The sequence below is a fragment of the Klebsiella sp. B345 genome (genome assembly GCF_051131735.1).
Taxonomy (GTDB): Bacteria; Pseudomonadota; Gammaproteobacteria; order Enterobacterales; family Enterobacteriaceae; genus Klebsiella.
In genome coordinates this window covers 1,489,643-1,546,970 of sequence record NZ_CP180443.1, presented here as the reverse complement: position 1 = coordinate 1,546,970, position 57,328 = coordinate 1,489,643, and the positions used below count along the sequence as shown (strand labels likewise).

Below are 57,328 nucleotides of genomic sequence, written 5' to 3'. Positions count from 1 at the left end.
TTGTGTTGATTATACCCTCTTATCGGGCTAATGCCCCGGCTCTATACTGCCTGACATACACTCCCTGAGGACGACCATCATGCTGCACATTGACAATATTTATATCAACGGTGAATTTGTTACTCCGCACGGTAGCGAAACCTTTGCACTATTCAACCCCGCAACGGAGGCGGTGATTGGCCAGGTACGTCTGGCGGATGAAGAAGACGCGCGCCGGGCTATCGCCGCGGCAAAAGCGGCGTTCCCCGCATGGTCGAAGACCACAATACAGCAGCGTCTGGCGGTTCTGGAGCGGATGTATCAGGCGGTTCGGGCGAGAGAAGCAGATTTACTGGATGCGATTGTTACGGAATACGGCGCACCCGCGTCGCGGGCACAATGGATGGCGGAGTGGCCGGCGCAAACCATTAAGCTGGCGATGGAGACTCTGACAAACTTTGAATTTGTTGAGCAGGTGGGACGTGCTCAGGTCGTGATGACCCCGGTAGGCGTAGCGGGGTTGATTACTCCGTGGAACAGTGATGCGGGGTTTATCTGTAACAAGCTGGCGACCGCGATGGCCGCCGGTTGTACCGCGGTGATTAAGCCCAGTGAGATGAGCGCGTGGCAAACGCAAATCGTTACCGAAGCGCTGCATGCGGCCCAGATCCCCGCTGGCGTCGTGAATATCGTCACCGGCCGCGGTGAGGTGGTCGGCGATATCATTAACCATCACCCCGATATTGCGAAGATCTCCTTCACCGGTTCCACTGCCGTCGGGAAACACATTATCGCCAGCGGCGCGCAAACCCTGAAACGCGTGACGCTGGAGCTCGGCGGTAAATCCCCCACGTTGATCCTGGATGATGCCGATGTGCAGCAGGCGGTGCCTCTGGCTCTGGCGGCCGGGTTTATGAACAGCGGCCAGGCGTGCATTGCCGGAACGCGTATTCTGGTCCCTGAACAGCGTCTGGCGGAGTTTGAACAGGCCATCGTGGAGGGTATGAAGGCGTATATTTCCGGCGACCCGCGCGATCTGCAAACCACGATAGGCCCGATGGTCAGCAGAAAGCAGTGGCAACGGGTGCAGGAGTATATTCGTCTGGGGCAGCAGGAAGGCGCACGAGTATTAGCCGGCGGCGAAGGCCGGCCGCAGGGAATGGATAAGGGCTGGTGCGTCAAGCCAACCGTATTCAGCGATGTGCACAACCAGATGCGGATTGCGCGGGAAGAAATTTTTGGCCCGGTGCTGGTGCTGATCCCGTATCAGGATCAGGCCGAGGCCATTGCCCTGGCCAACGATACCACCTATGGCCTGAGCGCCCTGGTGTTAAGCGGCGACCGGCAACGTGGTCAGGAAGTGGCGCTGGCTATCGAATCCGGGCGCGTGCTGGTGAATACACTCGATCATGAACCACAGGCCCCCTTCGGCGGATTTAAGCAATCCGGTCTCGGGCGCGAGATGGGGAAATGGGGAATGCAGGCCTATCTGGAGCCAAAAACCGTGCTAATTGGCTAACGGTTCAGATGATGTAAAATCCTCATGGTGCGGTAAGTGACATCCTTCAAAAGACAGGATATGTTGGCTTATCGCCCCATAATTTGTAGAGGATGTCATGAGCCAGCCCGTCATTACCCTGTGGTCCGATTCCCAGTTTTTCTCGCCGTATGTGATGTCCGTTTATGTTGCTCTGCAGGAAAAAAGCCTGCCGTTTACCCTCAAAACCGTTGACCTGGAAAAGGGTGAGAATCATCAGCCGGGCTGGCAAGGCTACAGCGCGACCCGTCGCGTGCCGCTGCTGGAAGTCGACAATTTCTACCTCAGTGAATCTTCCGCCATTACCGAATATCTCGACGAACGTTTTGCTCCGCCGGAGTGGGAGCGGTTGTATCCCCACGACCTGCAAAAGCGCGCCCGGGCGCGTCAGGTTCAGGCCTGGCTGCGCAGCGACCTGATGCCGATCCGTGAAGAGCGCTCGACGGCGGTCGTCTTCGGCGGCGAACGGCGGCCGCCGCTCAGCGAAGCCGGGCAGAAATGCGCCTCCCGGCTGTTTGACGCAGCCGGTGCGTTGCTGGCCCACGGTGGCAATAATCTGTTTGGTGAGTGGTCGCTTGCCGATACGGATCTTGCGTTGATGCTCAACCGGCTGGTGCTCAACGGTGATGAAGTCCCGGAGTCGCTGGTGGACTACGCCACGTTTCAGTGGCAGCGCGCGTCGGTTCAACGTTATGTCGCACTGTCAGCTAAACGTGCCGGCTGATTAGCGGCGGCGCTTCCGTTATCATAGGCGCATCAAAATGCGTGGAGATGGAAGAAATGAAGCTGATGTTTGCCTCGGATATTCATGGTTCCCTGCCCGCTACCGAACGCGTTCTGGAACTGTTCGCGCAAAGTGGGGCGCAGTGGCTGATCGTTCTTGGCGATGTGCTCAATCATGGGCCGCGTAATGCGCTCCCCGCAGGCTATGCGCCTGCGGAGGTCGCCATAAAACTCAACAGCGTGGCTTCGCGGGTGATCGCCGTGCGCGGTAACTGCGACAGTGAAGTCGATCAAATGCTGCTGGAGTTCCCGATAACCGCTCCGTGGCAGCAGGTGTTGGGCGAACGCAACCGGCTATTTCTGACCCACGGGCATCTGTACAGCCCCGAAAAAATGCCCCCGCTCGCCGCTGGCGATGTCCTGGTTTATGGTCATACTCATATTCCGGTAGCCGAGAAGCGCGGCGATGTTTTTCTCTTCAATCCCGGCTCGGTCAGCATCCCCAAAGGGGGATTCTCCGCCAGCTACGGTCTCCTCGATGGGGATAAACTGCAGGTTTTAGCACTCGATGATCATCAGGTTATTGCAGAGGTTGCAATTAACCCGTAATTTACCCCCAACCGTAAAGACGCGCCGCGAGAGCGCTTTCATAAGTAAGGTTTCCTGATGGCGGAACAGAACGATTTGGCAAGCACAGAATGGGTAGATATTGTCAATGAAAACAATGAGGTGATAGCGCAATCCAGCCGCGAGCAAATGCGCGCGCAGTGCCTGCGTCATCGTGCGACCTATATTGTCGTTCATGACGGAATGGGCAAAATTCTGGTGCAGCGCCGCACCGAGACCAAAGATTTCCAGCCGGGGATGCTGGATGCCACCGCCGGTGGTGTGGTCCAGGCCGATGAACAACTGCTGGAGTCAGCCCGCCGCGAAGCGGAAGAGGAGCTGGGCATTGCCGGCGTACCTTTCGCCGATCACGGTCAGTTCTATTACGAAGATAAGCACTGTCGCGTCTGGGGAAGCCTGTTCAGCTGCGTGTCACACGGCCCGTTCGCCCTGCAGGAAGAGGAAGTCAGCGAAGTGTGCTGGTTGACGCCTGAAGAGATCACCGCCCGCTGCGACGAATTCACCCCGGATTCGTTAAAAGCGCTGGCGCTGTGGATGACCCGCAACGCCAGCAATGAATCAGCAAAATCAGAAAAGCCGGAAGAGGCCGAGTAACGGCCTAACAGCTATCCCGCAGGCATAAACTGGAGACGATAGGTTTTCTACCGCTCCAGTTGCCTTCATTCAGGCGCTCCAGCAGCGCGCGTCCTGCTTCAATACCTATCTTGTGATGCGGTACGGCCATTGTGGTGAGCGGCGGCTGGCACACCCGGCTGACGTCGCTATCGCCAAAACCGACAACCGCTAAATCGTCAGGAACTTTGATACGTCGCCGCTGGCATTCATACAGCGCGCCGCATGCCAGTTCATCAGAAACGCAGACCAACGCATCCAGCTCCGGCCATGCCAGCAAAAACTCCGGCAGCTGCGACGCCCCGGTAGAAAAGCTCGGGGGAAGCGCCGCATTAATCACCCGATTCGGTGACATGTGGTGGCGCAGCATCGCTTTGTACCATCCCTGCAGGTGCTGCTGAAAAATCCACTGTTCCTGATTGGCGCACAGCAGGCCGATATTCTGATAGCCGCGTAGGATCAGCATCTCGGTTAACTCGAACATCGCGGCCGCGTTATCAATGCCGATATTCATATCGATCGGATCGGCGCGCATCGCACCCATTTCCATGACCGGTATCGAGGCGTTGTTTAACCACTGGCGTACGGTATCACTATGCTCAACGCTCAGGAGAATGGCGGCCGCAATGTTAGAGGCCAGCAAGGTTTCCAGCAGCTTCTCTTCCTGCTCAACACGATGTTGAGACTCCGCAAGCATGATTTGATAACCCGCGGGTTGCAACATCTGCTGAAGCCCGGCAAACATTGCGGAACAGCCCGCTTCGGCAAGATTAGGTACCACCATCGCGATGGTTTTTGATGAGGCGGATGCCAGTGCGCTGGCGGCCAGATTGGGCATATATCCCAGTTCCTGTACCGCAGCCTCGATTTTTTCACGAAGCTTATCAGAAACCTGCTCCGGCGTGCGTAGCGCTCGCGAGACGGTCATCGTGCCCACGCCAGCAAGCTGAGCAACATCGGCGATCGTCACTTTACCGGTACTACGCCGTTTTCGGGTTAGAGACATACACATTCCTGCTGAACAGTCGCTTTTTATTGATATCTATCGTTTTAGGTCTCAGGAAGTATACGCCTTAAATCCGTACTTTTGCTGCGTTTTCATCTGATGATGACGAATTGATAGCGCTATCACAAATTTGAATGTTATCTGTTGGTAGCGCTATCTTTGTGATCTTTGTCGCAGCTAACCGTTGAGCGCTTGAATAAAGTTTGCACATCTTTTGCGAAAAGACGGGAGATAAAATGCTCAGCACATGGCTCTTTGATTCCACCATTACGCTCCAGCAGCGTGTAGACGAGTGGCCACAGGCGCTTGAAATTTGCGCCAGACCGCTACTCGACGCGGGCGTTATTGTGCCCGAGTACGTCACCGCGATTATGCAACAGCACGACAAGCTGGGGCCGTATTACGTGCTGGCGCCCGGACTGGCGATGCCGCATGCGCGGCCGGAAGAGGGAGCAAGAGGGTTAGGTTTATCATTGTTGAAACTGGAGCGCGGGGTGTCGTTTGGTTCAGATGAATTCGACCCGGTCGATATTATTATTATGCTGGCGGCTCCCGATAAGCATAGTCATATTGAGATGATCTCGGCGCTAGCTGAACTATTTTCCAGCGACCACGATATGCAACAATTACATCAAGCGAAAACTCTGGAGGAGATTAAAACCATCATCGCGCGCTTCTGACTGTATTTTATTATCCGACTGCTAACACATTACGCGCCGGCGTGATGCGGACGTACTCTACCCAAAAAAAGGTGCTAACAATGAAAATTATGGCAATTTGCGGTTCTGGCCTGGGCAGTAGTTTTATGGTTGAGATGAATATTAAAAAAGTGCTTAAAAAACTCGAAATAGAGGCCGAGGTGGAGCACTCGGATCTCTCATCGGCAACGCCGGGTGCGGCAGATTTATTTGTGATGGCCAAAGACATCGCCGCCAGCGCCAGCGTGCCGGAAAGCCAGCTGGTGGTGATAACCAATATCATCGACATCAATGAACTCGAAGCGCAGCTGCGCGCGTGGTTCGCCAAACAATAACTATTTTTACCCTCATTCATTTACGTTGCTGCAACTTGCCGAATGACGGGTATATAGCGAGGCGGATATGTTTATTCTTGAAACGCTGAATTTCGTTGTTGATATTTTGAAAGTGCCCTCGGTACTGGTGGGGTTAATTGCCCTGATTGGCCTGGTGGCACAAAAGAAATCATTCTCTGATGTCGTAAAAGGAACCATTAAAACAATACTGGGGTTTATTGTTTTAGGCGGCGGGGCGACGGTATTAGTGGGCTCGCTTAATCCGCTTGGCGGCATGTTTGAACATGCCTTTAATATCCAGGGGATTATTCCAAATAATGAAGCGATAGTTTCTATCGCGCTTGAAAAATACGGCGCCTCGACCGCACTGATCATGGCTTTTGGCATGGTCGCCAATATTATTGTCGCCCGCTTTACGCGCCTGAAGTATATCTTCCTGACCGGGCACCATACCTTCTATATGGCCTGTATGATCGGCGTGATTCTCACCGTGGCAGGCTTCGAAGGTGTCGGCCTGGTGTTTACCGGATCGTTGATCCTCGGGCTGGTGATGGCGTTTTTCCCGGCGCTGGCGCAGCGCTATATGAAGCGTATTACCGGCACTGATGATATTGCCTTCGGCCACTTTGGCACCCTGGGCTATGTGCTGTCGGGCTGGATTGGTAGCGTCTGCGGTAAGGGTTCCCGCTCCACCGAAGAGATGAATCTGCCGAAGAATTTAAGCTTCCTGCGCGACAGTTCAATCTCCATCTCTCTGACCATGATGATTATCTACCTGATCATGGCCGTGAGTGCCGGGCGCGAGTATGTCGAAAGTACCTTCAGCGGCGGCCAGAACTACCTGGTGTACGCCATCATCATGGCGATTACCTTCGCTGCTGGAGTGTTTATCATCCTGCAAGGGGTGCGTCTGATCCTCGCGGAAATCGTACCGGCGTTTACCGGCTTCTCAGAAAAGCTGGTGCCGAACGCCCGTCCTGCGCTGGACTGCCCGGTGGTGTATCCGTATGCGCCCAATGCGGTACTGATCGGTTTCCTGTTTAGCTTCCTCGGCGGTCTGGTGGGGCTGTTCCTCTGCGGGCAGTTCAAGTGGGTGCTGATTCTGCCTGGCGTGGTGCCACACTTCTTTACCGGCGCTACCGCTGGCGTGTTTGGCAACGCCACCGGCGGGCGGCGCGGAGCGATGATCGGCGCGTTTGCCAACGGCCTGCTGATCACCTTCCTGCCGGTGCTGCTGCTGCCGGTACTGGGGGCCATTGGTTTTGCCAATACCACCTTCTCTGACGCCGATTTTGGCGCGGTCGGCATCGTACTCGGCAACCTGGCGCGCTATCTGTCGCCGTTTGCCATCACCGGTCTGGTTGTCGCGTTGTTCGCTCTGCTGGTTGCGTACAACATTTTTGCCAAAAAGAAATCTGTGGGCGGCGGCGCGCAGGAAAACAGTGGAGCTAAATCATGAATGTGAAAGAAGTGACCAGACTGGCGCGCGAGATCCGTGTCGCCACCCTTAAATCGCTGACCGATCTTGGATTTGGCCACTATGGCGGCAGCATGTCGGTGGTGGAAACGCTGGCGGTGCTGTATGGCGCGGTGATGAAAATCGACCCCGCCGATCCGGACTGGCCGGAGCGTGACTACTTTGTACTGTCGAAAGGCCATGCCGGCCCAGCGCTGTACAGTACGTTAGCAATCAAAGGTTATTTCCCGACGGAAGAGCTCAGCACGCTTAACCAGAATGGCACGCGACTGCCCAGCCATCCGGACCGTCTGAAAACGCGCGGCGTGGATGCCACCACAGGCTCGCTGGGGCAGGGGATTTCTATCGCCGGTGGCATGGCGTTGTCGCATAAGCTGGCGGGACGGCCGAATCGTGTATTTTGCATCGTCGGCGATGGTGAGCTGAATGAGGGGCAGTGCTGGGAGGCGTTCCAGTTTATTGCCCATCATCGTCTGAATAACCTGACCGTGTTTGTTGACTGGAACAAGCTACAGCTCGACGGCAAGCTGGACGAGATTATTCGAGCTTTCAATCTGGAAGATAAGTTCCGTGCCTTTGGTTTTGACGTCGTTACCGTCAAAGGTGATGACATCCCCGGCCTGCTGGCAGCGGTACAACCGGTGCCTCCGGCTGATGCGCTGCCGCGGGTGGTGATCCTCGACAGCATCAAGGGCCAGGGGGTACCGTATCTCGAGCAACTGGGCAATAACCATCATTTGCGCCTGACGGGTGAGATGACAGAGACGCTAAACGAGACCATTCGCCAGCTGGAGGCCGAACATGATTAAGGTTGCACCTGCAGGACAAAAAGATGCCGTAGAGATGCGTAAAGTCTACGCCGGATTCGTCGCGCAGCAGATTGACGCCGGTAGCCCTATTATCGCTCTGGAAGCGGACCTGATGAGTTCCATGGCGATGGACGGTGTCGCGCGGGAACACCCGCAGCACGTTATCAACTGCGGCATTATGGAGGCCAACGTGATTGGCACCGCTGCCGGGCTGTCGTTGACCGGACGCAAACCGTTTGTTCATACCTTTACCGCCTTTGCCAGCCGTCGCTGCTTTGACCAGCTGTTTATGTCGCTGGATTATCAGCGGAATAACGTCAAGGTCATCGCCTCCGACGCCGGCGTTACGGCCTGCCATAACGGCGGCACCCATATGTCGTTTGAAGATATGGGGATCGTTCGTGGCCTGGCGCACTCGGTGGTGCTGGAGGTGACCGATGCGGTGATGTTCGACGATGTGCTGCATCAGTTAATGAAGCTTGAGGGGTTTTATTGGGTACGTACTATCCGCAAGCAGGCTCCGAGCATTTATGCCCCGGGGTCAACGTTTACGATCGGCAAGGGCAATGTGCTGCGCGAAGGCGAAGATATTACCCTGATCGCCAACGGTATTATGGTGGCAGAAGCGCTGGAGGCGGCCAGGCAGCTTGAGCTGGAAGGGGTCAGCGCGGCGGTGATTGATATGTTTACCTTGAAGCCTATCGACCGCATGTTGGTGAAAAATTACGCCGAGAAAACCGGGCGAATTGTCACCTGTGAAAACCACAGTATTCACAACGGGCTGGGCTCCGCGGTGGCCGAAGTACTGGTGGAAACCTGTCCGGTACCGATGCGTCGCGTGGGCGTGAAGGAGCGGTACGGTCAAGTGGGGACGCAGGACTTCCTGCAAAAGGAGTATGGCCTGACGGCGCATGATATTGTGTCAGCGGCGCGAGAGCTGCTGTAAATAAAAAGGCGACCCTGAGGTCGCCTTTTTTCATGCCGGAGGCAGATTACGCTTGCTGCTGAGACGACTGAATCGCGGTCAGTGCGATGGTGTAGACGATATCGTCAACCAGCGCGCCACGGGACAGATCGTTCACCGGCTTACGCATACCCTGCAGCATTGGCCCGATGGAGATCAGGTCAGCAGAACGCTGTACGGCTTTGTAAGTGGTGTTACCGGTGTTCAGATCCGGGAAGATGAACACGGTCGCACGACCCGCAACCGGAGAGTTCGGTGCTTTGGATTTCGCCACGTCAGCCATGACAGCCGCATCGTACTGCAGCGGGCCGTCGATCATCAGGTCAGGACGTTTTTCCTGCGCCAGACGCGTTGCTTCACGGACTTTTTCTACATCGCTACCGGCACCAGAATTACCGGTGGAGTAGGAGAGCATCGCCACGCGTGGCTCAATACCGAATGCAATCGCAGAATCTGCGGACTGGATAGCGATTTCAGCCAGCTGCTCAGCGGTAGGATCCGGGTTGATGGCGCAGTCGCCATACACGTAAACTTGCTCAGGCAGCAGCATGAAGAACACGGAGGAGACCAGCGAGCTGCCTGGTGCAGTTTTGATCAACTGCAGCGGCGGACGGATGGTGTTGGCGGTGGTGTGAACCGCGCCAGAAACCAGGCCGTCGACTTCGTCTTGTTCCAGCATCAGGGTGCCGAGAACCACGTTGTCTTCCAGTTGCTCACGAGCAACTGCTTCGGTCATGCCTTTGCTCTTACGCAGTTCGACCAGGCGAGCGACGTAGCTTTCGCGCACCACTTCCGGATCGACGATTTCGATACCCGCGCCCAGCTCAACGCCCTGCGCAACCGCAACGCGGTTGATCTCGTCCGGGTTACCCAGCAGGACACAGGTCGCGATGCCGCGCTCTGCACAGATGGCAGCGGCTTTAACGGTACGCGGTTCATCACCTTCCGGCAGAACAACGCGTTTGCCTGCTTTACGCGCCAGCTCGGTAAGCTGGTAACGGAAGGCTGGCGGAGACAGACGACGGCTGCGCTCAGAGGTAGCGGTCAGAGATTCGATCCAGTCGGCGTTGATGTAGCTGGCAACGTATTCCTGAACTTTCTCGATGCGCTCATGATCGTCAACCGGTACTTCAAGGTTGAAGCTCTGCAGGCTCAGGGAGGTCTGCCAGGTGTTGGTGTTCACCATGAATACCGGCAGGCCGGTGGCGAAAGCACGTTCACACAGTTTGCTCACGCGAGCGTCCATTTCGTAAGCGCCGGTCAGCAGCAGTGCGCCGATTTCAACGCCGTTCATGGCAGCCAGGCAAGCGGCAACCAGCACGTCAGGACGGTCAGCAGAAGTCACCAGCAGAGAGCCGGCACGGAAGTGCTCCAGCATATGCGGGATGCTGCGTGCGCAGAACGTCACGGATTTCACGCGACGGGTGTTGATGTCACCTTCGTTAATGATGGTGGCATTCAGGTGGTGAGCCATATCGATCGCACGGGTTGCGATCAGATCGAAGCTCCACGGCACCGCGCCGAGGATCGGCAGAGCGCTGCCAGTCTGCAGCTGTGCCGGATCGATCTTCACAACTTTCGCTTTGGAAGAGTCGTCGAAGATTTCTGACAGGTCAGGACGAGTACGGCCCTGTTCGTCAACCGGCGCATTCAGCTTGTTGACGATAACACCAGTAATGTTGGTGTTTTTCGCGCCGCCAAAGCTGTTGCGCGTCAGTTCGATACGCTCGTTCAGCTGTTCCTGAGTGTCCGTACCCTGAGACATCACGAAGACGATTTCCGCGTTCAGCGTTTTCGCGATTTCGAAGTTCAGAGACTGGGCAAACTGGTGTTTGCGGGTCGGGACCAGGCCTTCAACCAGCACCACTTCAGCATCCTGAGTGGCAGCGTGGTAGTTAGCGATAATCTCTTCCATCAGCACGTCTTTCTGGTTGCTGGAAAGCAGAGATTCGACGTGGCTCATCTTCAGCGGCTCAGCAGCCGGAAGGCTGGAGTTGGCACGCACGATGGTGGTGGTCTGGTCTGGTGCATCGCCGCCAGCGCGTGGCTGGGCGATAGGTTTGAAGACGCTCAGGCGAACGCCTTTGCGTTCCATTGCACGGATAACACCGAGGCTGACGCTGGTCAGGCCAACGCTGGTTCCGGTAGGGATCAGCATGATGATACGGGACACGATATATCCTCTTTCGTTACCGCCAGAATCAGGCGGATTAGAAAACGACACCACCAGCTTCCCGTCATACTTCAAGCTGCATGTGCGTTGACTTTGCTCGTTCACCCCAGTCACGTACTACTCGTACGCTCCTGGGGGTTCTCTGCGCCGTCGCCTTCCAGCAACTCGAATTATTTAGGGCTATAGCTGGCGGTGTGGAATCAGGCGGTCAGACGGTTGGCGTCTTGCGCGATGACCAGCTCTTCGTTGGTCGGAATGACGACAGCCGGGCGGGTGCCTTCTTTGTTGATGAAGCCAGACTTGCCGAAACGAGCGGCCAGGTTGCGTTCATGATCAACTTCGAAGCCCAGTACGCCCAGTTTGCCCAGAGACAGTTCGCGAACCATCGCGGCGTTTTCACCGATACCACCGGTGAAGACAACAGCGTCCAGACGACCGTCCATCAGTGCCGTGTAGGAACCGATGTATTTGGCCAGACGATGGCAGTAAACGTCCATGGCACGTTTAGCATCGGCTTTTTCCTGGTAGTTATCTTCAACATAACGGCAGTCGCTGGTGACTTCGGTCAGGCCCAGCAGGCCAGACTCTTTGGTCAGCATTTTGTTGATCGCGTCTACGCTCATGCCCAGGGTGTCGTGCAGATGGAAAATGATAGCCGGGTCGATATCGCCAGAGCGGGTACCCATGACCAGACCTTCCAGCGGGGTCAGACCCATAGAAGTATCTACGCATTTACCGTTACGGATTGCAGAAACAGAACCACCGTTGCCCAGATGGCAGGTGATGATGTTCAGTTCTTCAACCGGCTTGTTCAGGACTTTTGCTGCTTCCTGAGTCACGTAGAAGTGGCTGGTGCCGTGTGCGCCGTAACGACGTACACCGTGCTCTTTATACAGGCTGTACGGCAGGGCATAGAGGTAAGATTCTTCCGGCATGGTCTGATGGAACGCGGTGTCGAACACGGCAACGTTCTTGTCTTTCAGATTCGGGAAGGATTTCAGTGCTTCCGCGATACCGATCAGGTGCGCCGGGTTGTGCAGCGGTGCGAAAGAGGCAGCGTCTTTGATGCCCTGAATAACGGTTTCATCGATGACAACGGAGCTGGTGTATTTTTCACCGCCGTGGACGATACGGTGACCGATCGCAGTCAGCTGAGCAGACAGTTCTGGTTTTTGTGCCAGAATAGTGTTAACGATGAAGTTCAGCGCTTCACTGTGAGCGGCGCCAGCGCCTAATTCAGCTTCTTGTTTGCTGCCATCCATTTTCCATTTGATACGGGCTTCTGGAAGGTGGAAACATTCAGCTAAACCGGAAAGATATTCGTCACCGTTTAAGGCATCAATGATAGCGAATTTCAGTGAGGAGCTACCGCAGTTCAGAACCAGTACTAACTTACTCGACATGGAAGTACCTTTTATGATACGTGGCTAAAAAAACGTCAGTGTGTCACAAAGCGTAGCGCAGGATGACAACGACATTTATGATTAACATCATGCCTTATTCTGTTTTCGGCAAGATGGGAGCAGTACATTTGATTTTATGTCATTTTGCATAATTTTCAGCCAATGGCAGAATATGCGATAATTTGACTAACCTGGTAAAAGGGTCTAACCGCCCCTCAGGTGCGCACAGAATACCTGATTGCCGCACCCTTTGCCAAAATCTTTTGAACGTTGTCATACACAGTTGGTGTTTTACGTAATTTTTTTAAGTTTTATATGTAAAGTTGAGGTAAGCCATGTCCAGTCCCGAGAATCGCCCTGTGAGTTTTTTTGGCTTGTTCCGCCATGGGCAGCACTATGCAAAGACCTGGCCCCTGGATAAACGCCTCGCCCCGGTGTTTATTGAAAACCGTATTATTCGCGCTACCCGCTACGCGATTCGTATTATGCCGCCGGTTGCTGTCTTCACGCTGTGCTGGCAAATTGCGCTCGGTGGTCAGCTGGGGCCGGCCGTCGCCACGGCGCTGTTCGCCCTGAGCCTACCGATGCAGGGATTATGGTGGCTGGGTAAACGCTCGGTCACGCCGCTTCCGCCGACGGTGCTGAACTGGTTTTATGAAGTGCGCGGTAAATTGCAGGAGGCGGGGCAGGCGCTGGCGCCGGTCGACGGCAAGCCCGATTATCAGGCTTTAGCTGACACGCTTAAGCGCGCATTCAAACAATTAGATAAAACTTTCCTTGATGATTTGTAATTCCATCATGAAAACGCATATAAAAGAAGGCGCATGATTAATGCGCCTTCTTTTTTTCACGCCGTAAAGTGCCACAGGAGTCAAAACATGGAAATGACCAATGCGCAGCGTCTGATTTTATCTAATCAGTACAAGATGATGACGATGCTCGACCCGGACAACGCCGAACGTTACCGCCGTCTACAGACTATCATTGAGCGTGGATACGGATTACAAATGCGCGAACTGGACCGCGAGTTTGGCCAACTGACGGAAGAAACCTGCCGTACCATCATTGATATCATGGAGATGTATCATGCGCTGCATGTCTCCTGGGCGAACCTGAAGGACGCAAGTGAAATTGATGAACGCCGGGTCACTTTCCTGGGGTTCGACGTGGCAACCGAAGCGCGCTTCCTCGGCTATGTCCGCTTTATCGTTAACGTTGAAGGGCGCTACAGCCACTTCGACGCCGGAACCCACGGGTTCAACTCGCAAACGCCGATGTGGGATAAGTACCAGCGTATGCTCAACACCTGGCACGCCTGCCCGCGTCAGTATCATTTAAGCAGCAACGAGATTAATCAAATTATTAATGCCTGATGGAGGTTTCCGTGCAGTGTAAAGGTTTCCTGTTTGATCTTGACGGGACGTTAGTGAATTCGTTACCGGTGGTCGAACGCTCGTGGTGTAAATGGGCGGATCGTTTTGACATCCCGCACGATGAGGTCCTGAACTTCATTCATGGCAAGCAGGCTATAACCTCTTTACGCCATTTCTTACCCGGACGTAGCGATGAGGAGTTACAGGCGGAGTTCCTGTGGCTTGAAGCGCTGGAAGCGTCGGATATCGATGGCGTCACGGCACTGCCGGGGGCGGTTGCACTGTTGACGACGCTCGATGAGGCGAGGATCCCGTGGGCGATTGTGACCTCAGGTTCGGTGCCGGTTGCCCATGCTCGCCATCGCGCGGGCGGCTTGCCGGAGGCCAAAATCTTCGTCACCGCGGAACGAGTAAAACACGGTAAACCGGCTCCCGATGCCTATTTACTCGGGGCTGAACTGTTAGGCCTGGCACCGCAGGATTGTGTGGTGGTGGAAGACGCCCCTGCCGGCCTGCTCTCCGGGTTGGCCGCCGGGTGTCGGACTGTCGCGGTGAATGTGCCGGCCGGTTCGCCGCGTCTGGACGAAGCCGATTTTGTCCTGACCTCCCTTGAAAGTCTGGTGGTTGAGCGTCAGCAGGACGGTCAGGTGAATCTCAGTCTTAAACGTTAATCTCATGATGTAGCCCCGCACCGGTGGGGCTTTTTTATGCCAGACTTTCCCCTCCATCATCTGACAAGGATAAGTTGTGAACGGTGAATTGATTTGGGTGTTATCGCTTCTTGCCGTAGCAATCGTGCTCTTTGCCACCGGAAAAGTGCGCATGGATGCTATCGCGTTGTTAGTGATTATCGCGTTTGTCCTCAGCGATACGCTCACGCTCAGCGAGGCTTTTTCGGGTTTCAGCGATCCTAACGTTATCCTCATCGCGGCGTTATTTATTATCGGCGATGGCCTGGTACGTACCGGGGTTGCAACCAAAATGGGGTCATGGCTGGTGAAGGTTGCTGGCAACAGTGAAACCAAAATGCTGGTCTTCTTAATGCTGACCGTTGCCGGTTTGGGGGCGTTTATGAGCTCTACCGGCGTGGTGGCTATCTTTATTCCGGTGGTGCTGAGCGTCTCCATGCGCATGAATACGTCGCCATCACGCCTGATGATGCCGTTGAGTTTTGCTGGCCTTATCAGCGGGATGATGACCCTGGTAGCCACCCCGCCGAACCTGGTGGTCAACAGTGAATTGTTACGTGAAGGGCTGCAGGGATTCAGCTTTTTTAGCGTCACACCGATTGGCCTGGTTGTGCTGGTGCTGGGCGTCATTTACATGCTGGCGGTCCGTTTTATGCTGCGAGGCGAAGAAGGGGAACCGAACCGCGACGGGCGCCCGAGAAGTACTTTTCGTGACTTAATTAAAGAGTACCGTTTGACCGGCAGGGCCCGGCGTCTGGCTATTCGTCCGGGTTCCCCGATGATTGGCCAACGCCTGGATGACCTTAAGTTGCGCGAACGGTACTGCGCCAACGTTATTGGCGTGGAGCGCTGGCGGCGTTTTCGCCGGGTGATCGTCAATGTCAACGGGGTCTCTGAGTTTCGCGCCCGCGACGTGTTGCTGATCGACATGTCAGCGTCGGACGTCGATTTGCGCCAGTTCTGCGGTGAGCAGATGCTCGAGCCGATGATACTGCGCGGTGAGTACTTCTCAGACCAGGCGCTGGATGTTGGCATGGCTGAAGTCTCGCTGATCCCGGACTCGGAGCTGATTGGCAAAACGGTCCGTGAAATAAACTTTCGCACCCGTTTTGGGCTCAATATTGTCGGGCTGAAGCGCGATGGCAAAGCCCTCGATGGGGCGGTGGTTGATGAACCTTTGCAGTTGGGCGACATTGTGCTGGTGGTGGGAAACTGGCGCCAGATTGGCCTGCTGGCGAAACGCGGTCGCGACTTTGTCGTATTGAATATGCCGGTTGAAGTGAACGACGCATCACCGGCGCATAGCCAGGCGCCGCACGCGATTTTCTGCCTGGTGTTGATGGTCGCGCTGATGCTGACTGACGAAATCCCCAACCCGATCGCGGCGATCGTTGCCTGTTTATTGATGGGCAAATTCCGCTGCATTAACGCCGAGAGCGCGTACAAAGCAATTCACTGGCCCAGCATTATTCTGATTGTCGGGATGATGCCGTTTGCGCTGGCATTGCAAAAAACCGGCGGCGTGGATCTGGTGGTGAAAGGGCTGATGGATGTCGCCGGTAGCAAAGGGCCTTATCTGATGCTCGGCTGCCTGTTTGTGATGTGCGCGGCGATTGGCTTGTTTATCTCTAACACCGCCACGGCGGTACTGATGGCGCCCATTGCGCTGGCAGCGGCGAGGTCGATGGAAGTGTCGCCGTATCCGTTTGCCATGGTGGTAGCGATGGCGGCATCGGCGGCGTTTATGACGCCGGTCTCGTCACCGGTGAATACGCTGGTGCTTGGGCCTGGTAAGTACTCATTCAGCGATTTCGTGAAGATCGGCGTGCCGTTCACGGTGTTGGTGATGGTGGTGTGCGTGCTGCTGATCCCGGTGCTGTTCCCGTTTTGATCCCCTCGATAGTGTTCCCCGGTCAGCCACCTGCCGGCCGGGGCATCCTTTACAGCGGTGAATCCTGGCTGATTTCATCCAGCGACAGCTGGAAGCTTGGGACAAACACCTGCATAAAGTAGTCCATCTCCTGGCTTCGGCGTGACTCGAGGGTTTTTTCAAGTCTGCCCTTCGCCAGTAAAAATTCATTATTGCCGGCAGAAAGCTCCTCAAGACATTTCAGGTAAGCACAGAGTGCATCAGCCTGCTTGACGATCGATTTCTCATCTTCGCTATAGTGGTGTTCATCAATCAGCGGCTCAAAAATATCGCGCAGTTCGTCAGGAACCATATCGATCAGCTTTTGCTGGGCGATCTTTTCTATGGCTTTATATTCTTGTGCAATCTGCGAGTTGAAATATTTCACCGGGGTCGGGAGATCGCCGGTTAACACTTCCGATGCATCATGGTACATCGCTAACAGCGCAATTCGCTCGGCGTTGACCTGACCGCCAAACTTACGGTTTTTAATTGCTGCCAGCGCGTGTGCCACCATCGCCACCTGCAGACTGTGCTCGGAGACGTTTTCGGTGCGTACATTACGCATCAGTGGCCAGCGGTTGATCAGCTTCAGGCGGGAGAGGTGGGCAAAGAAATGACTCTGACTCATAGGAACCCTTAATCAGTGACAACATCGGGTGCTATTGTGCGCAGGGATTGCCGCCGGATGCAAATGCCGGCGGCGGGGACAGGGTATCAGAGCTGGCGATAGCCGGAGAGGAAGCGGCCAAAGCGTGAAATCGCCATTTCCAGATCGTCTTCGCGCGGGAGAGTCACAATACGCACGTGATCCGGCCACGGCCAGTTAAAGGCGGTGCCCTGAACCAGCAGAACTTTCTCCTGCAGCAGGAAGTCGAGCACCATTTTCTGGTCATCGTGGATATTAAAGCGTTTGGCGTCTATTTTCGGGAACATGTACAGCGCGCCTTTCGGTTTGACGCAGGAGACGCCGGGGATCTCGTTGATCAACTCCCAGGCACGGTTGCGCTGCTCAAACAGACGGCCGCCAGGCACGATAAATTCGCTGATGCTTTGATAGCCGCCGAGGGCGGTTTGAATGGCATGCTGCGCCGGCACGTTGGCGCACAGACGCATGGATGCCAGCATCTCCAGCCCTTCAATATAGCCTTTAGCGTGTTTTTTCGGCCCGTTCAGCACCATCCAGCCCTGGCGGAAACCGGCCACGCGGTAGGTTTTAGACAGACCATTAAAGGTCACGGTCAGCAGGTCAGGGGCCAGCGCGGCGATCGAATGGTGCTGGGCTGCGTCATACAGAATTTTGTCGTAGATTTCATCCGCGAAAATGATCAGGTTGTGTTCGCGGGCGAGCTCGACGATCTCCATCAACAGCTCTTTTGAGTAGACCGCGCCGGTCGGGTTATTCGGGTTGATGATCACGATGCCGCGCGTACGCGGGGTGATTTTGGCGCGAATATCGTCAAGATCCGGGAACCAGTCGGCGGACTCATCGCACAGATAGTGCACCGCTTTGCCGCTGGAGAGAGAAACCGCGGCGGTCCACAGTGGATAATCCGGTGCCGGAACCAGCATTTCATCGCCGCTGTTCAGCAGCGCCTGCATGGCCTGGACAATCAGCTCCGAGACGCCGTTGCCAATATAAATATCTTCGACCGTCACATCGCGCATGCCGCGGGCTTGATAGTGCTGCATGATGGCTTTGCGCGCAGAGTACAGGCCTTTTGAATCACAGTAGCCCTGGGCAGTCGGGAGGTTGCGAATAACGTCAACAAGGATCTCGTCAGGGGCGTCAAAGCCGAATGGAGCCGGATTGCCGATGTTCAGTTTCAGGACTTTATTGCCTTCTTCTTCAAGGCGTTTTGCCTCTTTCAGAACCGGGCCGCGGATGTCGTAACAGACGTTATCTAACTTGCTGGATTTTTCGATAGGGGACATGAACCTTTGACCTTTTAGCTGTTATCGCCACTCCCTGCCGTGGAAGTCAGCACGGAACAATGTACTCTTCATCCCCGATGTTTTGAAGGGTTAGCAGGAGAAGATTTTGCCTTTATGATTTTTTTAGAGTAATCAATTTACCTGTCTTGTTGCGATGTTTTTTATATAATCTGCCTTTAGATGGCAGAATCATGGTCAAATGTTGTGTTGGTTTGCCGTTGTCTTGAACGTTTGTATGGTTTGATTCGGTGGTATAGCGCCATGGTGGTTATTTTTTGCCTGGTGGGCAACGGGGAGGGCAAAATCGCGTATAACTATTTAAGGACCATCTATGCCAACTGGGACAGACGCTAAGTATGATGACTGTAGCGCTAATGTTAAAAATATTTAATGAGAATATTTAACAAACTAAAAACTTTTATTTTTACGCAAGTCAGGTCTCTGTTTTTGTTAATTTAATTAAAGGGCTGAAAAAGATTTAAAATTGGCTTTAATAATAATGATTAGATCTTATCAATAATTCAGTTTTCGGTTAGGATACGACCGTTAATATCGAACAAGGACCTGATGTTCGTTCGGGTTGTTATTAATATATTGTTATTGCAGGCTTTTTGTTTGTCCTTGCGCTCGCTGCCAGAGGCGGTGATTTGTGCTCTGAGCAAATTACTGCGCTTGATGATGTTTTTTTTGAATAACGTCACAGATATCTGTTCAGGGCAATAAAGCGTAGAGGTACGAATAATTTATTACTCAGAGGTTTCGCGCACTTGTCGCGAACGAGTACTTTCAAATGCAATAACGTTCTTCCAGTTGCCAATCATTTTATGGCTGGCACAAGGCTCAAGGAATAGCCGGAAACCTGGAGCACAGCATCAACGAGGCAGGTTAGCATTCGCGGCCTGTGAGTGAAAAATATGATAAATGCAAATCGTCCGATACTGAATCTTGATCTTGATCTGTTGAGAACATTCGTTGCCGTTGCCGATCTCAGTACCTTTGCCGCTGCGGCTGCCGCAGTATGTCGTACCCAGTCTGCCGTCAGCCAACAGATGCAACGTCTGGAACAGTTGGTCGGCAAGGAGCTCTTTGCCCGCCACGGGCGCAATAAATTGCTGACCGAGCAGGGCATTCAGCTGCTGGGTTACGCACGAAAAATTCTGCGCTTCAACGATGAAGCCTGTATGTCGCTGATGTTCAGCGGTCTGCAGGGGGTCTTAACCATCGGGGCTTCTGATGAAACGGCAGATACGATTTTGCCTTTCTTATTAAGCCGGATCGGCGGGTTTTACCCCAAGCTGACGCTGGAAATCAAAGTGTTGAACCACCCGGACGTGGTCGGGATGCTGGCGAGCGGCGAGATTGATCTCGCGTTGACCACCCACCAGAGTGACAATGTCGATACGCTGATGCTGCGCACTTCGCCTACGCTATGGTACTGCGCGGCGGATTATGTGCTGCCTCATGAGGCTTCGGTCCCGCTGGTCCTGCTCGAAGAGCCGGGTCCGTTCCGTACCGATATCATTGCTGCACTGAACGCCGCCGGTACGCCGTGGCATCTGGCGCACTCGGCCACGACGCTGACGGGCGTGAGAGCGGCGGTGAAAGCCGGACTGGGCGTCACGGCACGGCCTGTTGAAATGATGAGCCCTGAACTACGTGTGGTGGGTAAAAACGAAGGACTCCCGGGGTTACCAGACACGCAGTATGTGCTGAGCTGTCATCCACAGCAGGCGAGCGAATCGGCGCAGGCCATCTTCCAGTCGCTGAGCCAGGATTATAATCCCTGGTCATCTGAGGCGGTGTTTACCCCTGAAGGGGGAGACAGCACCTTCGTTTCCTGAACGGATTAAGTCACACCGATCACAAAAAGCTGGTAACAAAATGTAAGTGTGAAAAAAGCGCCACTAAGGTTTAAATTCACCGCGGTGGCTCTTTTTTTTCTTATTTTACAGTCGTTTTCAGTGATCTGTTACTTTATTGTGATGTTTATCAGTATGTTACGTTTAATGGCGTACTAACTTCCCTACTTTTCCCTACACTTTCAATACTTCATGCTAATGTTAAAAAACCGGCAGGTTTGTTGCTGTTTTATGGATTTAATTAACAAAACCGTGTCGCAGATCAAGAAAATACCCCTCCTTAGGGGGAGGAATCGAGGCTGAATCCTGTCAAAATAGATGGGTATTTTGATTTACAACAGAAACGGACACGATTCAACAACACTAAATCCGGTTTGTATGCAAGGTTATTTCGCATAAAAGGGCATTTAATGTTAATGAAAAAAAGCTAATGTAAATTAATGTTGTTAAAACTTTTGTTGAAGTTGACAAAAGGTTAAAGAAAGGGGTAAAAAGCCACCGCATACAGCCTTCTACGTTAAGTAGGGACGCTTTTTTGCAAGGTTATTTTTTTATTCCTCCCCGTGAAACGCTGTGGCGTTCATCTGCCAGTAAGAGCAGAGGGTTAAGCGCTACACTTTTTTGGTTAAGCAATGCGTATGTCAACATCCACTGAAGTCATCGCTCATCATTGGGCATTCGCTATATTTCTCATCATTGCCATCGGCCTGTGCTGCCTGATGCTGATCGGGGGCTGGTACCTCGGCGGTCGCGCGCGCGCGCGGAGCAAGAACACGCCGTTTGAATCGGGGATCGACTCCGTTGGTTCGGCTCGCTTACGTCTTTCTGCGAAGTTTTATCTGGTTGCCATGTTCTTCGTTATCTTCGACGTGGAAGCCCTGTATCTCTACGCATGGTCGACATCCATCCGTGAAAGCGGTTGGGTCGGCTTTGTGGAAGCCGCAATTTTCATTTTAGTGCTACTGGCAGGTCTGGTTTACCTCGTTCGTATCGGCGCACTGGACTGGACGCCTGCGCGTTCCCGTCGCACGCTGGTTAATTCAGAAACAGACAGTCCCACTAACCGTCATATGCAGTAAAAGCGAGGCAATAAGATGGATTATACGCTCACCCGCATAGATCCTAACGGTGAGAACGACCGTTACCCCCTGCAGAAACAGGAGATCGTTACCGACCCCCTGGAGCAAGAAGTCAACAAAAGCGTGTATATGGGCAAGCTCGAACACGCGCTACACGACATGGTGAACTGGGGCCGCAAGAACTCAATCTGGCCTTACAACTTTGGCCTGTCATGTTGCTACGTTGAAATGGTGACGTCATTCACTGCGGTGCATGACGTTGCGCGTTTTGGCGCCGAGGTACTGCGTGCTTCCCCGCGTCAGGCTGACCTGATGGTCGTTGCCGGTACCTGCTTCACCAAAATGGCGCCGGTTATTCAACGTCTTTACGATCAGATGCTGGAGCCGAAGTGGGTTATCTCCATGGGCGCATGTGCTAACTCCGGCGGGATGTACGATATTTATTCTGTCGTCCAGGGCGTCGACAAGTTTATCCCGGTTGATGTTTACATCCCGGGCTGTCCGCCGCGTCCGGAAGCTTATATGCAGGCGCTGATGCTGCTGCAGGAGTCCATTGGTAAAGAACGTCGTCCGCTCTCGTGGGTGGTTGGCGATCAGGGCGTGTATCGCGCCAACATGCAGTCGGAACGCGAGCGTAAACGTGGTGAACGCATTGCAGTGACCAATCTGCGGACGCCGGACGAGATTTAACTTGCGCCTGCGGGCGGTGGAACAACACTTCGCAAATCTATCTACAACAGCGCGAAGTCCCGCCCGGCAGTCACCACGGACCTTTTGCAATGGTGAACAATATGACCGATTTACATGCGCATGATGCCGCACCCGCCTGGCAAACCCGCGATCACCTCGATGACCCGGTGATCGGCGAACTGCGCAATCGTTTTGGGCCGGATGCCTTTACCGTTCAGCCAACCCGCACCGGCGTTCCGGTGGTCTGGGTTAAGCGTGAACAGCTGCTGGAGGTGGGTGATTTCCTGAAGAAATTGCCGAAACCTTACGTCATGCTGTTTGACTTACATGGCATGGACGAGCGTCTGCGCACCCACCGTGACGGGTTACCCGCCGCGGACTTTTCTGTTTTCTATCACCTGATCTCCATTGAACGTAATCGCGACATCATGCTCAAGGTAGCATTGTCCGAAAACGATCTGCGCGTGCCGACCTTTACCAAACTGTTCCCGAACGCCAACTGGTATGAGCGTGAGACCTGGGAAATGTTTGGCATTGATATCGAAGGCCACCCGCACCTGACGCGCATCATGATGCCGCCGACCTGGGAAGGGCATCCGCTGCGTAAAGACTACCCGGCGCGCGCCACCGAATTCGACCCGTTTGAGCTGACCAAGGCCAAACAGGATCTGGAAATGGAAGCGTTGACCTTCAAACCGGAAGAGTGGGGCATGAAGCGCGGGACCGAAAACGAGGACTTTATGTTCCTTAACCTCGGCCCGAACCACCCGTCCGCGCACGGTGCGTTCCGTATCGTTCTGCAGCTTGATGGTGAAGAGATCGTCGACTGCGTACCGGATATCGGCTACCACCACCGTGGTGCTGAAAAGATGGGTGAACGTCAGTCCTGGCACAGCTATATTCCGTATACCGACCGTATCGAATACCTCGGCGGCTGTGTCAACGAGATGCCTTACGTACTGGCGGTAGAGAAGCTGGCCGGGATCACCGTGCCGGATCGCGTCAACGTGATTCGCGTTATGCTTTCCGAACTGTTCCGTATCAACAGTCATCTGCTGTACATCTCGACCTTTATTCAGGACGTCGGTGCCATGACGCCGGTGTTCTTCGCCTTTACCGACCGTCAGAAGATCTACGACCTGGTGGAAGCCATTACCGGCTTCCGTATGCACCCGGCGTGGTTCCGTATCGGCGGTGTGGCGCACGATCTACCGCGTGGCTGGGATCGCCTGCTGCGTGAATTCCTTGAGTGGATGCCAAAACGTCTGGACTCTTACGAGAAAGCCGCGCTGCGTAACAGCATTTTGATCGGCCGTTCGAAAGGGGTTGCCGCCTATAACGCCAAAGAAGCACTGGAGTGGGGTACCACCGGTGCGGGTCTGCGTGCGACGGGGATTGGCTTCGACGTGCGTAAATGGCGTCCATATTCTGGCTATGAAAACTTTGACTTTGAAGTCCCGACCGGTGGCGGTATTTCCGACTGCTATACCCGCGTGATGCTGAAAGTTGAAGAGCTGCGCCAGAGCCTGCGTATTCTTCAGCAGTGTCTCGACAACATGCCGGAAGGCCCGTTCAAAGCCGATCATCCGCTGACGACGCCGCCGCCGAAAGAGCGCACGCTGCAGCATATCGAAACCCTGATCACGCACTTCCTGCAGGTTTCCTGGGGTCCGGTCATGCCGGCCAACGAATCCTTCCAGATGATTGAAGCGACGAAGGGTATTAACAGTTACTACCTGACCAGCGACGGCAGCACCATGAGCTATCGTACCCGTATCCGTACGCCGAGCTATGCGCACCTGCAGCAGATCCCGGCGGCTATTCGCGGCAGCCTGGTATCCGACCTGATCGTCTATCTGGGTAGTATCGATTTTGTTATGTCAGACGTGGACCGCTAATTATGCACGAGAATCAACAACCACAAACCGAGGCTTTTGAGCTGAGTGCGGCAGAGCGTGAGGCCATTGAGCACGAGAAGCACCACTACGAAGACCCGCGTGCGGCGTCCATTGAAGCGCTGAAGATTGTTCAGAAACAGCGTGGCTGGGTGCCGGATGGCGCGATCTATGCGATCGCCGACGTTCTGGGCATCCCGGCAAGTGACGTTGAAGGTGTCGCGACCTTCTACAGCCAGATCTTCCGCCAACCGGTTGGTCGCCACGTGATCCGCTATTGCGACAGCGTGGTGTGCCATATCACCGGCTTCCAGGGGATCCAGTCCGCTATCGAGAAAAAGCTCGACATCAAACCGGGTCAAACCACCTTTGATGGCCGCTTCACTCTGCTGCCGACCTGCTGCCTGGGCAACTGCGACAAGGGACCGACGATGATGATTGACGAGGATACTCACAGTTATCTGACGCCGGAGGCGATTCCTGACCTGTTGGAGCAGTATAAATGAAGACCGTGATCCGTACTGCCGAAACGCATCCGCTGACCTGGCGCCTGCGCGATGATAAACAGCCGGTGTGGCTGGATGAATATCAGAGCAAAAATGGCTATGCCGGCGCCCGTAAAGCGCTGCTGGGCCTGGCGCCGGATGAGATCGTCAATCAGGTAAAAGACGCCGGTCTGAAAGGACGCGGCGGCGCAGGCTTTTCCACCGGTCTGAAGTGGAGCCTGATGCCGAAAGACGAATCCATGAACATCCGTTACCTGCTGTGTAACGCCGATGAAATGGAGCCGGGCACCTATAAAGACCGCCTGCTGATGGAGCAGCTGCCGCACCTGCTGGTGGAAGGCATGCTGATTTCCGCGTTTGCGCTGAAAGCGTACCGCGGCTACATCTTCCTGCGCGGCGAATACATTGAAGCCGCTCAACACCTGCGTCGGGCCATTGCCGAAGCGACCGAAGCCGGTCTGCTTGGCAAAAATATCCTCGGTACCGGTTTTGATTTCGAGCTGTTTGTCCACACCGGGGCAGGGCGCTACATCTGCGGTGAAGAGACCGCGCTGATTAACTCCCTCGAAGGGCGTCGTGCCAACCCGCGCTCCAAGCCGCCGTTCCCGGCGAGCTCCGGCGTGTGGGGCAAACCGACCTGCGTCAACAACGTCGAAACCCTGTGCAACGTCCCGGCGATTCTGGCCAACGGCGTGGAGTGGTACCAGAACATTTCAACCAGCAAAGATGCCGGCACCAAACTGATGGGCTTCTCTGGCCGGGTGAAAAATCCGGGCGTATGGGAGCTGCCGTTTGGTACCACCGCGCGTGAAATCCTCGAAGATTACGCTGGCGGCATGCGTGATGGCCTGAAGTTTAAGGCCTGGCAGCCGGGCGGGGCGGGAACCGACTTCCTGACCGAAGCGCATCTTGATCTGCCGATGGAGTTCGAAAGTATTGGTAAAGCGGGGAGCCGTTTGGGTACCGCACTAGCGATGGCCGTCGACCACGAGATTGGCATGGTGCCGCTGGTACGTAACCTGGAAGAGTTTTTCGCCCGCGAGTCCTGCGGCTGGTGTACGCCATGCCGTGACGGTCTGCCGTGGAGCGTGAAAATTCTGCGCGCGCTGGAACGCGGAGAAGGCCAGCCGGGGGATATCGAGACACTTGAGCAACTGTGTCGATTCCTGGGGCCGGGTAAAACCTTCTGTGCGCATGCGCCAGGTGCGGTCGAACCGCTGCAGAGCGCCATTAAATATTTCCGCGACGAATTCGAAGCAGGCATTAAGCAGCAGTTCAGCAATACCCATGCTATCAACGGGATTCAGCCGAACCTGCTTAAGACGCGCTGGTGATTCCCACACACTCATTCAGCCTGCGCTATGACGGCAACTGAATGAGGCAGTGGTAACGATTTTTTAATTTGGAAGCATGCTAATGGCTACGATTCATGTAGATGGCAAAGAATACGAGGTCAACGGAGCGGACAACCTGCTAGAGGCTTGTCTCTCTCTTGGGCTTGATATTCCCTACTTTTGCTGGCACCCGGCGCTCGGTAGCGTCGGTGCTTGCCGCCAGTGTGCGGTGAAGCAATATCAAAACGCGGAAGACACGCGTGGTCGCCTGGTGATGTCCTGTATGACGCCGGCATCCGACGGGACCTTTATTTCTATTGACGACGGCGAAGCGAAGCAGTTCCGCGAGAGCGTGGTCGAGTGGCTGATGACCAACCACCCGCACGACTGTCCGGTCTGCGAAGAGGGCGGCAACTGCCACCTGCAGGATATGACCGTCATGACCGGTCACAGCTTCCGCCGCTATCGTTTCACCAAGCGTACCCACCGTAACCAGGATCTGGGGCCGTTCATCTCTCACGAAATGAACCGCTGCATCGCCTGCTATCGCTGTGTGCGTTATTACAAAGATTATGCCGATGGCACCGATCTGGGCGTGTATGGCGCGCATGACAACGTCTACTTTGGTCGCCCGGAAGATGGCGTGCTGGAAAGTGAATTCTCCGGCAACCTGGTTGAAGTCTGCCCGACCGGCGTATTCACCGATAAAACGCACTCCGAGCGCTATAACCGTAAATGGGATATGCAGTTTGCCCCAAGCATCTGCCAGCAGTGTTCCATCGGCTGCAACATCAGCCCGGGTGAGCGTTATGGCGAACTGCGTCGTATCGAAAACCGTTATAACGGTACCGTAAACCGCTACTTCCTCTGCGACCGCGGTCGTTTCGGCTATGGCTATGTGAACCTGAAAGACCGTCCGCGTCAGCCGGTTCAGCGCCGTGGCGACGATCTGATTACCCTCAACGCCGAACAGGCGATGCAGGGTGCCGCAGATATTCTGCGTCAGTCGAAGAAGGTTATCGGTATCGGCTCTCCGCGCGCCAGCATCGAAAGCAACTTCGCGTTGCGTGAGCTGGTGGGTGAAGCAAACTTCTATACCGGCATCGCCAAAGCAGAGCAGGAACGTCTGCAGATGATGCTGAAAGTGCTGCGTGACGGCGGTATCCATACCCCGGCGCTGCGCGAAATCGAATCCTACGATGCAGTACTGGTGCTGGGCGAAGATATTACCCAGACTGGCGCCCGCATCGCGCTGGCCGTGCGTCAGGCGGTGAAAGGCAAAGCACGCGAAATGGCGGCGGCCCAGAAAGTGGCTGACTGGCAGATCGCGGCGATCCTTAACATCGGTCAACGTGCGAAACACCCGCTGTTTGTCACCAATATCGATGACACGCGCCTCGATGATGTCGCCGCGTGGACCTACCGTGCGCCGGTAGAAGACCAGGCGCGCCTGGGCTTTGCCATCGCCCATGCGCTGGATGATTCCGCGCCGGCAGTGGACGGACTGAGCAGCGACCTGAAAGGCAAAATCGACGTTATCGTCCAGGCGCTGGCCGGGGCGAAGAAACCGCTGATTGTCTCCGGGACCAACGCCGGCAGCATCGAAATCATTCAGGCCGCTGCTAACGTAGCGAAAGCGCTGAAAGGTCGCGGCATTGACGTCGGTGTCACCATGGTGGCCCGCGCGGTCAACAGCGTCGGTCTGGGCATGATTGGCGGCGGTTCTCTGGAAGCGGCGCTGAGCGAGCTGGAAACCGGTGCGGCCGATGCCGTGGTGGTGCTGGAAAACGATCTGCACCGTCATGCTTCCGCTGCGCGCGTAGATGCTGCCCTGGCGAAAGCGCCGCTGGTGATGGTTATCGACCATCAGCGTACGGCGATTATGGACAAAGCCCACCTGGTGCTGTCCGCCGCGAGCTTTGCCGAAAGCGACGGCACGGTGGTGAACAACGAAGGCCGCGCCCAGCGTTTCTTCCAGGTTTACGACCCGGCTTACTACGACGCCAATACCGTGATGCTGGAAAGCTGGCGCTGGCTGCACTCTCTGCACAGCACCGTCGACAACCGTCAGGTTGACTGGACCCAGTTGGACCATGTCATTGATGCTGCCGTGGCGAAACTGCCGCAGCTGGCGGGGATTAAAGATGCTGCGCCGGATGCAACCTTCCGCATTCGTGGGCAGAAGTTGGCCCGTGAACCGCATCGTTACAGTGGTCGTACGGCAATGCGCGCCAATATCAGCGTGCACGAGCCGCGTCAGCCGCAAGATAAAGACACCATGTTTGCCTTCTCGATGGAAGGGAACAACCAGCCGTCTGCGCCGCGTTCGCAAATTCCGTTTGCCTGGGCGCCGGGCTGGAACTCCCCGCAGGCGTGGAACAAGTTCCAGGATGAAGTGGGCGGGAAACTGCGTCACGGCGATCCGGGCGTGCGTCTGATTGAAGCGTCTGCCAGCGGTCTTGAGTACTTCACCGCAGTGCCGGCCGGCTTCCAGGCGGAAGAAGGGAAATGGCGTATTGCGCCTTACTACCATCTGTTTGGCAGCGATGAGCTGTCGCAGCGTTCTCCGGTCTTCCAGAGCCGCATGCCGCAGCCGTACATCAAGCTCAACCCGGCAGATGCTGCGAAGCTTGGCGTCAACGATGGCGCGATGCTCTCCTTTAGCGTTGAAGGCCAGGCGCTGAGCCTGCCGCTGATCGTCTCGGCAGGTCTGACCGCAGGGCAGGTTGGCTTGCCGATGGGCATGCCGGGCATTGCACCGGTACTGACCGGCGTTCGTATTGACACACTGCAGGAGGCGAAAGCATGAGTTGGTTAACACCGGATCTCATCGACATTCTGTTAAGCATCCTGAAAGCAGTCGTCATTCTGCTGGTGGTGGTGACCTGCGGCGCGTTCATGAGCTTTGGCGAACGTCGTCTGCTGGGCCTGTTCCAGAACCGTTACGGACCGAACCGTGTCGGCTGGGGCGGCTCGCTGCAGCTGGTCGCCGACATGATCAAGATGTTCTTTAAAGAAGACTGGGTTCCGCGCTTTACGGACCGCGTCATCTTTACTCTGGCACCGGTTATCGCCTTCACGTCATTACTGCTGGCCTTTGCTATCGTGCCGGTCAGCCCGACGTGGGTGGTTGCCGACCTGAACATCGGCATCCTGTTCTTCTTGATGATGGCAGGCCTTGCGGTTTACGCGGTGCTGTTCGCCGGCTGGTCGAGTAACAACAAATACTCGCTGCTGGGGGCGATGCGTGCTTCTGCGCAGACCCTGAGCTACGAAGTGTTCCTCGGTCTGTCGCTGATGGGCGTGGTGGCGCAGGCGGGCTCGTTCAACATGAGCGATATCGTCAACAACCAGGCGCATCTGTGGAACGTCATTCCGCAGTTCTTTGGTTTTGTCACCTTTGCCATCGCGGGCGTTGCGGTCTGTCACCGTCACCCGTTTGACCAACCGGAAGCCGAGCAGGAACTGGCCGATGGTTACCACATTGAATATTCCGGTATGAAGTTCGGTCTGTTCTTCGTGGGTGAATATATCGGGATTGTTACCGTGTCAGCGCTGATTGTGACGCTGTTCTTCGGCGGCTGGAATGGCCCATGGTTACCTCCGTTCATCTGGTTCGCGCTGAAAACCGCGTTCTTCATGATGATGTTCATTTTGATCCGCGCATCATTACCGCGTCCGCGTTATGACCAGGTAATGTCCTTTGGCTGGAAGGTATGCCTGCCGTTAACGCTGATCAACTTGTTGGTAACGGCGGCTGTCATTCTCTGGCAGGCGCAATAAGGGGTGAATTGACCATGACCTTAAAAGAATTATTGGTGGGGTTCGGCACCCAGGTCCGCAGTATCTGCATGATCGGGATGCACGCCTTCGCCAAACGTGAAACACAGATGTATCCGGAAGAGCCGGTATATCTGCCGCCGCGCTACCGTGGCCGTATCGTGCTGACGCGCGACCCGGACGGCGAAGAGCGCTGCGTTGCCTGTAACCTGTGTGCGGTAGCGTGTCCGGTAGGCTGTATCTCTTTGCAGAAAGCAGAGACCAAAGACGGCCGCTGGTACCCGGAATTTTTCCGCATCAACTTCTCACGCTGCATTTTCTGCGGCCTGTGTGAAGAAGCGTGCCCGACCACGGCGATTCAGTTGACCCCGGACTTCGAACTGGGTGAATACAAGCGTCAGGATCTGGTGTACGAAAAAGAGGATCTGCTGATTTCCGGTCCGGGTAAATACCCGGAATATAACTTCTACCGGATGGCGGGTATGGCAATCGACGGCAAAGATAAGGGCGAAGCAGAGAACGAAGCTAAGCCTATCGACGTCAAGAGCCTGTTACCGTAAGGAGAGGGCAATGGAATTCGCTTTTTATATCTGTGGCCTTATCGCCATCCTCGCAACCCTGCGGGTGATCACCCACACCAATCCGGTACACGCCTTGCTGTACCTGATTATTTCGCTGTTGGCGATTGCCGGGGTGTTCTTCTCGCTGGGCGCGTACTTCGCCGGTGCGCTGGAAATCATCGTTTACGCCGGGGCCATCATGGTGCTGTTCGTCTTCGTGGTGATGATGCTCAACCTGGGCGGCAGCGAAATCGAGCAGGAACGTAAATGGCTGCAGCCGGGGATTTGGATCGGGCCGGCAATTTTGTCTGCGGTGCTGCTGGCGGTTATCGTCTATGCCATCCTGGGCCTGAACGATCAGGGTATTGATGGCACAGCGATCAGCGCGAAAGAAGTGGGTATTGCGCTGTTTGGACCATACGTCCTGGCGGTGGAGCTGGCCTCCATGCTGCTGCTGGCCGGTCTGGTTGTCGCCTTCCACATCGGCCGCGAAGAGCGCGTCGGTGAAGTGCTGAGCAACCGTCAGAACGATAGCGACAAAAGAAAAACGGAGGAACACGCATGATTCCCTTAACACATGGGCTGATCCTCGCCGCTGTCCTGTTTGTGCTCGGCCTGACGGGTCTGGTCATCCGCCGCAATCTGCTGTTTATGCTGATTAGCCTGGAGATCATGATCAACGCTGCGGCGCTGGCTTTCGTGGTGGCAGGCAGTTACTGGGGCCAGACTGACGGTCAGATAATGTATATCCTCGCCATCAGCCTCGCGGCTGCGGAAGCGAGTATCGGCCTGGCGCTGTTGCTGCAGCTCCATCGTCGCCGCCAGAACCTGAACATCGATTCAGTAAGTGAGTTGCGTGGATGAACATGCTTGCCTTAACCATACTTCTGCCATTGATTGGCTTTGTTCTGCTCTCCTTCTCCCGTGGGCGCTGGTCGGAAAACCTCTCCGCCACCGTGGGAATGGGATCGGTAGGGCTGGCGGCGCTGGTCACTGCGTTTGTCGGCGTTGACTTCTTTGCCAACGGCAAACAGGCGATCAGCGTACCGCTGTGGACCTGGATGTCGGTGGGTGATTTCAACATCGGTTTCAACCTGGTGCTGGACGGCCTGTCGCTGACCATGCTGTCCGTGGTGACCGGCGTGGGCTTCCTGATCCACATGTTCGCCTCCTGGTATATGCGCGGCGAAGAGGGATACTCCCGCTTCTTCGCCTACACCAACCTGTTTATTGCCAGCATGGTGGTTCTGGTGCTGGCCGATAACCTGCTGCTGATGTATCTCGGTTGGGAAGGCGTGGGTCTGTGCTCCTATCTGCTGATCGGTTTCTACTATACCGATCCGAAGAACGGTGCCGCGGCGATGAAAGCGTTCGTGGTGACCCGTGTCGGTGACGTGTTCCTCGCCTTCGCGCTGTTCATCCTCTACAACGAACTGGGTACCCTGAACTTCCGCGAAATGGTCGAACTGGCGCCAGCACACTTCGAAGCCGGCAACAATATGTTGACCTGGGCGACGCTGATGCTGCTGGGTGGTGCGGTCGGTAAATCCGCACAGCTGCCGTTACAGACCTGGCTTGCGGATGCGATGGCTGGCCCGACGCCAGTCTCCGCGCTGATCCACGCCGCGACCATGGTTACCGCCGGTGTCTATCTGATTGCCCGTACTCACGGCCTGTTCCTGATGACCCCGGAAATTCTGCATCTGGTCGGGATCGTCGGGGCGGTAACGCTGGTACTGGCAGGCTTCGCCGCGCTGGTGCAGACCGATATCAAACGCGTACTCGCTTACTCCACCATGAGCCAGATTGGCTACATGTTCCTCGCGCTTGGCGTGCAGGCGTGGGATGCGGCGATTTTCCACCTGATGACCCACGCGTTCTTTAAGGCGCTGCTGTTCCTGTCGTCCGGCTCGGTGATTCTGGCCTGCCACCACGAACAGAACATCTTTAAAATGGGCGGCCTGCGTAAGTCTATCCCGCTGGTGTACGTCTGCTTCCTGGCTGGGGGCGCGGCGCTGTCCGCACTGCCGCTGATCACCGCAGGCTTCTTCAGTAAGGACGAGATCCTCGCCGGTGCGATGGCCAACGGTCATATCAATCTGATGGTTGCAGGCCTGGTCGGCGCGTTTATGACCTCACTGTATACCTTCCGGATGATCTTCATCGTCTTCCACGGTAAAGAACAAATTCACGCCCATGCAGGGAAGGGGATTACCCACCATCTGCCGCTGATCGTGCTGTTGGTTCTGTCGACCTTTGTTGGCGCACTGATTGTTCCGCCGCTGCAGGGTGTCCTGCCGCAGACCACCGAACTGGAGCACGGTCGCGTGATGACGCTGGAGATAACCTCTGGGATTATCGCAATTGCCGGGATCCTGATTGCCGCCTGGCTGTGGCTGGGTAAACGCACGCTGGTGACGGCTATCGCCAACAGCGCGCCGGGCCGTCTGCTGGGTACCTGGTGGTACAACGCCTGGGGCTTCGACTGGTTATACGACATGGTGTTCGTGAAACCATTCCTTGGCATCGCGTGGCTGCTGAAACGCGACCCGCTGAACGCCATGATGAACATTCCGGCGATCCTCTCCCGCTTTGCAGGTAAAGGCCTGCTGTTCAGCGAGAACGGGTATCTGCGCTGGTATGTGGCATCCATGAGCGTCGGCGCGGTTATCGTGCTGGCGCTGCTGATGGTATTGCGTTGAGTTTGAGAACCGTTGTGTTGCCCGGCGGCGCAGAGTTTGCCGGGCTTACGGGACTGTAGATCGGATAAACGAAGTGCTATCCGACACAATAAACCCGCAATACGAAGTGAATGATTATCGAATTCGTTGAAATCAGGTCTTAAAGGACAGGCGTTATCGGCGAAGTTAAAGTGGGCACCGGCTGTGCTCGCGATGACGAGTAAGATAGCCTGAACTGGACTTAAATAAGGAATGAAAATCACCATGTTATTGCCTTGGTTGATATTAATCCCCTTTATCGGCGGCTTCCTGTGCTGGCAGACCGAACGCTTTGGCGTGAAGATGCCGCGCTGGATCGCGCTGATCACCATGGGATTGACGCTTGTACTGGGCCTGCAGCTGTGGATGCAGGGCGGCTATTCTCTGACGCAATCCGCGGGTATTCCGCAGTGGCAGTCAGAATTTGTCATGCCGTGGATCCCACGCTTCGGTATCAGTATTCACCTTGCTATCGACGGCCTGTCGTTGCTGATGGTGGTGCTGACCGGTCTGCTTGGCGTGCTGGCGGTGCTGTGCTCGTGGCGCGAAATTGAAAAATATCAGGGTTTCTTCCACCTCAACCTGATGTGGATCCTGGGCGGCGTTATCGGCGTATTCCTTGCCATCGACCTGTTCCTGTTCTTCTTCTTCTGGGAGATGATGCTGGTACCGATGTACTTCCTGATCGCGCTGTGGGGCCACAAGGCTTCCGACGGTAAAACGCGTATCACGGCGGCTACCAAGTTCTTCATCTATACCCAGGCGAGCGGTCTGGTGATGCTGATTGCCATCCTGGCGCTGGCATTTGTGCACTTCAACGCCACCGGCGTCTGGACCTTCGATTACGAAGCGCTGCTGAAGACTCCGATGTCCCACGGCGTGGAATATCTGCTGATGCTGGGCTTCTTTATCGCCTTCGCGGTGAAGATGCCGGTTGTGCCGCTGCACGGCTGGCTGCCAGATGCACACTCTCAGGCACCGACCGCGGGTTCCGTTGACCTCGCCGGGATCCTGCTGAAAACCGCAGCCTACGGTCTGCTGCGTTTCGCTTTACCGCTGTTCCCGAATGCCTCCGCTGAATTCGCCCCTATCGCGATGTGGCTGGGTGTTATCGGGATTTTCTACGGCGCGTGGATGGCGTTCTGTCAGTACGATATCAAACGTCTGATTGCCTACACCTCGGTCTCCCACATGGGCTTCGTGCTGATTGCTATCTACACCGGCAGCCAGTTGGCGTACCAGGGCGCGGTGATTCAGATGATTGCCCACGGCCTGTCCGCGGCGGGCCTGTTCATCCTGTGCGGCCAGCTGTACGAGCGCCTGCACACCCGTGATATGCGTCAGATGGGCGGCCTGTGGAGCAAAATTAAATGGCTGCCAGCGCTGTCGATGTTCTTTGCGGTGGCGACGCTGGGGATGCCGGGTACCGGTAACTTCGTCGGCGAATTTATGATTCTGTTCGGCAGCTATAAAGTGGTGCCGGTGATTACCGTGATCTCCACCTTTGGTCTGGTATTCGCTTCTGTCTACTCGCTGTCAATGCTGCACCGGGCGTACTTCGGGAAAGCGAAGAGTGAAATAGCGGCACGGGATCTGCCGGGCATGTCGCTGCGTGAACTGTCGATTGTTCTGCTGTTGGTGGTTCTGCTGGTGCTGCTGGGCTTCTTCCCGCAGCCGATTCTGGACACCTCACATGCTGCGATGAGCAACATTCAGCAGTGGTTTGTTAATTCTGTTTCTACTACAAGGCCGTAATTCGCCATGACAATAACTCCACAACAACTGATCGCACTGCTACCGCTGCTGATCGTCGGCTTGACGGTGGTGGTTGTGATGCTCTCCATTGCGTGGCGACGCAATCATTTTCTCAATGCCACGCTGTCGGTTCTCGGCCTGAACGCCGCGCTGATCTCGCTCTGGTTCGTGGGTCAGAACGGCGCGATGGACGTCACGCCGCTGATCCGCGTCGACGGTTACGCCATGCTCTATACCGGCCTGGTGCTGCTGGCGAGTCTGGCCACCTGTACCTTCGCGTACCCGTGGCTGGAAGGGTACAAGGACAACAGAGAAGAGTTCTACCTGCTGGTGTTAATCGCCGCGCTGGGCGGCATTCTGCTGGCCGGCGCCAACCATCTGGCGGCGCTGTTCCTCGGTATTGAACTGATTTCGCTGCCGCTGTTCGGCCTTGTCGGCTACGCCTTCCGGCAGAAACGGTCGCTGGAAGCGAGTATTAAATACACCATTTTGTCTGCCGCAGCGTCGTCGTTCCTGCTGTTCGGTATGGCGCTGGTGTATGCCAACTCGGGCAACCTGTCGTTCCTGGCGTTGGGCAAAAGCCTGGCCGATAGCACCCTGCACGAACCGCTGTTGCTGGCGGGTCTGGGTCTGATGATCGTTGGCCTTGGCTTTAAACTGTCGCTGGTACCGTTCCACCTGTGGACGCCAGACGTGTATCAGGGGGCGCCTGCGCCGGTATCAACCTTCCTGGCGACCGCCAGCAAGATTGCTATCTTTGGCGTCGTGATGCGTCTGTTCCTGTACATGCCGGTAGGCAATAGCGAAGCGGTACGCGTGGTGCTGGGGCTGATCGCCTTCGCCTCTATCCTCTTCGGTAACCTGATGGCGCTGAGCCAGACCAATATCAAACGTCTGCTGGGTTACTCTTCTATCTCGCATCTCGGCTATCTGCTGGTGGCGCTGATCGCCCTGCAGAGCGGCGAAATGTCGATGGAAGCGGTCGGGGTTTATATGGCCGGTTATCTGTTCAGCAGCCTCGGCGCGTTCGGCGTGGTGAGCCTGATGTCCAGCCCGTATCGTGGCCCGGACGCCGATTCACTGTACTCCTATCGTGGCCTGTTCTGGCACCGTCCGATTCTGTCGGCGGTGATGACGGTGATGATGCTGTCGCTGGCGGGTATCCCGATGACGCTGGGCTTTATCGGTAAGTTCTACGTGCTGGCGGTCGGTGTGCATGCGCATCTGTGGTGGCTGGTCGGGGCGGTGGTGCTCGGTTCGGCAATTGGCCTCTACTACTATCTGCGTGTGGCGGTGAGCCTGTACCTGAGCGCGCCGGATAAACTGAACCGCGATGCGCCGTCGAACTGGCAGTACAGCGCGGGCGGTATTGTGGTGCTGATTTCTGCGCTGCTGGTTCTGCTGCTCGGCGTGTGGCCGCAGCCGCTGATTAGCCTGGTGCAGTTGGCAACTCCGCTGATGTAATCCCTATGGCCGGGGCATTCCACCGGCCCTGAAATCATGCCTGTCAGTCGCGATACTGACAGGCATTTTTTTTGCCTGGTTACAGGCTGTAGACCATAAAATCTTCGGCCAGCAGGGTGCGGGGAAACAGTTCCCGACACTCGGCCAGCAGACGCTGGCAGCCCTCGGCGTCATAGCGCGAACTGAAGTGGGTGGCGATAAACATACGCACCCCGGCATCGCGCGCCAGCGCCGCCGCCTGCTGGCTCGAGGAATGCCCGCGGCTATTGGCCTTTTCCGCCATCGCCTGCTCCAGCGTCGTTTCATGCACCATCAAATCAACGTCACGCGCCAGATCCAGCGCGGCGTCGCAGGGCGCGGTATCGCCAAAAATCGCCAGCTTCTTGCCGGGCGTCGCCGGGCCGAGATACTGGCTGCCGTCAATCAGCCGTCCGTCTTCCAGCTCAACGGTCTCTCCCTGTTTCAGGCGCTGGAATAATGGCCCCGGCTGGACGCCATCGGCCACCAGGCGTGCGGCATCCAGCGTGCCGGGTCTGGCATGCTCTTCGATGCGGTAGCCGTAGCATTCCACCGGGTGATTCAGCGCAAAGGCGCTGACCCGATATCCCCCTTCATCAAACACCAGACCGGGCCCCACTTCGACAATCGTTAAAGGGTAATCGGTCCACGAGCCGCTCAAGCGCAGGGCGGTTTCGACAAACTCCTTCAGCCCCGTCGGCCCGTACAGCGTCAGCGGCAGCGAATTGCCCTGCATTGAACGGCTGCACAGCAGGCCAGGCAGGCCGAACAGGTGATCGCCGTGCAGGTGGGTGATAAAAATCTTGTTCAGTTTTCCAGGATGAAACGGGGTGTCGAGAAACTGATGCTGGGTCCCTTCTCCACAGTCGAACAGCCACATCTCCGCCGCCGTTGGTTGTTGCAAATTCAACACGATAGACGTCATATTACGCGTACGGGTCGGCACGCCTGCGGATGTCCCCAAAAATGTTAATTCCATCGTCCAGTGTCCTCAGGGCCGGGTGAAAAACTCAAGTATACAGGAGCAGTTGATGATTACATGGCAGGATCTTCACCACGCAGAGTTGACCGTTCCACAGCTGTACGCCTTGCTGAAGCTGCGTTGCGAGGTGTTTGTCGTTGAACAAACCTGTCCCTATCTGGATGTTGACGGGGACGATCTGGTCGGCGAAAACCGCCATCTTCTCGCCTGGCGGGGGGATGAACTGGTGGCTTACGCACGGATCCTGAAAAGCGACGAGGAATTTGAGCCAGTCGTGATTGGCCGGGTCATCGTCAGTTCGGCGGCGCGCGGGGAGAAGCTGGGCAATCAGTTGATGCAGCGGGCTGTGGCGAGCTGCCAGCAGCACTGGCCGCAAAAAGCGATCTACCTCGGCGCCCAGGCACACCTGCAGAATTTCTATGCCAGCTTCGGTTTTCAGCCGGTGACAGAAGTGTACGACGAAGACGGTATTCCCCATATTGGTATGGCCCGCGAAGCCAGCGCCGGGTAAACGACATTCGCGTAATGACTTAAAGAATCTATACTTTTTCACCTTCAGCCTGCCAGCTTTGCTGGCAGCGCCGCCCGGCGTAAAAGCCGCTCCCTCATTATGGGTACTGCAATTTCAGGCTAGGACCCCGTATAATATGTGGTTTTTATTCTGTGGAGGTTTGCGTGCTGTCTGTGTCCGCTGCGCTGGAACGCTTACGTGACTGTCTGAGCGACGATTTCCCGACGTCACCCGGCATGCGAATTTTTACTTTTCCTTTCCCACTCGATGATGCCTTTGACCCGCTACTGTGGTGCGGTCATCAGGCGCAGTGGCCGCAATTTTACTGGCAGCAGCGCTCGGGCGATGAAGAGCTGGCCGCCATTGGGGCGGTAAAAACCTTTACCTCGCTGAGCCAGGCTCATCGGTTTTTGCAGGAGCAGGCGCCTGAGGATCTGCGTATTTGCGGACTGAATGCGTTCAATCCGCAGGAGGGCAGCCTGTTTCTGCCGCGGCTGGAGTGGCTACGGGTGGCAGGCAAAGCGACCCTGCGCCTGCTGTTGTGGAGCGATGTCTCATTACACGAAGAGGCCCGCGTGGCCCGCGACTTTCTTACCACCTTAACCCCCACTCAGGCTTCACCCGCGACGCTCCCCGCGGTGCTCCACGAACAGCATTTCCCGGATTATCCTCAGTGGCGTGCGCTGATTAGCCAGGCAACCGAGGCGATAGCTGCCGGAGAGCTGGCGAAAGTCGTGCTGGCACGCGCCACGGATTTGCAGTTTGCCGCCCCGGTCGATCCGCTGGCGGTTGTTGCCGCCAGCCGACGCAGCAATCACCACTGTTTTCATTTCATGATGGCGTTCAACGCTCAGCAGGCTTTCTTTGGTTCCACGCCGGAACGGCTGTGGCGTCGGCGCGGGACGCAGCTGCGCACCGAAGCTCTGGCCGGGACCGTGGCCAGCCATGCCGACGATCGGCAGGCGCAAGGGTTGGCCGACTGGTTAATGAAAGATGATAAAAACCAGCGTGAAAATATGCTGGTGGTGGAGGACATCTGCCAGCGAATGCAGGATGAGGTGCGCTCGCTGGATGTCCTGCCGCCGCAGGTGATACGTCTGCGCAATGTACAGCATCTGCGCCGCTGCATCTGGGGCGAGCTGCAGCAACCTGACGATGCCCGCTGTCTGCATCAGCTGCAGCCAACCGCTGCTGTCGCCGGATTACCGCGCCGGGCGGCGCTGGATTTTCTTACCCGTCATGAACCTTTCAGGCGTCAATGGTACGCCGGCTCCGCAGGCTATCTGTCGCGGGCGCAAAGCGAATTCTGCGTGGCCCTGCGTTCAGCGCAGGTCGACAACGCCACCCTCAGGTTGTATGCCGGTGCCGGGATTGTCAGCGGCTCCGATCCGCAGCAGGAGTGGCAGGAAATCGAGAATAAGGCAGCAGGACTGCGTTCGTTATTACTGACAAAAACGTAGATAAACGACCCATATCAATACTCCATTGCTTTGTATTACCTATACTTATCCTCAATATTTGATACCGGACAATTTCATGTCAGTAAGCGCATTCAACCGACGCTGGGCGGCGGTGATCCTCGAAGCATTAACCCGCCACGGCGTGCAGCATATCTGCATTGCGCCTGGTTCGCGCTCGACACCTTTAACCCTGGCCGCGGCGGCCAATCGCGCATTGATCCCCCACACCCATTTCGATGAGCGCGGGCTGGGTCATCTGGCGCTGGGACTGGCAAAAGCCAGCCGTCAGCCGGTGGCGGTGATTGTCACCTCCGGCACGGCGACGGCCAATCTCTACCCGGCGCTGATTGAAGCCGGGCTGACCGGTGAAAAACTGATTTTACTGACCGCTGACCGTCCTCCGGAGCTGATTGACTGCGGTGCCAACCAGGCCATTCGCCAACCGGGCATGTTTGCTTCCCATCCGTCGCAGACGCTATCGCTGCCGCGCCCGTCGCAGGATATTCCTGCCCGCTGGCTGGTATCGACGATTGACCAGGCGCTGGGTGAACTGCACGCCGGCGGTGTCCATATCAACTGTCCGTTCGCTGAACCGCTGTACGGTGATATGGACGAGACCGGCGTGGCGTGGCAGCAGCAGCTTGGTAGCTGGTGGCAGAGCGATAAACCCTGGCTGCGACAGGCGCTGCAGCTGGAAAGCGAGAAACAACGCGACTGGTTTTTCTGGCGGCAAAAGCGCGGCGTGGTCGTCGCCGGTCGCATGAGCGCCAGCGAAGGTGTGAAAGTGGCGGCGTGGGCCAAAACCCTCGGCTGGCCGTTGATTGGTGACGTACTGTCGCAAACCGGGCAGCCATTGCCCTGCGCCGATCTGTGGTTGGGGAACGGCAATGCGGTGAGCGAACTGCAGCAGGCGCAAATCGTGGTCCAACTGGGCAGCAGCCTGACCGGCAAACGGCTGCTGCAGTGGCAGGCGGCTTGTGAACCCGACGAATACTGGGTGGTGGATAATCTGCCCGGACGACTGGATCCGGCTCATCACCGTGGCCGCCGTCTGGTGTGCACGGTGGATCGGTGGCTGGATCTCCATCCGGCAGAAAGCCGCCAGCCGTGGGCAACGATCATTCCGACGCTCTCCCGCCAGGCCTGGCAGGCCGCAGCTGACGATAGCGAGACCTTTGGTGAAGCCCAGCTGGCCCACCGCATCGCGCGCTACCTTCCGGAGCAGGGGCAACTGTTTGTTGGTAACAGCCTGGTGGTGCGCCTGATTGATGCGCTGTCGCAGCTTCCGGCAGGCTATCCGGTCTATAGCAATCGCGGGGCCAGCGGTATCGATGGCCTGCTGGCGACGGCTGCGGGTGTCCAGCGGGCCAGCGCCCGCCCTCTGCTTGCGATCGTCGGCGATCTCTCGGCGCTCTACGATCTGAACTCACTGGCGCTGCTGCGCCAGGCCTCAGCGCCGCTGGTGCTGATGGTGGTTAACAACAACGGCGGGCAGATTTTTTCTCTGTTACCGACGCCGCAGGATGAACGACGCCAGTTTTATCTGATGCCGCAGGAGGTGAATTTCGACCACGCGGCGGCGATGTTTGGCCTGAATTATCATCGTCCGACAAGCTGGGAAGCGCTGGAAACGGTGCTGGCCAGCGCGTGGCGCCAGCCAGGTGCTACGGTTGTCGAGCTGGTGGTGGAAGAAACCCAGGGGACACAGACGTTGCAAGCGCTGCTGGCGCAGGTCAGCCGCCTGTGACGCTGCATGCCGTGTGCCAACAAGGCCAGGCGGGTTATCCCTGGCTGGTCTTTTTGCACGGTTTTTCCGGCGACTGCCGGGAGTGGCAAACGGTGGGCCAACGGTTCGAGAGTTGGCCCCGGCTGTATCTTGATCTGCCGGGCCATGGCGGCTCGCGGGAGGTGGCGGTCAGCGGTTTTGCTGATGTCTGCCAGCAGTTAGAGCAAACCCTCGCGCACCATCAGGTGCAGGATTACTGGCTGATTGGCTACTCGCTGGGCGGGCGTATCGCCATGGTTTTTGCCAGCCAGCCGCGGCACGGGCTGCAAGGGCTGGTGGTCGAGGGCGGTCATCCCGGACTACAGGATGACCACCAACGCCGCCAGCGCTATCAGGCCGACTGCGCCTGGGCTGCGCGTTTTCGCCAGCAACCGCTAGCCGAGGTCTTTGCCGACTGGTATCAACAGCCGGTGTTCGCCTCTCTGAGCGCTACGCAGCGCCAGGCGCTGGTGACGCTGCGTAGCCACAACAGCGGTGTAAATCTTGCCGCAATGCTGGAGGCCACGTCTCTGGCCGTGCAGCCGGACCTGCGTGCCGCTCTGCACGCCCGACGCTACGCTTTTCATTATCTTTGCGGCGAATACGACGCCAAATTTCGCGCCCTCGCGAGTGACACGGGGGCAACGACACATATTATCGATCATGCCGGACATAACGCGCATCGGGAAAACCCCGCTGCAGTTGCCGCCTGTCTGGCGCAGCTATTAACGAATTAACCAAAGGACATCCTATGCTCTCTCTTGATGAAGCCATGCTGTACGCCCCTGTGGAATGGCACGATTGCTCCGAAGGCTACACCGACATTCGCTATCAGAAATCAGCGGACGGGATTGCCAAAATCACCATCAACCGCCCCGAGGTGCGCAACGCGTTCCGTCCGTTGACGGTGAAAGAGATGATTCATGCCCTATCTGACGCCCGCTATGACGACAATATTGGCGTCATTATCCTGACCGGCGAAGGCGACAAAGCGTTTTGCGCCGGTGGCGACCAGAAAGTGCGTGGCGACTACGGCGGCTACCAGGACGACTCCGGGGTGCATCACCTCAACGTGCTCGACTTCCAGCGCCAAATCCGTACCTGCCCGAAACCGATCGTGGCGATGGTCGCCGGTTTCTCCATCGGCGGCGGCCACGTGCTGCACATGATGTGTGACCTGACGATTGCCGCAGAGAACGCCATTTTCGGTCAGACCGGCCCGAAGGTCGGCTCGTTCGACGGCGGCTGGGGGGCATCCTATATGGCGCGGATCGTCGGGCAGAAAAAAGCGCGGGAAATCTGGTTCCTGTGCCGTCAGTACGACGCTCAGCAGGCGCTGGACATGGGGCTGGTCAACACCGTGGTTCCGCTGGCGGATCTCGAAAAAGAGACCGTCCGCTGGTGCCGTGAAATGCTGCAAAACAGCCCGATGGCGCTGCGTTGTCTGAAGGCGGCCCTGAACGCCGACTGCGACGGTCAGGCGGGTCTGCAGGAGCTGGCGGGCAATGCCACCATGCTGTTCTACATGACTGAAGAAGGTCAGGAAGGGCGCAACGCTTTTAATCAGAAGCGCCAGCCGGACTTCAGCAAATTTAAACGGAATCCATAATGCGTCAGGCGCAGGTTTACCGCTGGCAGGTACCGATGGACGCGGGTGTGGTGCTGCGCGAACGGCGGTTAAAAACTCGCGATGGGCTGTTTATTCGTCTGCAGGAGGGTGAACGTACGGGCTGGGGTGAAATTGCGCCGCTGCCGGGGTTTAGTTATGAGTCGCTGGAAGCGGCGGAATCTGCGCTGCTGACGTGGGCGCAAGCCTGGCGGCAGGGCGATAAGATCGCCGGGCCGTCGCTGCCGTCGGTAGCTTTCGGCGTCAGCTGTGCGCTGGCGGAGCTGAACGATGCGCTGCCGACGTCGGCCGATTATCGTGCGGTGCCGCTGTGTAGCGGTGACCCGGATGAGCTGTTCGCCAGGCTGGCGAGCCTGCCCGGCGAAAAAGTGGCGAAGGTCAAAGTAGGGCTGTATGAGGCGGTCCGCGACGGCATGGTCGTGAACCTGCTGCTGGAAGCGATCCCTGAGCTGACGCTGCGTCTCGACGCCAACCGCGCCTGGACGCCGCTGAAAGCGCAGCAGTTCGCGAAATACGTCAACCCAGACTATCGCCAGCGTATCGCTTTCCTCGAAGAGCCCTGTAAAACCCGCGATGACTCGCGAGCTTTTGCCGCCGAAACCGGCATTGCCATTGCCTGGGATGAAAGCCTGCGTGAAGCCGATTTTCGTTTTGAGGCGGAGCCAGGGGTACGTGCACTGGTGATCAAACCCACGCTGACCGGAAGCCTGCAAAAGGTGCAGGAGCAGGTAGCGGCCGCCCACGCGCTGGGGCTAACGGCGGTGATCAGTTCATCGATCGAGTCGAGCCTCGGGCTGACGCAGCTGGCGCGGATTGCCGCCTGGCTTACGCCGCAGACCATCCCCGGCCTCGACACCCTGGCGTTGATGCGCGCCCAGTTAATTCGCCGCTGGCCGGACAGCCCGCTGCCTTGCCTGGGCCTGGACGAACTGGAGCCGTTGCTGTGACCTTTAGCGACTGGCCGTGGCGGCACTGGCGCCAGCTGCGTGGTGACGCGCCGGCGCTACGTTTACACCACCATATCCTGAGCTGGCGTCAGCTGTGCACCGAGATCGATGCGCTGGCATTGGGGTTTCGCGAACAGGGGGTGAGAGAAGGCGATGGGGTGCTGTTGCGGGCCTACAATCAGCCAGCTATCGTGCTGGCGTGGCTGGCGCTGCTCCAGTGCGGCGCCCGGGTGTTGCCCCTCAACCCTCAGTTGCCCGCTTCGCTGCTTGCGGCGCTATTGCCGTCTCTGAACCTCCGCCACGCGCTGGTGCTGAACGGCGAGCCGATGGCGTGTGGTTATCCGTCTTTGGCGCTGCAACGCGCGGCAGGGGAGTACGCGCTACCGTGGCGAGAAGAACGGCTGGCGTCGATGACGCTGACCTCCGGCTCTACCGGATTGCCGAAGGCGGCGGTACATACCTATCACGCACACCTTGCCAGCGCGCAGGGCGTGCTGGCGATGATCCCGCTGGCGGCGGACGACGACTGGCTGCTGTCGCTTCCGTTGTTTCACGTTTCCGGCCAGGGCATTGTCTGGCGCTGGCTGTTGGCGGGGGCCCGTCTGACGGTAGCGGAGAAACAGCCGCTGGAGCAGGCGCTGCAGGGCTGCAGCCACGCCTCGTTGGTGCCGACGCAGCTGTGGCGGTTGCTCAAGAACGAAGCCGAGGTGTCCCTGAAAGCGGTGCTGCTGGGCGGCGCGGCGATCCCGGTGGCGTTGACCACCGAGGCCCGCGCCCGTGGGATCCGCTGCTGGTGCGGCTACGGCCTGACCGAGTTTGCCTCGACGGTGTGTGGCAAAGAGGCTGACGGTGCGCCTGATGTCGGTCAACCGTTGCCCGGCCGGGCGCTGAAAATCGTTGATGGTGAAGTGTGGCTGCGTGGCGACAGCCTGGCCACCGGCTACTGGCGTGACGGCGAGATGCTGCCGCTGCTCAACGATGCCGGATGGTTTGCCACCCGCGACCGCGGCGAGCTGCATAACGGCAGGCTGACTATTCTGGGGCGCATGGATAATCTCTTTTTCAGCGCCGGCGAAGGTATTCAGCCTGAAGAAGTGGAGCGGACGATCGTTGCCCATCCGCAGGTGCAGCAGGTATTTATTGTGCCGCTGGATGACCCTGAGTTTGGTCAGCGACCGGTCGCGGTGGTGGAGTGCGATGCCGGGTGCGATATGGCCGCGCTGGCGGCCTGGTCCCAGGATAAGCTGGCGCGTTTTCAGCAGCCGGTACGTTGGCTGACTCTGCCGGAATCGTTAAAAACCGGCGGGATTAAAATCTCCCGCCGGGCGTTACGTGATTGGGTTAATACCGCTGGGCGTGAACCCGATCAGGCCTGATTCGCCTCGGCACGACGCTGGCGCTGCTTGCGTAAATAGCGCAGCACCGGGGGAACGATAATCACGGTAATGGCGAGGAACAGCAGGGTTTTGGTGACGCCGCTTCCCCACAAAATTCCGAGGTTGCCGTTGCTGATGGACAGCGCGCGGCGCAGGTTTTGCTCGAGCATTTCGCCCAGCACAAAACCTAAAATCAGCGGGGACATCGGGAAATGCATCTTACGCAGGATGTAACCGAGCACGCCCAGTCCGACCATCAGCAGTAAGTCGAAGGTGGTGCTGTGAACGGCGTAGACCCCGACGGCAGATACCGCGGCAATCGCCGGCACCAGGAACCACAGCGGGATCGTCAGCATCCGGGTAAACAGGCCAATCAGCGGAATGTTCATGATCAGCAGCATCACGTTGGCGATCAGCAGCGCCGCGATCAATCCCCAGACGATATCCGGCTGTTCGGTAAACATCGCCGGACCCGGCGTGATGTTATACAGCGTCAGCGCGCCCATCATGACCGCCGTGGTGCCGGAACCGGGAACCCCGAGGGTCAGCATCGGGATAAAGGAGCCGCAGGCGGAGGCGTTGTTGGCCGCTTCAGGGGCCGCGACGCCACGAATATCTCCCTTGCCGAAGTTGTCGCTGTTACCGCTGAGCTTTTTCTCGGTCATATAGGTGATGGCGCTGGCAATCGTCGCCCCGGCGCCGGGCAGGATGCCGACGAAGAAGCCCACGACCGAGGAACGCAGCGTCGCCCCGACGCACTGACCGGCTTCTTTGGCGTTAAACAGCATGCGCCCGGTTTTACGTACCAGCGTCTGGCCGCCGCTGGTGCTTTCCAGCATCAGCAGGATCTCTGATACGGAGAACAGCCCGATGACCACCACGATAAACTGCACACCATCGGAGAGGTGAACGCTGTCGAAGGTGAAACGGTAGACGCCGGTATTGGCATCCACGCCCACCGTCGCCAGGCCTAAGCCAATTAACGCGGCGAGGAACGACTTCAGCGGGTTCTGCGCCATCATGCTGCCCAGGCAGGCGATGGCGAACACCATCAAGGCAAAGTACTCTGCCGGGCCAAATGCCAGCGACCACTGGGCCAGCACCGGCGCGAACAAAATGATGCCGCCAATGGCGATTAACGAGCCGACGAACGAGCTGACCGCCGAGATTGACAGCGCCACGCCACCGCGCCCTTGCTGCGCCATCGGATAGCCGTCCAGCGCGGTCATAATCGCGGCGGCGTCGCCGGGCACATTGAGCAGGATTGACGAGATCCGTCCACCATACTCACAGCCAATATAGACCGTGGCCAGCAGGATCAGGGCGGATTCGGCAGGCAGGTGTAAGGCAAACGCCAGCGGCAGCAGGATCGCCACGCCGTTAATCGGCCCCAGCCCTGGCAACAGGCCGACAATGGTCCCCACGAAACAGCCGATCAGGGCAATCATCAGGTTCGTTGGCGTCATCGCCACGGCGAAGCCCTGCGAAAGATAAATCCAGGTATCCATAAACTTCTCCGTTAACTTAACCAGACGCCAAGCGGCAGGGTGACATCAAGCAGGGTGTCAAAGGCGTACCATAAGGCGATACCCATCACCGCGCCGGCAACGGCGGCGGCGGGTAGCGTAGCGCCAAACAGCAGGCCGATAACGGCGGTTAATAGCGCGGTGGCAAGGGGAAAACCGAGCCATTCAAAGCCCCACGCGTAGAGCATCAACACCACCACCATGGTCAACAGACGCTGTAACACCAGACGTCCGGGCCATGCCACCACATCCGGACGGCGCAACAGCAGCAGCACCGAGCAGAGCAACATCAGGCCGATAATCCCCACCGGGAATGGGCGGGGACCAACGGGTTCATAGGAGTACTCACTGTGAATCTGCCAGGCAATGAACATCCCGCCTGTACATAGCAGCAGCCAGATCCCGGCAAAAATACGATCGCTCATGGCAACCCCCGTAGATTATTTCGCCAGGCCGAAGGCTTTGGCCTGTTCACGATAGTCGTTGACCTGCTTCTTCACGTAACTATCAAGCTCTTTGCCGTTCATGTTGAATTCAAACAGGCCGCGCAGCTCACGCTGCTTTTTGAATGCTTCGGTCTGCTGGAGCTTCGCGAACTCATCGACCCACCATTGGTAGTCGGCATCGCTGACTTTCGGGCCGACGTAAAAGCCGCGGATAATCGGCCACACCAGGTCGTAACCCTGTTCTTTGGCGGTCGGGACATTGGCGAGTGCGCCGGGTAAGCGCTCGTTAGAGAAGACTGCCAGGACGCGAATTTTATTGCCCTGCAGGTACGGCACCATTTCGCTCAGGTCACCCGACACTGCCTGCACGTGATTGCCCAGCAGAGCGGTCACTGGCTCACCGCCGCCTTCAAACGCGACGTAGCGCATTTTGTGGGGATCGACATTGGCCTTTTGCGCCATCAGCGCGGCTTTCATCCAGTCCTGGCTGCCGATAGAAGCACCGGCGCCGATGACGATACTGGCAGGGTTTTTCTCCATGGCGGCGAGAAACGACGGTAAATCTTTCCACGGTGAGTCAGCGCGTACGGCAATCATGCCGTAGTCGGTACCAACGCTGGCCAGCCAGCGCACATCATCGACGCCATAGCGGCCAAATTTGCCTTGCGAAAGGTTGAGTAATGAACCGCCGGAGAAGGCCACCACGGTGCCCGGTTCGCCAGGACGCTGTGCGACAATCGCGTTATAGGCCACCGCGCCAACGCCGCCGGGCATGTAGGTGACGCGCATCGGTTTTTTGATGGTGCCGGTTTCCATCAGGCTGACCTGAATCAACTTGCAGGTCAGGTCAAAGCCGCCGCCCGGTTTGGCGGGAGCAATACATTCGGTACGAGACGGTGCTTCAACCGCCCAGGCTGAAGCGGTACAGAGGCATAACGCAAGCGCGCTAAGATGGCGCAGGAGTGGTCTGTTCATAAGCTTCCTCAATCGGGTGCAGGGTCTGTTTATAGTGGTTATGTGAATCAATATCGAGTGACTTGGTTGCGCAATTGTTAAATCAAAAACCTTTCATTTCCCTTTCAATGGCGGCGCAACTTTGCAGGATGTGATAGACCTCTCCAAATTGAATGACCGGAAGGGGGATGACGTGGTCATTGATGTGCCCAGGGTGACGTGCGGCGTGAAAAATAACGGTGCCAGCGTTGGCCCCGTTATTTAACGGTATGACGTGAAAAAGCGAGAAAGTGAACCAGTGAATATTAATGTCAGATTAATGAGTGGGGTCATGCAATCATATTAGTACTCAGCGTCGTTTTTTAATAAAAGCATGTTTATGCTTTCTGATATCTTTCAGGTACGAAAATAAGCAATAAACGGAGGTGGCAAGGAGCGCAGCGGCTACTGTTAATAGTAAAATATTTCCCATGCTATTAGTCCATTGATAGTGTGGAATTTTCAGAATTCATTATATGAATGACTGTGGGGGTATCGTGATCTAAATCATGATTTCTCCGTCGTTAATAATACGCTAAGGTTAATTTAATACATTCGGCTGATAGGTATAATATGGCTTTTCTTATCATGTTTATTTCTGTTTTTAAATATTTAATGAGGGTTTTATTATTAATGTTACAGCTATGGGTACATGCTGGTTTATATTGTAAGTTGCGGTCAGAAGTAGCGTGGGTGATGTTATTCATCTATCGTCTAACGCGTCAGGAAGACAATATTCGTGTGTATTTTAGCGACCTGCACCACAATAATCTGGCGTCGCGTTTTCCCGTGGATTACGATCTACTGAACCGCGCTGGTGACGTAGGCGAGACAGGTAGCAAGACGCAACGTTCGACATACCAAATGAACAGAGGAGAAGACAATGTGCACACGGGTTATCTGGCCAGACGCCAATGGTGCAGTGATTGTTGGGCGTAATATGGATTTTCATAAAGATCTGCTGACCAATTTATGGACGCAACCTCGTGGGATCTCTCGTGACGACGGTGTTCAGGGTACGCTGAAGTGGACCTCGAAATATGGCAGCCTGGTGGCGACCGCGTTTGACATGATCTCGGTCGATGGGGTGAATGAGCAGGGGCTGGCCGGGCATGTGTTATGGCTGGCGGAATCTGACTACGGAATCGCCGATCCGACACGCACACAGCTGAGTCAGGCGGTGTGGCTGCAGTACTTCCTCGACAATTTCACCACGGTGGCCGATGCCGTCGCCTGGATCGATGCCTCCGGTGTTCAGGTGGTGCAGCTGGCTGACCCCACCGGCGGGCATCCGCCAGCTATCCACCTTGCGCTCGACGATGCCACCGGGGATTCATGCATTATCGAGTACAGCGGCGGGAAGGCTACCGTCTATCACAGCCCGGAGTACCGCGTGATGACCAACTCGCCGACCTACGACCGCCAGCTTGAACTGGTCAAAACGATTGACGGGCTGGGTGGCGATAAGCCGCTTCCGGGTTCTACGCTGGCGAGCGACCGCTTTGCCCGCGCCAGTTACTATGTGGGCCGGCTGAGCCAGCCGCAGACCCAGGTACAGGCCATCGCGGCGATGTTCAGCGTCATTCGTAATGCGGCGCAGCCGTTTCGTATCCCGGATCCCGGCAAACCCGACGCCTCTCAGACCCTGTGGCAGACGGTGATTGATCTGACCAGAAAACGCTTTGTTTTCGAGTCCACTACCCGCCCGAACATTGTCTGGGTCGACCTTGAGAAGCTGAATTTTGCCGAAGGAGCGCCTCAGATGAAGCTCAACCTGGTCGATGACCTGGCGGTCGAGCAGGGGATCGCCGGCGAGGTCAGCCAGAAATTCACGTCCGGCGCGACGCTGACCTTCCTGACGCTCGCGATGGAGAAACAGATGCTGGCTGCAGCGCACCGAGGGGCGGGGCAGTAGCGCGGTTTTGTGTTAGGCCGCTTGCAATTACGTCGGGCAAATGTTGCAAGTCTGTTGCATTTTGACATGCTCAATTTTCTGCTCGTTCCGCTAACCGTGTATTGCGGGTAAGTCTGCGGATCGGCAGCAGGAAAGAAATGGCATTGAAATAGCGTTTATTTCAATACAAACATGGAGATATGTTAAAAATGCGCCTCTTATTAGCCGAGGATAACCACGAGCTGGCCCACTGGCTGGAAAAAGCGTTAGTGCAGGGCGGGTTTGCCGTGGACTGCGTTTTTGATGGCCGGGCGGCAGACCATCTGCTGCAAAGTGAAAAGTACGCGCTGGCGGTGCTGGATATCGGCATGCCGGGGCTGGATGGTCTGGAGGTGGTTCAGCGGCTGCGCAAACGCGGGCAGACGTTGCCGGTGCTGCTGCTGACCGCCCGCAGCGCCGTGGCGGATCGGGTGAAAGGGCTGAACGTCGGCGCCGATGATTATCTGCCGAAACCCTTCGAACTGGAGGAGCTGGACGCGCGACTGCGGGCGTTGCTGCGGCGCAGCGAAGGGCAGGTGCATGAAGTTCAGCAGCTCGGCGAGCTGGAGTATCGCGACGAGGGCTATTTTTTGCTGCGCAGCGAGATGCTGTCGCTGACGCCCCGCGAGCAGGCGTTGCTGACGGTGCTGATGTTTCGCCGCCTGCGACCCGTCTCACGTCAGCAACTGTTTGAACAGGTCTTCAGCCTCAACGACGAAGTCAGCCCTGAAAGTATTGAACTCTATATTCACCGTTTGCGTAAAAAACTGCAGGACAGCAACGTGCGGATCACCACCCTGCGTGGCCTGGGGTATGTGCTGGAGTGCGGGAATGAAGTGGCATAAACCACAATCGCTGTTTGCCCAGCTGTTGCTGTTTTTGGGGCTGCCGCTGATTCTCTTATGGGCACTTTCCGCCTTTAACAGTTACGTCAGCGCGTTGCAGGCGGCGACGCAGGCCTACGACCGGACCTTACTCTCTTCCGCCCGCACCGTGGCCGAGCGGCTGGTGGTGCGCCATGGCAAGCTGGAGGTCAACGTGCCATGGGTGGTGCTGGACAGCTTCGAGCTCAACATGAACGATCGTCTGTACTACAAGGTGGTCGATCCGCAGGGGAAGGTGATTTCCGGGTTTGACGATTTGCCCGCCATGCCGCCCTCCACGTCGCGCACTCAACTCTATCCGGCCTTAGCCTGGTTTTATCACACCGAGTATCGCGGTCAGGCGATACGGGTGGCGCGTCTGCTACAGCCGGTGAACGAAGGCGGGATCGTCGGGATGGCGGAAATCTACATCGCAGAGACGTTGCAGTCGCGGCGATGGCTGGCCGGACAGCTGCTGTTCTCCTCGTGGGTATCGCAGGGGCTGCTGGTGCTGTTGACCCTGGTGTTGACCGGCTGGCTGCTGCGGCGGGTGCTGCGCCCGATGCGTCAGCTGTCGGCGCTGATGGTACGCCGTGAACCTGGATTGCTGACGCCGCTGCCGGAGCTGCTGCCGTGGTCAGAAACCCGTCTGCTGATCGTGGCCTTCAACCGCTACATTGACCGCCTGAGGGTGATGATTTCACGCCAGGAGCGGTTCAGCGCCGACGCTTCTCATCAGCTCAAGACTCCGCTGGCGGTCTTAAAAACCCAGGCGTCCGTCGCCTTAGCCAGCGATGATCCGCGGCTGTGGCGCGAAAGTTTGCAGGCCATGCGCACCACGCTGGATGGCACGATCCTGTTGACGGAGCGGCTGTTACAGCTGGCGAGCGTAAAACGCAAAGAGCAGGGGGAGCGGGCTTTTGCGGTCGTCGATCTGCATGAGATTGCGCAAAACAGCTGTTTTTCGCGGATCCCGCAGGCGAGAAGCAAACACATCGATCTCGGTTACGAGGGGGAACAGGGGGCGTTGCTGATTGAGGGCGATAGCGTCCTGCTCGGCGAGCTGTGCGCGAACCTGCTCGATAACGCTATTCGCTATACTCCCGCCAATGGCACGGTGACCTTGAGCCTGCGTGAGGAGGGAAATAGCGTGGTGATGGCCATCGAAGATAGCGGCCCGGGGATTGACGACAGCCAGGTTGAACAGGCGCTGCTGCCGTTTCATCGCCTGGAGAACGTTGGCGATAACCCTGGCGCCGGCATCGGGCTGGCGCTGGTCAATGATATCGCGCGCCTGCACCGCAGCCATCCGCAGCTGCAGCGCAGCGAAACGCTGGGCGGGTTGAAAGTCAGCCTGCGTTTTCTGCGCGCGGCGCCGATGCGATCAGAGTAGCCCTTTTAAGGTTAAGGTTTTGCGGGTGGCGACGTTCAGATCATACAAAGGCAAATCCTGCGGCTTAACCCACGCGTATTCCTGGAACTCCTCGTTGATGGTGACGTCGCGATTGGCGCTGATGCAGTCAAAAATCAGATAGATCATATAAATCTCTTCCTGATGGCCATCGGCAAAGGTTTTCACCCGGATGTCGTCGCTGAAGGTCCACGGGGTAATGCTCTCCAGCTGAAGGGCTTCTCCCAGCTCTTCGCGGACCTCCCGGCGCAGCGCCTCTTCGATACGTTCACCTGGCTCCACGCCGCCGCCGGACAGCGCCCATTGACCGGGAAATACGCCGCGATCGTCCGCCATTTTGCACAACAGGTAGTGTCCTTCATGTTGGATCAACGGGCAGACGATAGTTCTTTGGCGCATGGCAGTCTCCTTGAGTAAATGGCCAGAAAAATGACCTGAAGGAGCAGTGTGCGAGCCGCTTGCTTAAATCGCAAGCCTCATTGCGACCCTGTTGGCCATCCAGGCGGAAGCAACTGGTTACAATCACAATGGTAAAGGTTGTTTTAGTGGATTGATTCCTTTGCGATCGGCAGTACAATTCTGCGGTTTTTGGGACTTTTTTTGATTCTTGTTTACTGGATAGAGTAAAAAATGAAAAAGCGCGTTTTATTAGGTCTGGCTGGCGTGATGTTCGTTTCAACTGCGGCACATGCGATCAGCGTGACCGGAGAAGCCGGTGAGCATTTCACCAACCTCGGCGTCGGTTTCGGTACTGAATCCGCAGGTCTGGCAGTGACCGGCAACTGGATGCATAGCGATAACGATGGCGATGCGGCTGGACTGGGCCTCGGTCTGAACATCCCGCTGGGGCCATTCCTGGCAACGGTTGGCGGTAAAGGGGTTTATACCAATCCGAAGAGCGGCGATGAAGGCTATGCAGCGGCGGTTGGTGGTGGTCTGCAGTGGAAGATTGGCGACAGCTTCCGTCTGTTCGGCGATTACTACTACTCCCCGGACTCGCTCTCCAGCGGCATCCAGAGCTATCAGGAAGCTAACGTTGGTGGGAGCTGGACCGTCATGCGTCCGCTGAGCATCACCGCCGGTTATCGCTACCTGACCCTCGAAGGCAAAGACGGCAACAAAGACAATACCATTGCCGATGGCCCGTATGTCGGCGTCAGCGCCAGCTTCTGATTTTCACCCCGGCGCGGTTTCTTCCGCGCCGTATTCCTGTCTACTCCGCTGCACCTTACGCTATAGTGTTCCTTCTGGCAGGCAAGGAGTACAAAAATGATAAATGTGGAAATGCTCTCTACCGGCGATGAAGTGTTGCACGGACAAATTGTCGACACCAACGCCGCGTGGCTGGCTGACTTTTTTTTCAATCAGGGATTACCATTAACGCGCCGTAACACCGTCGGGGACGATCTCGATGCGCTGGTTGCGGTGTTGCGCGAACGAAGTGAACAGGCGGATGTGCTGATCGTCAATGGCGGCCTCGGGCCGACCAGCGATGACCTGAGCGCGCTGGCGGCGGCTACCGCAAAAGGGGAAGGGCTGATTCTGCACGCCGGATGGCTGGAGACGATGACGCGCTTCTTTGCCGAACGCGGGCGCCCGATGGTCGACAGCAACCGCAAGCAGGCGGAGATCCCTGCCAGCGCCGAGATGATCAACAACCCGGTTGGTACGGCCTGTGGTTTTGCCGTACAGCTCAACCGCTGTCTGATGTTTTTCACCCCCGGCGTGCCGTCGGAATTCAAAGTGATGGTCGAACAGGAAATCTTACCGCGACTGCGCAGCCGGTTTGCTCTCACTGAACCCCCATTGTGCCTGCGTCTGACCACCTTCGGGCGTTCGGAAAGCGAGCTGGCGCAAAGCCTCAATCCGCTGACGTTGCCTGAAGGGGTGGTGATGGGCTATCGCTCGTCGATGCCGATCATCGAACTGAAGCTGACCGGCCCGGCAGCACAGCGCGAAGCGATGCTGGCGCTGTGGCCGGAAGTGAAAAAGGTCGCCGGGGAGAGCATGATTTTCGAGGGGACGGAAGGGCTTCCGGCACAAATCGCGCGCTGTTTGCAGGAGCGTCAGCTCAGCCTGACCCTGAGTGAGCAGTTTACCGGTGGTTTACTGGCGCTGCAGCTTTCACGGGCTAATGCGCCGCTGCTGGCTAGCGAAGTGGTGCCGTCGCAGGATGAGTCGCTGGCACAGTCTGCCCGCTGGACGGCAGAGCGCCGGGTGAACCATTTCGCCGGCCTGGCGCTGGCAATCGGTGGCCAGGAGGCCGATCACCTGAATATTGTCCTCTCGACGCCGGACGGCACCCATGCGTTACGGGTTAAATTCAGCGCCACTCGTTACAGCGTGCCGGTTCGCCAGGAAGTGTGCGCGATGATGGCCCTGAATATGCTGCGCCGCTGGTTGAACGGTCTGCCGGTTGCCGCTGAGCATGGCTGGATCAACGTCGTGGAGACGCTGTTCGTCGAGTAACCCTCCCTCACGCAGGCGCGTCCAGCGCCTGCGCCAGTAACGTAATCGGATGTTCACAGCGTTTGCTGGTGGACATCTCGATCTGCCATTTGCAGGTTTCACAATCGGTGATCACCAGGTCGGCGCCGCTCTGTTCAATCTGCTGGAACAGCGGGGCACCGATGGCCTGCGACGCGTCGTAGTTTTCTGACTTAAATCCGTAGGTGCCGGCGATCCCGCAGCACTGCGACTCGAGGACCTCCAGCTGTAGCCCGGGGATCTGGCGTAACAGTTCCAGGGTATACAGCGACCAGCCCATCTTTTCCATATGACACGGGGTGTGGTAGACCACCTTCAGCGGCAGCGAGCGCAGCGGCAGGGAGCGTCCGGCATCAAGCTGGCGCCAGATCCAGCGGGTAGCCAGCTCAACCCGATCGCGAACGTCGTGGTTATCAACGTCCAGCAGGTGCGGGTACTCATCGCGCAGGGTGAACGTGCAGGTTGATGAGGTAGCGATAACCGGCAGTGATTTTTCGCGGATGGCGGCAACGTTGCTGAGTGCTTGTCGACGGGCTTTGTCTATAAAACCGTTGGCGATGAGCGGCACTCCGCAGCACTTCTCGCGGTTCAGCAGCTGCACCCCGGTGCCCATGGCGTTCAGGACGCGAAGCAGATCGAGCCCGAGCTGCGGATGGTTGTAGTTGACGTAGCAGCCGTGAAAGAACGCGACCTGTTCACTGAACTGTGCCTGTTTCTGCGCCTGCTGGCGGTAGGCGCGGCGAAACGTGCCAAAGCCATATTTTGGCAGCGAGCGGCGGTGGTCTATTTTTAGCGCAGCATCCAGTAATCGGCGAACCGGTTTGAGCCCGGTGGTGGCGTTGACCAGCGGGGCAAACGGTGTGGAAAGGGTGCCCATCAGGTCAGTATGGCTGAGGATCGCATCGCGCAGCGACGGTTTTTGCTGGCTGTACCGGGCGCGGGCGCGCTGGATAATATCGCCAATCTTGACATCCGAAGGGCAGGCGACTTCGCAGCGTTTGCAGTTAATACAATATTTTAAGGCCTCGTCATACAGTGCGCCGTCTTTCAGCCGCAGACGCTCGCCATCCGGCCCCGCCTGCTTCGGGCCAGGATAACGGGGATTGACCCGGCTGACCGGACAGCTGGTGGTACAAACCGTACATTTGATGCAGCTCTCAAAGCGGGTATCGTTCATGCTGTGCCTCCAGCGAGCTCGTGAATCTGTCGGGCGACGTGCAGCGCGGTCACCGCACACACTCCGCCGCCGCACCCTAGTTGAATCGGGTCGAAGCCGCCGAGCAGTGAGCCAATAGCAAACAGATTGTGCAGCGGCTGGCCGTCGAGTTGCGGACGCAGCATCGCGTCGGTGATCAGACCGAAGCGTTGCCAGGGTTGAGAGGCGAAGAAATCGCGCTGATACCAGTTCTCACGTCCGGCGATCTGCTGCATATCGAGGCCGAGAATCGGCTCCCGGACCTGCGTTTTGTCGGCGATTAAGCCATTGCTGAAGAAACTGCCGCTGGCCAGCACCGCGTAGCGCGGGCGCAGCGACACATCGCCGTGCTGACGCGTCCAGACGGCGGTGACCTGCCCGGCCTGATGGCTGATGCGTGTGACCTCGTCTCCCGCCAGCCAGGTACCGCCGGTGGCAATAAAACGGCGCTGCAGCTGATTGTGCAGACGCATACCCGGCACCGAGGGCGGCAGGGTGGGCAGCAGGCGTAGCGGGCAGGGAAGTTGTTCCTGTAGCCAGCGATACAGCCCGGCATCTTTCAGGCCAAAGCAGGCGGGCAGGATCAGCAGCTCGTGGCACTGTGCCAGCGGGCGTAATGCGGCCAGCAACGCCGGCCAGTGGCGCTCGTCATCGAGCACCCTCGCGATGTTGACGGCGCGAAATTCGCTGGGGCTATCGCGCAGAACATCCAGCATCGTTAAGGCTACCTCCGCGGCAGTGGCGTTCACTCCCTGCTGGTTAAGCGACGCGGCGGCCAGGTGCGGCTGGAAATCGGCGAATCCTTCTATTCCTACCACTCCCACGCGGCCTGTGGGCAGCGGTGCTACCGGTACCTCTAGCGGAGAGAGCCACGCCGGGCGCAGGGTGCCCAGCGGCGTCACGCGCAAATGCGGCTGGCGTGCTTCTCCCTGCATCGCAATACCGCTGGTGGCCAGCAGCGCTTCGGTCCGGGCGGCACAAGCCATCACCTGCTCTGCACCGAGGCGAGCGTAAGGATGTCCGGGAAGCTGTTCGGCCAGACGGGCAATGCCGTGGGCCACATCGCTCACGGGCTCGCCATCGGGAAGGGCGCTGAGCAAATCCAGCGATGCGGAAGAAAAGTGCAGAGCACTCTGGCCGCGGCTGACGATCAGGCATCGCTGGCCGTATTGATTGAGGGCCAGTCCACAGAGCAGCCCGGCCAGCCCGCCGCCGATAATCACGCAATCAAATTTCATCCTGATGCTCCTGTTGCAGCCCGCACAGCCCGAGGTAGACCCAGCGGGTGAATTCGCTTTCCCGTAGCGCATCGCCCCAGGCAACCGGCTGCACGCCTTTCCAACGTTCGTTTAAAAATTCAGAAAGCTGGGTCAACGACTGTGCCGGGGTGGTGATATTGAACCGTTGCAACAGCCCGGCGGCCCGGCAGGCGCACAGCTCTCCCTGACAGGTGCCCATGCCGATACGCGTGCGGCGGCGTAAATCGAGCAGGCTATTGACTGCTAAATTTTCGACGGCGTACTGCACTTCGCCGGCGGTGACCATTTCGCATTCGCAGATCAGGCTACGGTGCTGGCGGGTAGCGCCCAGCCAGGCCGGCGTGCGGTCGCCATGGCGATAGAGGGCGGAGCCGCGCAGCGGCGCGGGGAGCGAGATGATTTTCTTCACCGTTACCTCCGGCGCTTCCGCGGAGCCGGGGAGCGGGGCCTCGGCGGTGGTGCAGGCAACCTGGTGGTCGAGCTTGCGGCATACCGCATCCGTCGCCCACTCCGCCATCAGGCGATAGGTCATCAGCTTGCCGCCGGTGATGGTGATAAACCCCTCCATGCCGTCGCGGGCAGCGTGATCGAGCAGCACAATGCCGCGGCTGACGCTGCGCCCCGTCGGGTCATTATCA

General features: G+C 57.1%; 53 protein-coding genes (1 of these 53 only partly in view). 39 read left to right on the top strand and 14 right to left on the bottom strand.

The features are described from left to right. Positions 1-79: 79 nt before the first annotated feature. The 4 genes from ACMYSO_RS07145 to yfcD all read left to right on the top strand — a co-directional run bounded on the left by ACMYSO_RS07145 (position 80) and on the right by yfcD (position 3,460). Positions 80-1,498: an aldehyde dehydrogenase family protein gene (locus ACMYSO_RS07145; RefSeq protein WP_434669945.1), complete on the top strand. Its 1,419-nt coding sequence runs from the start codon at positions 80-82 to the stop codon at positions 1,496-1,498. Positions 1,499-1,595: 97 nt separating this feature from the next. Next, a complete protein-coding gene (yfcF, locus tag ACMYSO_RS07140) occupies positions 1,596-2,240 on the top strand; it encodes a glutathione transferase (protein WP_434669943.1) in 645 nt (214 codons plus the stop codon). Positions 2,241-2,296: 56 nt separating this feature from the next. Further along, positions 2,297-2,848 (top strand): phosphodiesterase, encoded by a 552-nt coding sequence (gene yfcE, locus ACMYSO_RS07135; RefSeq protein WP_434670763.1) that lies wholly within the window; start codon positions 2,297-2,299, stop codon positions 2,846-2,848. 57 nt (positions 2,849-2,905) lie between these two features. Further along, positions 2,906-3,460 carry an NUDIX hydrolase YfcD gene (gene yfcD, locus ACMYSO_RS07130; protein ID WP_434583742.1) on the top strand — a complete coding sequence of 185 codons (555 nt, stop codon included), beginning with the start codon at positions 2,906-2,908 and terminating at the stop codon, positions 3,458-3,460. Positions 3,461-3,464: 4 nt separating this feature from the next. Here yfcD and ACMYSO_RS07125 read toward each other — a convergent pair whose 3' ends face one another. Beyond that, complete coding sequence (locus ACMYSO_RS07125; protein WP_174507799.1) at positions 3,465-4,484, bottom strand: LacI family DNA-binding transcriptional regulator; 1,020 nt, start codon at positions 4,482-4,484, stop codon at positions 3,465-3,467. A gap of 236 nt (positions 4,485-4,720) precedes the next feature. Between ACMYSO_RS07125 and ACMYSO_RS07120 the strand changes: the two genes are divergently transcribed. The 5 genes from ACMYSO_RS07120 (at position 4,721) to ACMYSO_RS07100 (ending at position 8,749) form a co-directional block, all read left to right on the top strand. Further along, a complete protein-coding gene (locus tag ACMYSO_RS07120; RefSeq protein WP_434669941.1) occupies positions 4,721-5,164 on the top strand; it encodes a PTS sugar transporter subunit IIA in 444 nt (147 codons plus the stop codon). 80 nt (positions 5,165-5,244) lie between these two features. Further along, positions 5,245-5,517, top strand: coding sequence for a PTS sugar transporter subunit IIB (locus tag ACMYSO_RS07115; RefSeq protein WP_041146575.1), 273 nt, complete (start codon positions 5,245-5,247; stop codon positions 5,515-5,517). 67 nt (positions 5,518-5,584) lie between these two features. After that, the gene (locus tag ACMYSO_RS07110) at positions 5,585-6,976 is read left to right on the top strand and encodes a PTS ascorbate transporter subunit IIC (RefSeq protein WP_434583745.1); all 1,392 of its coding nucleotides are present in this window, start codon (positions 5,585-5,587) and stop codon (positions 6,974-6,976) included. After that, the gene (locus tag ACMYSO_RS07105) at positions 6,973-7,803 is read left to right on the top strand and encodes a transketolase (RefSeq protein ID WP_434669940.1); all 831 of its coding nucleotides are present in this window, start codon (positions 6,973-6,975) and stop codon (positions 7,801-7,803) included. Before ACMYSO_RS07110 ends, ACMYSO_RS07105 begins: the two co-directional genes overlap by 4 nt. After that, a complete protein-coding gene (locus ACMYSO_RS07100) occupies positions 7,796-8,749 on the top strand; it encodes a transketolase family protein (RefSeq protein ID WP_434669939.1) in 954 nt (317 codons plus the stop codon). Before ACMYSO_RS07105 ends, ACMYSO_RS07100 begins: the two co-directional genes overlap by 8 nt. Positions 8,750-8,795: 46 nt before the next feature. Here the strand turns inward: ACMYSO_RS07100 and pta are convergent, their stop codons facing one another. Next, entirely contained in the window at positions 8,796-10,940 is a 2,145-nt protein-coding gene (pta, locus tag ACMYSO_RS07095) for a phosphate acetyltransferase (RefSeq protein ID WP_434583749.1), read from the bottom strand. 200 nt (positions 10,941-11,140) lie between these two features. Next, entirely contained in the window at positions 11,141-12,343 is a 1,203-nt protein-coding gene (gene ackA / locus ACMYSO_RS07090; protein WP_123755239.1) for an acetate kinase, read from the bottom strand. 335 nt (positions 12,344-12,678) lie between these two features. On the opposite strand from ackA, the gene yfbV reads away from it, so the two are divergent. From yfbV to ACMYSO_RS07070, 4 genes are all read left to right on the top strand, one after another. Then, positions 12,679-13,134, top strand: a complete 456-nt coding sequence (yfbV, locus tag ACMYSO_RS07085) for a terminus macrodomain insulation protein YfbV (protein WP_123755238.1) — start codon at positions 12,679-12,681, stop codon at positions 13,132-13,134. 87 nt (positions 13,135-13,221) lie between these two features. After that, positions 13,222-13,716, top strand: a complete 495-nt coding sequence (locus ACMYSO_RS07080) for a YfbU family protein (RefSeq protein ID WP_434583751.1) — start codon at positions 13,222-13,224, stop codon at positions 13,714-13,716. 11 nt (positions 13,717-13,727) lie between these two features. After that, a complete protein-coding gene (locus tag ACMYSO_RS07075; protein WP_434669938.1) occupies positions 13,728-14,387 on the top strand; it encodes a sugar phosphatase in 660 nt (219 codons plus the stop codon). A 76-nt stretch (positions 14,388-14,463) separates the two neighbouring features. After that, complete coding sequence (locus ACMYSO_RS07070; RefSeq protein ID WP_434669937.1) at positions 14,464-16,296, top strand: SLC13 family permease; 1,833 nt, start codon at positions 14,464-14,466, stop codon at positions 16,294-16,296. Positions 16,297-16,345: 49 nt separating this feature from the next. On the opposite strand, the gene yfbR is transcribed toward ACMYSO_RS07070, so the two are convergent. Further along, on the bottom strand, positions 16,346-16,945 hold the full coding sequence (gene yfbR / locus ACMYSO_RS07065) for a 5'-deoxynucleotidase (RefSeq protein ID WP_123755235.1): 600 nt from the start codon (positions 16,943-16,945) through the stop codon (positions 16,346-16,348). A gap of 86 nt (positions 16,946-17,031) precedes the next feature. Further along, a complete protein-coding gene (gene alaA / locus ACMYSO_RS07060) occupies positions 17,032-18,249 on the bottom strand; it encodes an alanine transaminase AlaA (RefSeq protein ID WP_434669935.1) in 1,218 nt (405 codons plus the stop codon). Between the two features lie 914 nt (positions 18,250-19,163). Between alaA and ACMYSO_RS07055 the strand changes: the two genes are divergently transcribed. The 14 genes from ACMYSO_RS07055 (at position 19,164) to nuoN (ending at position 35,891) form a co-directional block, all read left to right on the top strand. After that, positions 19,164-20,090, top strand: a complete 927-nt coding sequence (locus ACMYSO_RS07055) for a LysR family transcriptional regulator (RefSeq protein WP_123755233.1) — start codon at positions 19,164-19,166, stop codon at positions 20,088-20,090. 650 nt (positions 20,091-20,740) lie between these two features. Beyond that, a complete protein-coding gene (nuoA, locus tag ACMYSO_RS07050; protein ID WP_123755232.1) occupies positions 20,741-21,187 on the top strand; it encodes an NADH-quinone oxidoreductase subunit NuoA in 447 nt (148 codons plus the stop codon). A gap of 15 nt (positions 21,188-21,202) precedes the next feature. Continuing rightward, on the top strand, positions 21,203-21,877 hold the full coding sequence (gene nuoB / locus ACMYSO_RS07045; protein WP_002913178.1) for an NADH-quinone oxidoreductase subunit NuoB: 675 nt from the start codon (positions 21,203-21,205) through the stop codon (positions 21,875-21,877). An 89-nt stretch (positions 21,878-21,966) separates the two neighbouring features. Continuing rightward, on the top strand, positions 21,967-23,775 hold the full coding sequence (gene nuoC / locus ACMYSO_RS07040) for an NADH-quinone oxidoreductase subunit C/D (protein WP_434583760.1): 1,809 nt from the start codon (positions 21,967-21,969) through the stop codon (positions 23,773-23,775). A gap of 2 nt (positions 23,776-23,777) precedes the next feature. Then, entirely contained in the window at positions 23,778-24,278 is a 501-nt protein-coding gene (nuoE, locus tag ACMYSO_RS07035; RefSeq protein WP_004865099.1) for an NADH-quinone oxidoreductase subunit NuoE, read from the top strand. Further along, the gene (gene nuoF / locus ACMYSO_RS07030; RefSeq protein ID WP_123755230.1) at positions 24,275-25,612 is read left to right on the top strand and encodes an NADH-quinone oxidoreductase subunit NuoF; all 1,338 of its coding nucleotides are present in this window, start codon (positions 24,275-24,277) and stop codon (positions 25,610-25,612) included. The genes nuoE and nuoF overlap by 4 nt, the downstream gene beginning before the upstream one ends. An 82-nt stretch (positions 25,613-25,694) precedes the next feature. Then, positions 25,695-28,421, top strand: coding sequence for an NADH-quinone oxidoreductase subunit NuoG (gene nuoG / locus ACMYSO_RS07025; protein WP_434669934.1), 2,727 nt, complete (start codon positions 25,695-25,697; stop codon positions 28,419-28,421). Continuing rightward, positions 28,418-29,395: an NADH-quinone oxidoreductase subunit NuoH gene (gene nuoH / locus ACMYSO_RS07020; protein ID WP_004865093.1), complete on the top strand. Its 978-nt coding sequence runs from the start codon at positions 28,418-28,420 to the stop codon at positions 29,393-29,395. The genes nuoG and nuoH overlap by 4 nt, the downstream gene beginning before the upstream one ends. Before the next feature lie 14 nt (positions 29,396-29,409). Beyond that, entirely contained in the window at positions 29,410-29,952 is a 543-nt protein-coding gene (gene nuoI / locus ACMYSO_RS07015; RefSeq protein WP_015365590.1) for an NADH-quinone oxidoreductase subunit NuoI, read from the top strand. Positions 29,953-29,962: 10 nt separating this feature from the next. Beyond that, positions 29,963-30,517, top strand: a complete 555-nt coding sequence (gene nuoJ, locus ACMYSO_RS07010) for an NADH-quinone oxidoreductase subunit J (protein WP_123755228.1) — start codon at positions 29,963-29,965, stop codon at positions 30,515-30,517. Next, positions 30,514-30,816 carry an NADH-quinone oxidoreductase subunit NuoK gene (nuoK, locus tag ACMYSO_RS07005; RefSeq protein ID WP_100682775.1) on the top strand — a complete coding sequence of 101 codons (303 nt, stop codon included), beginning with the start codon at positions 30,514-30,516 and terminating at the stop codon, positions 30,814-30,816. Before nuoJ ends, nuoK begins: the two co-directional genes overlap by 4 nt. Beyond that, positions 30,813-32,654 (top strand): NADH-quinone oxidoreductase subunit L, encoded by a 1,842-nt coding sequence (gene nuoL / locus ACMYSO_RS07000; protein ID WP_434669932.1) that lies wholly within the window; start codon positions 30,813-30,815, stop codon positions 32,652-32,654. The genes nuoK and nuoL overlap by 4 nt, the downstream gene beginning before the upstream one ends. A gap of 243 nt (positions 32,655-32,897) precedes the next feature. Further along, positions 32,898-34,427 carry an NADH-quinone oxidoreductase subunit M gene (gene nuoM / locus ACMYSO_RS06995; protein ID WP_123755226.1) on the top strand — a complete coding sequence of 510 codons (1,530 nt, stop codon included), beginning with the start codon at positions 32,898-32,900 and terminating at the stop codon, positions 34,425-34,427. Between the two features lie 6 nt (positions 34,428-34,433). Then, positions 34,434-35,891 (top strand): NADH-quinone oxidoreductase subunit NuoN, encoded by a 1,458-nt coding sequence (gene nuoN, locus ACMYSO_RS06990; protein WP_434669931.1) that lies wholly within the window; start codon positions 34,434-34,436, stop codon positions 35,889-35,891. A gap of 79 nt (positions 35,892-35,970) precedes the next feature. Here the strand turns inward: nuoN and rnz are convergent, their stop codons facing one another. After that, positions 35,971-36,888, bottom strand: a complete 918-nt coding sequence (gene rnz / locus ACMYSO_RS06985; protein WP_434669930.1) for a ribonuclease Z — start codon at positions 36,886-36,888, stop codon at positions 35,971-35,973. Positions 36,889-36,940: 52 nt separating this feature from the next. On the opposite strand from rnz, the gene ACMYSO_RS06980 reads away from it, so the two are divergent. The 7 genes from ACMYSO_RS06980 (at position 36,941) to menE (ending at position 44,577) form a co-directional block, all read left to right on the top strand. Continuing rightward, complete coding sequence (locus ACMYSO_RS06980) at positions 36,941-37,402, top strand: GNAT family N-acetyltransferase (RefSeq protein ID WP_434669928.1); 462 nt, start codon at positions 36,941-36,943, stop codon at positions 37,400-37,402. Positions 37,403-37,566: 164 nt separating this feature from the next. Continuing rightward, positions 37,567-38,862, top strand: coding sequence for an isochorismate synthase MenF (gene menF / locus ACMYSO_RS06975; RefSeq protein WP_434669926.1), 1,296 nt, complete (start codon positions 37,567-37,569; stop codon positions 38,860-38,862). Positions 38,863-38,938: 76 nt separating this feature from the next. Then, entirely contained in the window at positions 38,939-40,609 is a 1,671-nt protein-coding gene (menD, locus tag ACMYSO_RS06970) for a 2-succinyl-5-enolpyruvyl-6-hydroxy-3-cyclohexene-1-carboxylic-acid synthase (RefSeq protein ID WP_434669924.1), read from the top strand. Further along, positions 40,606-41,364 (top strand): 2-succinyl-6-hydroxy-2,4-cyclohexadiene-1-carboxylate synthase, encoded by a 759-nt coding sequence (gene menH / locus ACMYSO_RS06965; RefSeq protein WP_434669923.1) that lies wholly within the window; start codon positions 40,606-40,608, stop codon positions 41,362-41,364. Before menD ends, menH begins: the two co-directional genes overlap by 4 nt. 14 nt (positions 41,365-41,378) lie before the next feature. Continuing rightward, positions 41,379-42,236, top strand: a complete 858-nt coding sequence (gene menB, locus ACMYSO_RS06960) for a 1,4-dihydroxy-2-naphthoyl-CoA synthase (RefSeq protein WP_434669921.1) — start codon at positions 41,379-41,381, stop codon at positions 42,234-42,236. Then, entirely contained in the window at positions 42,236-43,201 is a 966-nt protein-coding gene (menC, locus tag ACMYSO_RS06955) for an o-succinylbenzoate synthase (protein WP_434669920.1), read from the top strand. The genes menB and menC overlap by 1 nt, the downstream gene beginning before the upstream one ends. Continuing rightward, positions 43,198-44,577 (top strand): o-succinylbenzoate--CoA ligase, encoded by a 1,380-nt coding sequence (gene menE, locus ACMYSO_RS06950; protein ID WP_434669918.1) that lies wholly within the window; start codon positions 43,198-43,200, stop codon positions 44,575-44,577. The genes menC and menE overlap by 4 nt, the downstream gene beginning before the upstream one ends. Here the strand turns inward: menE and ACMYSO_RS06945 are convergent. The 4 genes from ACMYSO_RS06945 to ACMYSO_RS06930 form a co-directional block, all read right to left on the bottom strand. Further along, positions 44,568-46,085 (bottom strand): tripartite tricarboxylate transporter permease, encoded by a 1,518-nt coding sequence (locus ACMYSO_RS06945; protein ID WP_434669917.1) that lies wholly within the window; start codon positions 46,083-46,085, stop codon positions 44,568-44,570. The two genes, menE and ACMYSO_RS06945, sit on opposite strands and share 10 nt — an antisense overlap. 11 nt (positions 46,086-46,096) lie before the next feature. After that, positions 46,097-46,528 (bottom strand): tripartite tricarboxylate transporter TctB family protein, encoded by a 432-nt coding sequence (locus ACMYSO_RS06940; RefSeq protein WP_434583774.1) that lies wholly within the window; start codon positions 46,526-46,528, stop codon positions 46,097-46,099. A gap of 15 nt (positions 46,529-46,543) precedes the next feature. Then, positions 46,544-47,524 (bottom strand): Bug family tripartite tricarboxylate transporter substrate binding protein, encoded by a 981-nt coding sequence (locus tag ACMYSO_RS06935; protein ID WP_434669916.1) that lies wholly within the window; start codon positions 47,522-47,524, stop codon positions 46,544-46,546. A 328-nt stretch (positions 47,525-47,852) separates the two neighbouring features. Continuing rightward, a complete protein-coding gene (locus tag ACMYSO_RS06930; protein WP_434669915.1) occupies positions 47,853-47,975 on the bottom strand; it encodes a small membrane protein in 123 nt (40 codons plus the stop codon). 450 nt (positions 47,976-48,425) lie between these two features. Here ACMYSO_RS06930 and ACMYSO_RS06925 point away from each other — a divergent pair, with 450 nt between their 5' ends. The 3 genes from ACMYSO_RS06925 to ACMYSO_RS06915 all read left to right on the top strand — a co-directional run bounded on the left by ACMYSO_RS06925 (position 48,426) and on the right by ACMYSO_RS06915 (position 51,731). After that, complete coding sequence (locus tag ACMYSO_RS06925; protein ID WP_434669914.1) at positions 48,426-49,457, top strand: linear amide C-N hydrolase; 1,032 nt, start codon at positions 48,426-48,428, stop codon at positions 49,455-49,457. 188 nt (positions 49,458-49,645) lie between these two features. Beyond that, positions 49,646-50,320 (top strand): transcriptional regulator TctD, encoded by a 675-nt coding sequence (gene tctD, locus ACMYSO_RS06920; protein WP_434669913.1) that lies wholly within the window; start codon positions 49,646-49,648, stop codon positions 50,318-50,320. Continuing rightward, positions 50,307-51,731, top strand: coding sequence for a sensor histidine kinase (locus ACMYSO_RS06915; RefSeq protein ID WP_434669912.1), 1,425 nt, complete (start codon positions 50,307-50,309; stop codon positions 51,729-51,731). The genes tctD and ACMYSO_RS06915 overlap by 14 nt, the downstream gene beginning before the upstream one ends. Here ACMYSO_RS06915 and nudI read toward each other — a convergent pair. Continuing rightward, on the bottom strand, positions 51,723-52,148 hold the full coding sequence (nudI, locus tag ACMYSO_RS06910; protein WP_434669911.1) for a nucleoside triphosphatase NudI: 426 nt from the start codon (positions 52,146-52,148) through the stop codon (positions 51,723-51,725). The two genes, ACMYSO_RS06915 and nudI, sit on opposite strands and share 9 nt — an antisense overlap. Positions 52,149-52,379: 231 nt before the next feature. Here nudI and ACMYSO_RS06905 point away from each other — a divergent pair, with 231 nt between their 5' ends. Then, positions 52,380-52,922, top strand: coding sequence for a YfaZ family outer membrane protein (locus ACMYSO_RS06905; RefSeq protein WP_123755210.1), 543 nt, complete (start codon positions 52,380-52,382; stop codon positions 52,920-52,922). Between the two features lie 96 nt (positions 52,923-53,018). Beyond that, positions 53,019-54,218 carry a nicotinamide mononucleotide deamidase-related protein YfaY gene (locus tag ACMYSO_RS06900; protein WP_434669910.1) on the top strand — a complete coding sequence of 400 codons (1,200 nt, stop codon included), beginning with the start codon at positions 53,019-53,021 and terminating at the stop codon, positions 54,216-54,218. A gap of 7 nt (positions 54,219-54,225) precedes the next feature. Here the strand turns inward: ACMYSO_RS06900 and glpC are convergent, their stop codons facing one another. The 3 genes in view from glpC to glpA are tightly spaced (each overlapping or abutting the next) and all read right to left on the bottom strand, a layout consistent with a single transcriptional unit that may run on beyond the window. Continuing rightward, on the bottom strand, positions 54,226-55,413 hold the full coding sequence (gene glpC / locus ACMYSO_RS06895) for an anaerobic glycerol-3-phosphate dehydrogenase subunit GlpC (protein WP_434669909.1): 1,188 nt from the start codon (positions 55,411-55,413) through the stop codon (positions 54,226-54,228). Beyond that, entirely contained in the window at positions 55,410-56,669 is a 1,260-nt protein-coding gene (gene glpB / locus ACMYSO_RS06890; protein WP_434669908.1) for a glycerol-3-phosphate dehydrogenase subunit GlpB, read from the bottom strand. The genes glpC and glpB overlap by 4 nt, the downstream gene beginning before the upstream one ends. Further along, positions 56,659-57,328 carry the final stretch of an anaerobic glycerol-3-phosphate dehydrogenase subunit A gene (glpA, locus tag ACMYSO_RS06885; protein ID WP_434670762.1) on the bottom strand. Its footprint extends 953 nt past the window's final position, so the window shows 670 of its 1,623 coding nt (coding positions 954-1,623); its start codon lies off the right edge, out of view — the gene reads right to left on this strand; the stop codon is at positions 56,659-56,661. The genes glpB and glpA overlap by 11 nt, the downstream gene beginning before the upstream one ends.

Excerpts from the sequence above, each read along its gene's own strand:
- glpB (WP_434669908.1), bottom strand. The coding sequence starts at position 56,669 with ATGAAATTTGATTGCGTGATTATCGGCGGCGGGCTGGCCGGGCTGCTC.
- nuoL (WP_434669932.1), top strand. The coding sequence starts at position 30,813 with ATGAACATGCTTGCCTTAACCATACTTCTGCCATTGATTGGCTTTGTT.
- nuoG (WP_434669934.1), top strand. The coding sequence starts at position 25,695 with ATGGCTACGATTCATGTAGATGGCAAAGAATACGAGGTCAACGGAGCG.
- menB (WP_434669921.1), top strand. The coding sequence starts at position 41,379 with ATGCTCTCTCTTGATGAAGCCATGCTGTACGCCCCTGTGGAATGGCAC.
- tctD (WP_434669913.1), top strand. The coding sequence starts at position 49,646 with ATGCGCCTCTTATTAGCCGAGGATAACCACGAGCTGGCCCACTGGCTG.
- ACMYSO_RS06940 (WP_434583774.1), bottom strand. The coding sequence starts at position 46,528 with ATGAGCGATCGTATTTTTGCCGGGATCTGGCTGCTGCTATGTACAGGC.
- nuoA (WP_123755232.1), top strand. The coding sequence starts at position 20,741 with ATGCGTATGTCAACATCCACTGAAGTCATCGCTCATCATTGGGCATTC.
- ACMYSO_RS07120 (WP_434669941.1), top strand. The coding sequence starts at position 4,721 with ATGCTCAGCACATGGCTCTTTGATTCCACCATTACGCTCCAGCAGCGT.
- ACMYSO_RS07115 (WP_041146575.1), top strand. The coding sequence starts at position 5,245 with ATGAAAATTATGGCAATTTGCGGTTCTGGCCTGGGCAGTAGTTTTATG.
- nuoF (WP_123755230.1), top strand. The coding sequence starts at position 24,275 with ATGAAGACCGTGATCCGTACTGCCGAAACGCATCCGCTGACCTGGCGC.
- ACMYSO_RS07145 (WP_434669945.1), top strand. The coding sequence starts at position 80 with ATGCTGCACATTGACAATATTTATATCAACGGTGAATTTGTTACTCCG.
- ACMYSO_RS06945 (WP_434669917.1), bottom strand. The coding sequence starts at position 46,085 with ATGGATACCTGGATTTATCTTTCGCAGGGCTTCGCCGTGGCGATGACG.
- yfcD (WP_434583742.1), top strand. The coding sequence starts at position 2,906 with ATGGCGGAACAGAACGATTTGGCAAGCACAGAATGGGTAGATATTGTC.
- nuoI (WP_015365590.1), top strand. The coding sequence starts at position 29,410 with ATGACCTTAAAAGAATTATTGGTGGGGTTCGGCACCCAGGTCCGCAGT.
- yfbV (WP_123755238.1), top strand. The coding sequence starts at position 12,679 with ATGTCCAGTCCCGAGAATCGCCCTGTGAGTTTTTTTGGCTTGTTCCGC.
- nuoH (WP_004865093.1), top strand. The coding sequence starts at position 28,418 with ATGAGTTGGTTAACACCGGATCTCATCGACATTCTGTTAAGCATCCTG.
- nuoB (WP_002913178.1), top strand. The coding sequence starts at position 21,203 with ATGGATTATACGCTCACCCGCATAGATCCTAACGGTGAGAACGACCGT.
- ACMYSO_RS07100 (WP_434669939.1), top strand. The coding sequence starts at position 7,796 with ATGATTAAGGTTGCACCTGCAGGACAAAAAGATGCCGTAGAGATGCGT.
- ACMYSO_RS06925 (WP_434669914.1), top strand. The coding sequence starts at position 48,426 with ATGTGCACACGGGTTATCTGGCCAGACGCCAATGGTGCAGTGATTGTT.
- yfcE (WP_434670763.1), top strand. The coding sequence starts at position 2,297 with ATGAAGCTGATGTTTGCCTCGGATATTCATGGTTCCCTGCCCGCTACC.
- ACMYSO_RS06935 (WP_434669916.1), bottom strand. The coding sequence starts at position 47,524 with ATGAACAGACCACTCCTGCGCCATCTTAGCGCGCTTGCGTTATGCCTC.
- ACMYSO_RS07055 (WP_123755233.1), top strand. The coding sequence starts at position 19,164 with ATGATAAATGCAAATCGTCCGATACTGAATCTTGATCTTGATCTGTTG.
- ACMYSO_RS07125 (WP_174507799.1), bottom strand. The coding sequence starts at position 4,484 with ATGTCTCTAACCCGAAAACGGCGTAGTACCGGTAAAGTGACGATCGCC.
- nuoM (WP_123755226.1), top strand. The coding sequence starts at position 32,898 with ATGTTATTGCCTTGGTTGATATTAATCCCCTTTATCGGCGGCTTCCTG.
- menD (WP_434669924.1), top strand. The coding sequence starts at position 38,939 with ATGTCAGTAAGCGCATTCAACCGACGCTGGGCGGCGGTGATCCTCGAA.
- nuoC (WP_434583760.1), top strand. The coding sequence starts at position 21,967 with ATGGTGAACAATATGACCGATTTACATGCGCATGATGCCGCACCCGCC.
- yfbR (WP_123755235.1), bottom strand. The coding sequence starts at position 16,945 with ATGAGTCAGAGTCATTTCTTTGCCCACCTCTCCCGCCTGAAGCTGATC.
- ACMYSO_RS07080 (WP_434583751.1), top strand. The coding sequence starts at position 13,222 with ATGGAAATGACCAATGCGCAGCGTCTGATTTTATCTAATCAGTACAAG.
- alaA (WP_434669935.1), bottom strand. The coding sequence starts at position 18,249 with ATGTCCCCTATCGAAAAATCCAGCAAGTTAGATAACGTCTGTTACGAC.
- nuoN (WP_434669931.1), top strand. The coding sequence starts at position 34,434 with ATGACAATAACTCCACAACAACTGATCGCACTGCTACCGCTGCTGATC.
- ACMYSO_RS07105 (WP_434669940.1), top strand. The coding sequence starts at position 6,973 with ATGAATGTGAAAGAAGTGACCAGACTGGCGCGCGAGATCCGTGTCGCC.
- ACMYSO_RS06980 (WP_434669928.1), top strand. The coding sequence starts at position 36,941 with ATGATTACATGGCAGGATCTTCACCACGCAGAGTTGACCGTTCCACAG.
- ACMYSO_RS07110 (WP_434583745.1), top strand. The coding sequence starts at position 5,585 with ATGTTTATTCTTGAAACGCTGAATTTCGTTGTTGATATTTTGAAAGTG.
- nuoJ (WP_123755228.1), top strand. The coding sequence starts at position 29,963 with ATGGAATTCGCTTTTTATATCTGTGGCCTTATCGCCATCCTCGCAACC.
- glpC (WP_434669909.1), bottom strand. The coding sequence starts at position 55,413 with ATGAACGATACCCGCTTTGAGAGCTGCATCAAATGTACGGTTTGTACC.
- ACMYSO_RS06915 (WP_434669912.1), top strand. The coding sequence starts at position 50,307 with ATGAAGTGGCATAAACCACAATCGCTGTTTGCCCAGCTGTTGCTGTTT.
- rnz (WP_434669930.1), bottom strand. The coding sequence starts at position 36,888 with ATGGAATTAACATTTTTGGGGACATCCGCAGGCGTGCCGACCCGTACG.
- nudI (WP_434669911.1), bottom strand. The coding sequence starts at position 52,148 with ATGCGCCAAAGAACTATCGTCTGCCCGTTGATCCAACATGAAGGACAC.
- ackA (WP_123755239.1), bottom strand. The coding sequence starts at position 12,343 with ATGTCGAGTAAGTTAGTACTGGTTCTGAACTGCGGTAGCTCCTCACTG.
- ACMYSO_RS06900 (WP_434669910.1), top strand. The coding sequence starts at position 53,019 with ATGATAAATGTGGAAATGCTCTCTACCGGCGATGAAGTGTTGCACGGA.
- menC (WP_434669920.1), top strand. The coding sequence starts at position 42,236 with ATGCGTCAGGCGCAGGTTTACCGCTGGCAGGTACCGATGGACGCGGGT.
- nuoK (WP_100682775.1), top strand. The coding sequence starts at position 30,514 with ATGATTCCCTTAACACATGGGCTGATCCTCGCCGCTGTCCTGTTTGTG.
- nuoE (WP_004865099.1), top strand. The coding sequence starts at position 23,778 with ATGCACGAGAATCAACAACCACAAACCGAGGCTTTTGAGCTGAGTGCG.
- yfcF (WP_434669943.1), top strand. The coding sequence starts at position 1,596 with ATGAGCCAGCCCGTCATTACCCTGTGGTCCGATTCCCAGTTTTTCTCG.
- ACMYSO_RS06930 (WP_434669915.1), bottom strand. The coding sequence starts at position 47,975 with ATGGGAAATATTTTACTATTAACAGTAGCCGCTGCGCTCCTTGCCACC.
- ACMYSO_RS06905 (WP_123755210.1), top strand. The coding sequence starts at position 52,380 with ATGAAAAAGCGCGTTTTATTAGGTCTGGCTGGCGTGATGTTCGTTTCA.